Annotated in this window: 54 protein-coding genes, 2 tRNA genes, 3 pseudogenes and 1 other annotated feature; of the genes and pseudogenes, 47 read left to right on the top strand and 12 right to left on the bottom strand. The window is 37.3% G+C overall.

Translation table 11 applies throughout. From position 1 onward, the window contains the following. Positions 1–152: 152 nt before the first annotated feature. Positions 153–263 (bottom strand): annotated as a pseudogene (locus HMPREF2961_RS15670) (transposase); the annotation flags it as partial. Positions 264–416: 153 nt separating this feature from the next. On the opposite strand from HMPREF2961_RS15670, the gene HMPREF2961_RS14540 reads away from it, so the two are divergent. From HMPREF2961_RS14540 to HMPREF2961_RS04895, 12 genes and pseudogenes are all read left to right on the top strand, one after another. Then, positions 417–575: a peptide ABC transporter permease gene (locus HMPREF2961_RS14540; RefSeq protein WP_080000621.1), complete on the top strand. Its 159-nt coding sequence runs from the start codon at positions 417–419 to the stop codon at positions 573–575. Continuing rightward, a pseudogene (locus HMPREF2961_RS14535) lies at positions 568–795 on the top strand (ABC transporter permease); the annotation flags it as partial. The gene HMPREF2961_RS14540 and the pseudogene HMPREF2961_RS14535, both read left to right, overlap by 8 nt. Before the next feature lie 754 nt (positions 796–1,549). Further along, entirely contained in the window at positions 1,550–2,584 is a 1,035-nt protein-coding gene (ptcA, locus tag HMPREF2961_RS04940) for a putrescine carbamoyltransferase (protein ID WP_070704080.1), read from the top strand. A gap of 110 nt (positions 2,585–2,694) precedes the next feature. Beyond that, entirely contained in the window at positions 2,695–4,083 is a 1,389-nt protein-coding gene (locus tag HMPREF2961_RS04935) for an APC family permease (protein ID WP_070704077.1), read from the top strand. After that, entirely contained in the window at positions 4,070–5,176 is a 1,107-nt protein-coding gene (gene aguA / locus HMPREF2961_RS04930; RefSeq protein ID WP_070704075.1) for an agmatine deiminase, read from the top strand. Before HMPREF2961_RS04935 ends, aguA (HMPREF2961_RS04930) begins: the two co-directional genes overlap by 14 nt. After that, entirely contained in the window at positions 5,173–6,162 is a 990-nt protein-coding gene (arcC, locus tag HMPREF2961_RS04925) for a carbamate kinase (protein ID WP_070704072.1), read from the top strand. Before aguA (HMPREF2961_RS04930) ends, arcC begins: the two co-directional genes overlap by 4 nt. 156 nt (positions 6,163–6,318) lie before the next feature. Next, positions 6,319–7,404, top strand: a complete 1,086-nt coding sequence (gene aguA / locus HMPREF2961_RS04920) for an agmatine deiminase (protein ID WP_070704070.1) — start codon at positions 6,319–6,321, stop codon at positions 7,402–7,404. A 17-nt stretch (positions 7,405–7,421) separates the two neighbouring features. Further along, positions 7,422–8,219, top strand: coding sequence for a MurR/RpiR family transcriptional regulator (locus HMPREF2961_RS04915; protein WP_070704068.1), 798 nt, complete (start codon positions 7,422–7,424; stop codon positions 8,217–8,219). A 319-nt stretch (positions 8,220–8,538) separates the two neighbouring features. Further along, the gene (locus tag HMPREF2961_RS04910) at positions 8,539–9,384 is read left to right on the top strand and encodes a PRD domain-containing protein (protein ID WP_070704065.1); all 846 of its coding nucleotides are present in this window, start codon (positions 8,539–8,541) and stop codon (positions 9,382–9,384) included. After that, positions 9,377–11,233: a PTS beta-glucoside transporter subunit IIBCA gene (locus HMPREF2961_RS04905; protein WP_070704062.1), complete on the top strand. Its 1,857-nt coding sequence runs from the start codon at positions 9,377–9,379 to the stop codon at positions 11,231–11,233. The genes HMPREF2961_RS04910 and HMPREF2961_RS04905 overlap by 8 nt, the downstream gene beginning before the upstream one ends. 11 nt (positions 11,234–11,244) lie before the next feature. Continuing rightward, complete coding sequence (locus tag HMPREF2961_RS04900; protein ID WP_070704058.1) at positions 11,245–12,672, top strand: family 1 glycosylhydrolase; 1,428 nt, start codon at positions 11,245–11,247, stop codon at positions 12,670–12,672. A gap of 312 nt (positions 12,673–12,984) precedes the next feature. Beyond that, positions 12,985–13,359: an iron-sulfur cluster biosynthesis family protein gene (locus HMPREF2961_RS04895; protein WP_002310873.1), complete on the top strand. Its 375-nt coding sequence runs from the start codon at positions 12,985–12,987 to the stop codon at positions 13,357–13,359. A 122-nt stretch (positions 13,360–13,481) separates the two neighbouring features. On the opposite strand, the pseudogene HMPREF2961_RS15665 reads toward HMPREF2961_RS04895, so the two are convergent. The 3 genes and pseudogenes from HMPREF2961_RS15665 to HMPREF2961_RS04885 all read right to left on the bottom strand — a co-directional run. Beyond that, positions 13,482–13,818: pseudogene (locus HMPREF2961_RS15665) on the bottom strand (hypothetical protein); the annotation flags it as partial. Between the two features lie 118 nt (positions 13,819–13,936). Then, positions 13,937–14,125: a hypothetical protein gene (locus tag HMPREF2961_RS04890; RefSeq protein WP_070704055.1), complete on the bottom strand. Its 189-nt coding sequence runs from the start codon at positions 14,123–14,125 to the stop codon at positions 13,937–13,939. A 324-nt stretch (positions 14,126–14,449) separates the two neighbouring features. Then, positions 14,450–14,522, bottom strand: a tRNA-Thr gene (locus tag HMPREF2961_RS04885). Positions 14,523–14,737: 215 nt separating this feature from the next. On the opposite strand from HMPREF2961_RS04885, the gene HMPREF2961_RS04880 reads away from it, so the two are divergent. Beyond that, positions 14,738–14,811: transfer RNA gene (locus HMPREF2961_RS04880), tRNA-Asn, on the top strand. A gap of 137 nt (positions 14,812–14,948) precedes the next feature. Here the strand turns inward: HMPREF2961_RS04880 and HMPREF2961_RS15340 are convergent. Then, a complete protein-coding gene (locus HMPREF2961_RS15340; RefSeq protein WP_002315465.1) occupies positions 14,949–15,122 on the bottom strand; it encodes a hypothetical protein in 174 nt (57 codons plus the stop codon). A gap of 286 nt (positions 15,123–15,408) precedes the next feature. On the opposite strand from HMPREF2961_RS15340, the gene HMPREF2961_RS04875 reads away from it, so the two are divergent. The 3 genes from HMPREF2961_RS04875 to HMPREF2961_RS04865 all read left to right on the top strand — a co-directional run bounded on the left by HMPREF2961_RS04875 (position 15,409) and on the right by HMPREF2961_RS04865 (position 18,530). Beyond that, on the top strand, positions 15,409–16,737 hold the full coding sequence (locus HMPREF2961_RS04875) for a C1 family peptidase (protein ID WP_002315464.1): 1,329 nt from the start codon (positions 15,409–15,411) through the stop codon (positions 16,735–16,737). 206 nt (positions 16,738–16,943) lie between these two features. Continuing rightward, entirely contained in the window at positions 16,944–17,777 is an 834-nt protein-coding gene (locus HMPREF2961_RS04870) for a fructosamine kinase family protein (protein WP_002315463.1), read from the top strand. 15 nt (positions 17,778–17,792) lie between these two features. Beyond that, positions 17,793–18,530 carry an acyl-ACP thioesterase domain-containing protein gene (locus HMPREF2961_RS04865; protein ID WP_002315462.1) on the top strand — a complete coding sequence of 246 codons (738 nt, stop codon included), beginning with the start codon at positions 17,793–17,795 and terminating at the stop codon, positions 18,528–18,530. A 154-nt stretch (positions 18,531–18,684) separates the two neighbouring features. Here HMPREF2961_RS04865 and HMPREF2961_RS04860 read toward each other — a convergent pair whose 3' ends face one another. Further along, entirely contained in the window at positions 18,685–19,653 is a 969-nt protein-coding gene (locus HMPREF2961_RS04860; RefSeq protein WP_002314249.1) for an asparaginase, read from the bottom strand. A 230-nt stretch (positions 19,654–19,883) separates the two neighbouring features. On the opposite strand from HMPREF2961_RS04860, the gene HMPREF2961_RS04855 reads away from it, so the two are divergent. The 12 genes from HMPREF2961_RS04855 to HMPREF2961_RS04800 all read left to right on the top strand — a co-directional run bounded on the left by HMPREF2961_RS04855 (position 19,884) and on the right by HMPREF2961_RS04800 (position 33,831). After that, positions 19,884–20,717, top strand: a complete 834-nt coding sequence (locus tag HMPREF2961_RS04855; RefSeq protein WP_002315461.1) for a DUF72 domain-containing protein — start codon at positions 19,884–19,886, stop codon at positions 20,715–20,717. Between the two features lie 33 nt (positions 20,718–20,750). Then, the gene (locus HMPREF2961_RS04850; RefSeq protein WP_025477280.1) at positions 20,751–21,590 is read left to right on the top strand and encodes a Cof-type HAD-IIB family hydrolase; all 840 of its coding nucleotides are present in this window, start codon (positions 20,751–20,753) and stop codon (positions 21,588–21,590) included. A gap of 25 nt (positions 21,591–21,615) precedes the next feature. Further along, positions 21,616–22,176, top strand: coding sequence for a pyrophosphohydrolase domain-containing protein (locus HMPREF2961_RS04845; RefSeq protein ID WP_002315459.1), 561 nt, complete (start codon positions 21,616–21,618; stop codon positions 22,174–22,176). A gap of 198 nt (positions 22,177–22,374) precedes the next feature. After that, positions 22,375–24,096 (top strand): septation ring formation regulator EzrA, encoded by a 1,722-nt coding sequence (locus HMPREF2961_RS04840; protein ID WP_002310211.1) that lies wholly within the window; start codon positions 22,375–22,377, stop codon positions 24,094–24,096. Positions 24,097–24,261: 165 nt separating this feature from the next. Then, positions 24,262–25,404, top strand: coding sequence for a cysteine desulfurase family protein (locus HMPREF2961_RS04835; protein ID WP_002315458.1), 1,143 nt, complete (start codon positions 24,262–24,264; stop codon positions 25,402–25,404). A gap of 15 nt (positions 25,405–25,419) precedes the next feature. Further along, a complete protein-coding gene (gene thiI, locus HMPREF2961_RS04830; protein ID WP_002315457.1) occupies positions 25,420–26,631 on the top strand; it encodes a tRNA uracil 4-sulfurtransferase ThiI in 1,212 nt (403 codons plus the stop codon). Between the two features lie 263 nt (positions 26,632–26,894). Continuing rightward, a complete protein-coding gene (locus HMPREF2961_RS04825; RefSeq protein WP_070704047.1) occupies positions 26,895–27,542 on the top strand; it encodes a redox-sensing transcriptional repressor Rex in 648 nt (215 codons plus the stop codon). 129 nt (positions 27,543–27,671) lie between these two features. After that, positions 27,672–27,888: a binding site (T-box leader), on the top strand. Positions 27,889–27,935: 47 nt separating this feature from the next. After that, positions 27,936–30,581 (top strand): valine--tRNA ligase, encoded by a 2,646-nt coding sequence (locus tag HMPREF2961_RS04820; RefSeq protein ID WP_002315456.1) that lies wholly within the window; start codon positions 27,936–27,938, stop codon positions 30,579–30,581. Between the two features lie 196 nt (positions 30,582–30,777). Continuing rightward, positions 30,778–32,091, top strand: coding sequence for a bifunctional folylpolyglutamate synthase/dihydrofolate synthase (locus tag HMPREF2961_RS04815; RefSeq protein ID WP_024636474.1), 1,314 nt, complete (start codon positions 30,778–30,780; stop codon positions 32,089–32,091). Further along, positions 32,081–32,734, top strand: a complete 654-nt coding sequence (locus HMPREF2961_RS04810; protein ID WP_002315454.1) for an HAD family hydrolase — start codon at positions 32,081–32,083, stop codon at positions 32,732–32,734. The genes HMPREF2961_RS04815 and HMPREF2961_RS04810 overlap by 11 nt, the downstream gene beginning before the upstream one ends. Positions 32,735–32,788: 54 nt before the next feature. Then, positions 32,789–33,481 (top strand): RadC family protein, encoded by a 693-nt coding sequence (gene radC / locus HMPREF2961_RS04805; RefSeq protein WP_002315453.1) that lies wholly within the window; start codon positions 32,789–32,791, stop codon positions 33,479–33,481. 149 nt (positions 33,482–33,630) lie between these two features. Beyond that, positions 33,631–33,831, top strand: a complete 201-nt coding sequence (locus tag HMPREF2961_RS04800) for a cold-shock protein (RefSeq protein ID WP_002294067.1) — start codon at positions 33,631–33,633, stop codon at positions 33,829–33,831. Between the two features lie 257 nt (positions 33,832–34,088). On the opposite strand, the gene rnjA is transcribed toward HMPREF2961_RS04800, so the two are convergent. Then, the gene (rnjA, locus tag HMPREF2961_RS04795) at positions 34,089–35,768 is read right to left on the bottom strand and encodes a ribonuclease J1 (protein ID WP_002310218.1); all 1,680 of its coding nucleotides are present in this window, start codon (positions 35,766–35,768) and stop codon (positions 34,089–34,091) included. 1 nt (position 35,769) lies between these two features. Beyond that, a complete protein-coding gene (locus tag HMPREF2961_RS04790) occupies positions 35,770–35,982 on the bottom strand; it encodes a DNA-directed RNA polymerase subunit epsilon (RefSeq protein ID WP_002287947.1) in 213 nt (70 codons plus the stop codon). A 392-nt stretch (positions 35,983–36,374) separates the two neighbouring features. On the opposite strand from HMPREF2961_RS04790, the gene efrA reads away from it, so the two are divergent. The 4 genes from efrA to HMPREF2961_RS04770 all read left to right on the top strand — a co-directional run bounded on the left by efrA (position 36,375) and on the right by HMPREF2961_RS04770 (position 40,789). Further along, complete coding sequence (efrA, locus tag HMPREF2961_RS04785) at positions 36,375–38,105, top strand: multidrug efflux ABC transporter subunit EfrA (RefSeq protein ID WP_002314241.1); 1,731 nt, start codon at positions 36,375–36,377, stop codon at positions 38,103–38,105. Beyond that, positions 38,102–39,862, top strand: a complete 1,761-nt coding sequence (efrB, locus tag HMPREF2961_RS04780; RefSeq protein WP_002315451.1) for a multidrug efflux ABC transporter subunit EfrB — start codon at positions 38,102–38,104, stop codon at positions 39,860–39,862. Before efrA ends, efrB begins: the two co-directional genes overlap by 4 nt. Positions 39,863–39,956: 94 nt before the next feature. After that, positions 39,957–40,154, top strand: coding sequence for a hypothetical protein (locus HMPREF2961_RS04775; protein WP_002315450.1), 198 nt, complete (start codon positions 39,957–39,959; stop codon positions 40,152–40,154). A gap of 149 nt (positions 40,155–40,303) precedes the next feature. Continuing rightward, the gene (locus HMPREF2961_RS04770; RefSeq protein ID WP_002310223.1) at positions 40,304–40,789 is read left to right on the top strand and encodes a gamma carbonic anhydrase family protein; all 486 of its coding nucleotides are present in this window, start codon (positions 40,304–40,306) and stop codon (positions 40,787–40,789) included. Positions 40,790–40,890: 101 nt separating this feature from the next. On the opposite strand, the gene clpP is transcribed toward HMPREF2961_RS04770, so the two are convergent. Then, complete coding sequence (gene clpP, locus HMPREF2961_RS04765; RefSeq protein ID WP_002289402.1) at positions 40,891–41,484, bottom strand: ATP-dependent Clp endopeptidase proteolytic subunit ClpP; 594 nt, start codon at positions 41,482–41,484, stop codon at positions 40,891–40,893. Between the two features lie 179 nt (positions 41,485–41,663). On the opposite strand from clpP, the gene HMPREF2961_RS04760 reads away from it, so the two are divergent. From HMPREF2961_RS04760 to HMPREF2961_RS04730, 7 genes are all read left to right on the top strand, one after another. Further along, the gene (locus HMPREF2961_RS04760) at positions 41,664–42,191 is read left to right on the top strand and encodes a CAP domain-containing protein (RefSeq protein WP_002289403.1); all 528 of its coding nucleotides are present in this window, start codon (positions 41,664–41,666) and stop codon (positions 42,189–42,191) included. Positions 42,192–42,281: 90 nt separating this feature from the next. Then, positions 42,282–43,019: a glycerophosphodiester phosphodiesterase gene (locus tag HMPREF2961_RS04755; protein ID WP_070704044.1), complete on the top strand. Its 738-nt coding sequence runs from the start codon at positions 42,282–42,284 to the stop codon at positions 43,017–43,019. A gap of 3 nt (positions 43,020–43,022) precedes the next feature. After that, entirely contained in the window at positions 43,023–43,940 is a 918-nt protein-coding gene (gene miaA / locus HMPREF2961_RS04750) for a tRNA (adenosine(37)-N6)-dimethylallyltransferase MiaA (RefSeq protein ID WP_002315448.1), read from the top strand. Between the two features lies 1 nt (position 43,941). Further along, complete coding sequence (gene hflX / locus HMPREF2961_RS04745; protein WP_002290340.1) at positions 43,942–45,171, top strand: GTPase HflX; 1,230 nt, start codon at positions 43,942–43,944, stop codon at positions 45,169–45,171. Between the two features lie 212 nt (positions 45,172–45,383). After that, positions 45,384–45,776: a MerR family transcriptional regulator gene (locus tag HMPREF2961_RS04740; protein WP_002290339.1), complete on the top strand. Its 393-nt coding sequence runs from the start codon at positions 45,384–45,386 to the stop codon at positions 45,774–45,776. Between the two features lie 27 nt (positions 45,777–45,803). Further along, positions 45,804–47,144, top strand: coding sequence for a type I glutamate--ammonia ligase (glnA, locus tag HMPREF2961_RS04735; RefSeq protein ID WP_002287001.1), 1,341 nt, complete (start codon positions 45,804–45,806; stop codon positions 47,142–47,144). Positions 47,145–47,678: 534 nt separating this feature from the next. Beyond that, positions 47,679–49,289: a CTP synthase gene (locus HMPREF2961_RS04730; protein ID WP_070704041.1), complete on the top strand. Its 1,611-nt coding sequence runs from the start codon at positions 47,679–47,681 to the stop codon at positions 49,287–49,289. On the opposite strand, the gene HMPREF2961_RS15890 is transcribed toward HMPREF2961_RS04730, so the two are convergent. Continuing rightward, positions 49,266–49,478 (bottom strand): hypothetical protein, encoded by a 213-nt coding sequence (locus HMPREF2961_RS15890; RefSeq protein ID WP_080000618.1) that lies wholly within the window; start codon positions 49,476–49,478, stop codon positions 49,266–49,268. The genes HMPREF2961_RS04730 and HMPREF2961_RS15890 overlap by 24 nt on opposite strands. 102 nt (positions 49,479–49,580) lie before the next feature. On the opposite strand from HMPREF2961_RS15890, the gene HMPREF2961_RS04725 reads away from it, so the two are divergent. The 4 genes from HMPREF2961_RS04725 to HMPREF2961_RS04710 all read left to right on the top strand — a co-directional run bounded on the left by HMPREF2961_RS04725 (position 49,581) and on the right by HMPREF2961_RS04710 (position 53,540). Next, entirely contained in the window at positions 49,581–50,450 is an 870-nt protein-coding gene (locus tag HMPREF2961_RS04725; RefSeq protein WP_002290335.1) for a class II fructose-bisphosphate aldolase, read from the top strand. Between the two features lie 164 nt (positions 50,451–50,614). Continuing rightward, complete coding sequence (locus HMPREF2961_RS04720; protein ID WP_070704038.1) at positions 50,615–51,886, top strand: UDP-N-acetylglucosamine 1-carboxyvinyltransferase; 1,272 nt, start codon at positions 50,615–50,617, stop codon at positions 51,884–51,886. Beyond that, complete coding sequence (gene rho, locus HMPREF2961_RS04715; protein WP_002290332.1) at positions 51,883–53,178, top strand: transcription termination factor Rho; 1,296 nt, start codon at positions 51,883–51,885, stop codon at positions 53,176–53,178. Before HMPREF2961_RS04720 ends, rho begins: the two co-directional genes overlap by 4 nt. Before the next feature lie 98 nt (positions 53,179–53,276). Continuing rightward, positions 53,277–53,540 carry a type B 50S ribosomal protein L31 gene (locus tag HMPREF2961_RS04710; protein WP_002290330.1) on the top strand — a complete coding sequence of 88 codons (264 nt, stop codon included), beginning with the start codon at positions 53,277–53,279 and terminating at the stop codon, positions 53,538–53,540. Positions 53,541–53,631: 91 nt separating this feature from the next. Here the strand turns inward: HMPREF2961_RS04710 and HMPREF2961_RS04705 are convergent, their stop codons facing one another. Beyond that, complete coding sequence (locus HMPREF2961_RS04705) at positions 53,632–54,528, bottom strand: helix-turn-helix domain-containing protein (RefSeq protein ID WP_070704036.1); 897 nt, start codon at positions 54,526–54,528, stop codon at positions 53,632–53,634. A gap of 377 nt (positions 54,529–54,905) precedes the next feature. On the opposite strand from HMPREF2961_RS04705, the gene HMPREF2961_RS04700 reads away from it, so the two are divergent. Next, entirely contained in the window at positions 54,906–55,220 is a 315-nt protein-coding gene (locus HMPREF2961_RS04700) for a hypothetical protein (RefSeq protein ID WP_002315444.1), read from the top strand. A 20-nt stretch (positions 55,221–55,240) separates the two neighbouring features. Here HMPREF2961_RS04700 and HMPREF2961_RS15335 read toward each other — a convergent pair whose 3' ends face one another. Continuing rightward, positions 55,241–55,537 carry a hypothetical protein gene (locus tag HMPREF2961_RS15335; RefSeq protein ID WP_156238171.1) on the bottom strand — a complete coding sequence of 99 codons (297 nt, stop codon included), beginning with the start codon at positions 55,535–55,537 and terminating at the stop codon, positions 55,241–55,243. Between the two features lie 48 nt (positions 55,538–55,585). On the opposite strand from HMPREF2961_RS15335, the gene HMPREF2961_RS04690 reads away from it, so the two are divergent. The 3 genes from HMPREF2961_RS04690 (at position 55,586) to HMPREF2961_RS15660 (ending at position 57,218) form a co-directional block, all read left to right on the top strand. After that, on the top strand, positions 55,586–55,915 hold the full coding sequence (locus tag HMPREF2961_RS04690) for a thioredoxin family protein (RefSeq protein WP_226088651.1): 330 nt from the start codon (positions 55,586–55,588) through the stop codon (positions 55,913–55,915). A gap of 166 nt (positions 55,916–56,081) precedes the next feature. After that, the gene (locus HMPREF2961_RS04685) at positions 56,082–56,795 is read left to right on the top strand and encodes a C47 family peptidase (RefSeq protein WP_002315441.1); all 714 of its coding nucleotides are present in this window, start codon (positions 56,082–56,084) and stop codon (positions 56,793–56,795) included. Positions 56,796–56,816: 21 nt separating this feature from the next. Beyond that, entirely contained in the window at positions 56,817–57,218 is a 402-nt protein-coding gene (locus HMPREF2961_RS15660) for a hypothetical protein (RefSeq protein WP_002320697.1), read from the top strand. Positions 57,219–57,360: the final 142 nt, after the last annotated feature.

The following is a 57,360-nucleotide window of genomic DNA, read 5'->3' as shown; positions in this document are numbered from 1 at the left end:
ATGATGTCGTAGGTTCGAGTCCTACTGCCGGAGTAAAAGTAGATGTAAGAAATATCATACTGTAGGCAAAAGTATCAGTTTCCTCTTTACTAAGAGTGTAGACTGATACTTTTGTCTATTTTTGTATAATAAAAAATATGAAGACATATGCTCCCACTGCCAAGTGACCAATTTTTTCAGATTCATTTCGGCAAAAACAAGCATCGTATGCACCTGATTTTTTCTAAGCCTCGATACCTGATGCAGCGCATTCCATGCTTTTTCCCATAAAACGAAAAAAGAGGAGCAGGAAGTCAAGACAGAAGTCAGCTTTGAAATCTATTTCAAACAAGTTTCTGGTGGACCTGTGGCTTATCCTGTAGAAGATTACAATTATCTTTTTAATGGGGGGAAAACTGTAGAAGTTATTGCAGGGGTTGCTATTACATATTGTGATCATTTTCTTTTTATCATTACTAAAGAAATCAGAACAGATCTCATTGAAAAAGTTGAACAATTACACCTTGTCCCAGTTAAGTTTTCGTATTCGTGAATATACACAAATGCTTTCAATGGTCGATATGCAGATTGCTTAAACAATCGATCCGTAGAGAAGTAGGTGTGTTATTCTTAGCACCAGGAATCTTAGGTGTAGTCCATGTCTTGTTCGGGTTACAAATGTTTGGTCTATTCATGCAAAATCCATACAAAAATATTTAGGTGCCATTTACGATCTTCTTCGAATTGTATTTCATCTACTATGTATTGACGACATGGTTATATACAAGGATTGTATTACAAGACAAAAATAAGTAGGTATCATTTTGCTAATATGAACAAATATCAAGACCAATCAGAATTTGGCTTAAGAATTTTTTACCCTAAATACTGACAATTAAAATTTTTACATTTGTCAGTGTAACTTAAATTTATTTTCTACTTGCAAATGCCTCTTATCTAAAAATTAGCATCGTGTTTGTTAACTAGAAATTTGTTAAACTTTTTAATGAAACTTCAATTTAACCAATGAAATTAGAATAAAGGAAAGGTTATACTAATATCTTATTGTCATTTGAAAAATTAGCATATACGGCCATAGTAAGGCAAAAAAGAAATATTACAACAAATAAAAAGGGTCTTTGTAACATTAACCAAAGTGTTACAAAAGATTCTTTTTGTTTTAAATAAATTACGGAATGCTTTCACGCACAGATCAACAAACTATTAGGTGAGAAAAACGATATTTACTATAAAAGAAACATAGTATAACGAAAATTTGGTTTATTATTAACAGTAATGAGGTTAAAAAGGCTGGCTGCCAAATGGCAACAATTAAAGAAGTTTTTTTAAACAATGATATCGGTTAAACCGCATCCTTAAGTCTTTAAGCAATTTAAGATTGTTAGTGTAACTTGTTACTTAAAATGTAACAAGTTTTCTTTAAATAATTTTGATTTCTAAAGTTTTAAATCCGCTTTCATAAATCTCAAAAGACGCTTATTCTAAATATGTCAGATATATTACTCGAGTAAAAGACAGATCAATTAAAAATTTCGAAGGAGCGTTAATTATGCAGAAAAGAGATTTTATCGATACAAATGATTTTACAAAAGAAGAAATCGATTACTTGATCAAATTAGGATTAAAAATCAAAAAAAGTATTAAGTATGGTCATTACCCATTACTACTTAAAAATAAAACACTAGGAATGATTTTTGAACAATCTTCCACTCGAACCCGTGTTTCCTTTGAAACCGCAATGGAACAATTAGGAGGACACGCCCAATATTTAGCACCTGGTCAAATACAACTAGGAGGACATGAAAGTCTTGGTGATACTGCACGAGTATTATCACGTTTAGTAGATATATTAATGGCTCGAGTTGAACGTCATGAATCAGTGGTTTCGTTGGCAAAGAATGCAACAATTCCAGTTATTAATGGCATGAGTGATTACAACCATCCTACGCAAGAACTAGGCGATATTATTACGATGACTGAACATTTACCAAAAGGAAAAAAATTATCTGATTGTAAAATTGTTTTTGTTGGAGATGCAACGCAAGTTTGTGTATCTACCATGTTTATGGCAACAAAAATGGGAATGGATTTTGTTCAATACGGGCCAGAGGGATTCCAAATTAAAGAAGAAGCATTAGAAATAGGGAAGGAAAATGCAAAAAAATCAGGAGGAAGCGTGCAGATCACAGAAGATGTTAATGTGGCTCTTAAAGATGCGGACTTTGTCTATACGGATGTGTGGTATGGCTTATATGAAGCGGAATTATCTGAAGAAGAACGGATGAATATTTTCTATCCAACCTACCAAGTAAATAATGAATTGATGAAAAAAGCTTCACCACATGCAAAATTTTTGCACTGCTTACCAGCAACACGCGGCGAAGAAGTTACAGATGAAGTGTTAGATGGTGAACAATCTATCGTATTAGATGGAGCAGAAAATCGATTAACAGCTATGCGGGCTTTATTAGTTTATTTTTTGAATCCATATTTGGATTATGCCGATCAAGCTTTAGCAGAAAAATTTGATGGGGAATTACAATGCATGCTGAAACCTAAACGTCAATTAGAACGAAGAGATTAGCAAGAACTTGCTTAAGCAGTAGAAGAGTCGTGTAAATCTTTTGCTAATTCATAGAGAGTAAAAAATTTACACGTACTTTTCACAAAAGGCTCATCGAAAGGAGCACATTAATGAAAGAAAAAAAGAGATTCCGTTTATTTGATGCAGTATTGATGGCCGTTGTAGTTATCTTAGTAGTAGAGTCGGCAGCACCAGCTGCTGCAATCGGCTCTTCGCAATTTTTTTGGTGGGGTTTATTATTGATATTATTTTTCTTACCTTACGGATTAATATCAGCTGAACTTGGCACGACATATGACGGCGAAGGAGGGATCTATGACTGGGTTAAAAAAGCTTATGGAAGAAAGTGGGGTGCTAGAGTCGCTTGGTTTTACTGGATTAATTTTCCTATTTGGATGGCGAGTCTTGCCGTTTTATTTCAAGAAGTATTAACTCAAATTTTTCAATTAAATTTTAGTACACCTCTACTGATTATGTTGCAGTTGGTATTTGTCTGGATTGTTACGATAATTAGCTGTTACCCTGTTAGTGATAGTAAGTGGATCTTAAATATCGCTGCATTTGCGAAAGTGGCAATCATGATATGTCTTGGTGTTTTAGGTATCTATCATGCATTAACAAAAGGAATGGCTAATAACTTTTCTGGAACAGCTTTGTTACCTAAACTAGATATTCAAAATTTTAGTTTTTTATCTGTTATCTTGTTTAATTTTTTAGGATTTGAAGTGGTCACTACTCTAGCAAATGAAATGGATAACCCTAAAAAACAAATTCCACAAGCCATTATTTATGGTGGTGTTTTGATCGCCTTTTTCTATTTGTTTGCTGCATTTGGAATGGGAGCGGCGGTACCAGCAGATCAATTATCTGCTTCTGGAGGATTAATTGACAGCTTTATTCTGCTCGTTGGGGGATTGAATCCTTTTGTTGTATTAATCGGTATTCTCTTCATGTATACGCTGGCAGCAAACTTGATTTCTTGGTCCTTAGGAGTAAATTATGTTGCTTTGTATGCTGCGAAAAATCATGATATGCCTCTAATTTTCGCTAAAAAAAGTCAAAAAAATGATATGCCAGTAGGAGCTTCTGTCATTAATGGTATTATTGCTTCACTTCTAATTGTTATTGCACCCTTTATCCCAAATGAGAATATTTTTTGGGCATTTTTCTCACTAAATGTAGTAGCGTTGTTACTTTCTTATATTATGATGTTTCCAGCATTCTTGAAGTTAAGAAAAATCGATTCTCATGTTGTTCGTCCATTTAAAGTCCCTGGACCCAATTGGTTGTTAAAATTAATGACGATTATCCCAATGTTGTTGCTAATCGCGACACTGCTTTTTTCTGTAGTTCCTCTAGATTCGAGTTCTTCAGAGATAAATACTAAAATACCCGTGTTGCTTGGAACAATTTTTGCCTTTGTTATTGGTGAAATCGTGATTCACTATTCGTCAAAAGAAAAAAAAAATAAGGGAGTGCTTACTGATGAAAACAATTGATAGTTCACCTAAAAAAGATCATTTTAGAATGCCCGGAGAATTTTCGGTGCATGAAGGAGTATATATGTTGTGGCCACAACGTCCTGATAATTGGCGAGATGGAGGAAAACCAGCCCAGCGAGCTTTCGTAGAGGTTGCTAGAGCGATTGCCAAATTTGAACCTGTTACAATGGGCGTGAATTCTGATCAATATGATAATGCTCGCCACATGCTTCCCGAACATATACGGGTGGTAGAAATTGCTAGTAATGATTCATGGGTTCGAGATTGTGGTCCTACTTTTGTTACAAATAGTCAAGGAAAAGTTCGAGGTGTGGATTGGACATTCAATGCTTGGGGCGGGCTGGAAGATGGACTTTATTTTCCTTGGGATCAAGATGATCAAGTTGCACAAAAAATTTGTGAAATTGAATGGAAGGACCGTTATCGTTTAGATAATTTTGTTTTGGAAGGGGGATCTATCCATGTTGATGGAGAAGGTACATTAATTACCACAGAAGAGTGCTTATTATCAAAAGGACGCAATCCACAGCTATCAAAAGAACAAATTGAAAATATTCTAGGAGAGTATCTAAATATTGAGAAGGTAATTTGGTTAAAGCATGGAATTTATTTAGATGAAACGAATGGCCATGTAGATAATATCGTTAATTTTGTAGCGCCTGGTGAAGTCGTTTTAGCTTGGACAGATGATAAGCAGGATCCACAATATGAAATTTCTAAAGAGTGTCTAGAAATTCTGGAAAACTCCGTAGATGCAAAAGGTCGAAATATTCATGTAACAAAATTACATGTGCCTAAGCCTATACTGATTAACGAAAAAGAAAGTCATGGAGTAGATACTATAAATGGTACACTCCCACGTCAAAATGGAGATCGTTTAGCGGCAAGTTATGTAAATTACTATACAGCCAATGGAGGAGTTATTTATCCATTATTTGATGATCCAATGGACGAAAAGGCAAAGGAAACATTGCAATCCTTATATCCTGATCGTAAAATTGTGGGTGTTTATGCTCGAGAGATCTTATTAGGTGGAGGAAATATTCATTGTATCACGCAACAAATCCCTAAAGGAGAAAACGTGTTATGACAAAGAAAATAGTTGTGGCATTAGGGGGTAATGCAATATTAACAAATGATCCTACGGCCATAGGACAACAAAAGACTTTAGCTGAAACAGCTCAGTCATTAGCTGCTCTAGTTGAAAAAGGCTACAAGCTACTTATTACTCATGGTAACGGGCCTCAAGTAGGTAACTTATTATTACAACAAAAAGCTGGAGCAACCCAAACGAATCCAGCCATGCCACTTGATACCAACGTTGCTATGACTCAAGGCAGCATAGGATATTGGCTAGCACAGGCATTAACGAATGAATTAAAGAAGCGTGGTATAGAAAAATCCATAGTAGGATTGTTCACTCAAGTTATTGTTTCTGAAGAAGACCCAGAATTTGAACAGCCTACTAAACCAATTGGACCATTTATCACGAAAGAACAGGCTGAAAAAGAAATGAGAAGGACCGATTCTATCTTCAAAGAAGATGCAGGAAGAGGATGGCGTAAAGTAGTGGCTTCTCCTAAACCTATAGATATAGTTGAATCAAAAGTTATAAAAACGCTAGTTGATTCAGATGTAATTGTAATTGCAGGAGGAGGTGGAGGTATTCCGGTAATTCAAACTGGTGAAGGCCTAAGAGGTAAAGAAGCTGTGATAGATAAAGATTTTGCTTCTGAAAAACTTGCTGAAATCATTGATGCAAATGAACTGATTATCTTAACTGGTGTGGCAAATGTTGCTGTCCATTTTAATACACCGCAACAAAAAGAACTGAAAAAAATTGATATCGAGACGTTAGAAAAATACAAAGATAATGGTGAATTTGCTCCAGGCAGTATGTTGCCAAAAGTGGAAGCTGCCTTAGAATTTGTTAAGAAAAAACCTAATGCGCAAGCTGTAATTACTTCTTTAGAAAATTTAGATAAATTACTAAAAGAAAATGCTGGCACGATTATTTACAGCTCGCAAAATTTAGAACAAAAAAGTCACTTAGTAGATATAGTATCATATGAGTAACAAAAAGTAACTGTGCGAAATAGAACATCTAGTTGTTTCTATTTCGCTTTTTTAATCCTATTATAGATATACTTAAAATGTTATAGTATGTTTAAGACAATACCTTAAAATTTAGTTGATTACTAAAATGTTGGTTTATTTAAAGGAGGAGCATTTATGTTAGAGTCGTCACCAAAAAAAGATGGATTTCAATTGGCACCAGAGTGGACTTTTCATAAAGAATGCTATTTGATTTGGCCAGAACGTCCAGATAACTGGCGCTTAGGGGGGAAACCTGCACAAAAAGCATACGCTGAAGTCGCTGAAGTAATTGCACGATTTGAAAATGTAACTATGCTCGTTTCGCATCAACAATTCTTGAATGCACGTTATCAATTATCTGAAAAAATACGTGTACTAGAAGTAAGTAATAACGATGCATGGATAAAAGACACGGGACCATTATATGTTATGAATTCTTTGGGACAAGTACGTGGTGTCGATTTTCGATTTAATGCTTGGGGCGGTTTGTTAGATGGGTTATTTTTTCCGTGGGATCAAGATGATTTGTTAGCTCAAAAAATTTGTGAACAGGAGAGAATTGAATATTACCAATTACAAGAGTTTGTTTTAGAAGGTTGCTCAATACATACAGATGGGGAAGGAACGCTTTTTGCAACAGAAGAATGCTTGTTATCAGAAGGACGTAACCCTCAATTAGATAAAGAATCAATTGAAAAAATTCTAAAAGAGTATTGTGGCATAGAAAAAATCGTTTGGTTTCCTCGAGGTTTTTTCTTGGATGAAACAAACGGTGATATCGATAATTTAATCAATGTTGTACGGCCTGGTGAAATTATTTTGAGTTGGTGTGAACAACCAAATGATCCAATGTACGAAATCGTCAGAGAAGCAGAAGAAGTATTGATGAAAGAAAAAGACGCAAAAGGAAGAAGCTTCATTATACACAAGATAGAATTACCGAAACCTTTATATATTACAGAGGAAGAGGCTGCTGGTGTTGATCCAGTAAATGGTATGTTGCCTCGATTTTCCGGTGATCGATTGATTGCTTCTTATGTAAGCTATTATACAGCAAATGGTGGTATTATTTTTCCACTTTTTGAGGACCCAAATGATAAAAAAGCAGAATTACTATTAAAAAAAATATACCCAGAACATGAAATTATTGGTGTAATGGCTCGTGAAATTTTACTTGGTGGAGGAAATATTCACTGTGTTGCTCAAGGAGTACCTCAATAAGAAAGGAGAGATAGGCAATGGATTTTTTTGAAATAGCCAATAGTCATATTTCAGAACTGACTAAGAATGAACAAATTCTTTTTGATTATGTCATCAATAACCTAGAAAACATTAAAGGTAAAAGTATCCGCGAAGTTGCTGATGATTGTTTTGTTTCAACAACCACTTTTCTGCGTTTTGTCAGAAAGCTAGGATTTTCTGGATTTAGTGAATTTACTACTGTTATTAAATATACTTTGCTTTATAAAACTCCGTTTCCCGAGAGTTCACCTTTTGTCGTTAGCCAGAAAGACTATCGCGAAGAGTATTTAAAAAATTTAGTCGAATCTGTTCGCGTAATAGATACAGATAAAGTGAAATTAATTGTAGAACAACTACAAAAGCAGCCTAAAATTTTTTTATTTGCTAAAGGATTGAGTAAAGAAATTATGCGTTATATACAATACTTGTATAATACAGCCGGTTTTTTTGTAATTTTTCCTGAAGATCATCAAACTCGTTCTATTGCACAAAAGCAAGTTAAAAAGAATGATATAGCCTTTATATTTAGTTACAGAGGTGAAGATTTAGAGTTGATCGAAACAATTCGAAAAATAAAGGAACAAGAGCATCCTTTAATCGTTTCAATTACTGGAGCAGATAATAACTTAATACAAAATTTTAGTGATATTAATCTTTATTTGTTTACAGATGAAATCAGCTTGAATCATCTAGATATTACGTCACATATCTCAATGATTGCATTAATGGAATTAATTTTGTACCAATTTATCGAAAGTAGTGGAACAGACACTTACCATCTTGTTTTTCGCTGAATGTTTTAATAGATTTGAGAAGTAGTCTATTCTGCTTTCCTCGTAATATTATATTCATAGGAAATGATGTACCATAATATGTGTGAGATACTTTAAAAATGTAACTTACAAGCAATGAAAACGTTGACTAAGCAAAGGAAATATAGTATATTTTCTTTGTAAGAAAAGAAAAAAGAACTTGAGATAGCGACGCAGTTATCTCTAGAGTTATGTTACTGATAAATCAGGCAGAACTCAGAACTAATATCAAGTAAAGCTTTATGATCAAAAGCTTATTTGATATTGGATCTGAGTTCTTTTTTCTGGAAAGGAGCAACTAATGAAAGTTAAAAAGATTATCAATAACAATGTAGCTTTAATTGAACGGGGAGGAAATGAAGCAATTATCTATATGACAGGAATTGCTTTCAAAAAAAAGGTTGGCCAACGAATTGATGATTCCGAAATTGAAAAAACATATGTTTTAGATTCAAAAGACCGTTTAGAACATTTTAGCTATTTGTTGTCACATTCTGATGATAGACTGATCTCTATGATCAACGAGCTCGTTAGTTATGGAGAAAAGGAAATCGGTAAAAAAGCAAATGATTATCTTTATTTAGCTTTATTAGATCATCTCTCCTTCGCATTGAAACGCTCAGAGAAAGGACAATATCTTAGAAGTCCGCTTTTTTGGGAAGTTAAAAAGTTTTATCCAGTTTATTACAAAATCGGTTTGGAAGCTTTAAAAATGATAAAGAAATATTTTGATCATTCCTTTCCCACAGATGAAGCTGTTTCAATTGCCTTACACTTTGTTAATCTTCAAGAAAATCAGGTCAATTTTGATGAACAGATAGAAGATATGGAGACACTAAGAGACATGTTGAATATTATCAAATATCATTTTAGTTTATCTATTGACGAAGAGAGCATCAACTACATGAGGCTAGTGACACATTTACAGTACTTTATTGAACGATTAAGAAAAAAACAAGCATACGTTGAAAATGAATCTCAGTTATTTGAACAAGTAAAAAAACTATACCCTAAAGCATATACAGCTGTAGAAAAGATAGAAATATATGTAAAGGGAAAGTTCAACATCTATTTATCTCAAGATGAATACACTTATTTGATGATTCATGTTAATCGCGTAGCGGAAAGAGGCGACAATAATGGATAAATATCATGATTTTAACAAAAATATTATTGAACTTGTTGGAGGAAAAGAAAATATAGAGGCAGTAGTTCACTGTATGACACGGTTGCGTTTTACTCTTATCGATAAAACGAAAGCGCAAACAAATAAGCTTAAAAACTTAGACGGTGTGATTGATGTAGTTAGCAATAACGTTGCTTATCAAATCATCATAGGTACACATGTTAACGATGTATATAAAGAATTGATGACGCAATTGGAACTATCCCCAAAAACTGCTTTAGAAGAGCAAAGTGGGAAAAAAAATCCAATAAAAGCAGCATTAGATGTCATATCGGAGTCTATGACACCGATACTTGAGCCTATTATTTGTGCTGGATTACTTGCTGCTGTGTTATCCATTGCTTCTTTAACTGGAATAATCTCACCAGACAGTTCAACCTATCAGATTTTTGATGCTTTGCGGTCTGCTGTATTTTATTTTCTACCTATTTTAATGGCTATGAGCTGCGCAAAACGATTAGGAGCAAGTCCTTATTTAGCAGTAGCACTTGCTGCTACTATACTTTCAAGTTCTATCAATGATGTGAAAGGACTGGAGTTATTTGGTATTGGGTTACCGCAAATTACGTATTCTAATAGTTTTATCCCTATTTTACTAGCTATCTGGTTTATGGGGTACGTAACTAAAGTAGTTAAAAGAGTTATACCTAACACACTCCAATACTTTTTAACCCCTTTGTTCGTAATGTTAATTACTTTACCGGCAACGTTGTTGGTTTTTGGGCCTTTAGGATTTTATATAGGAGAAGGAATCATTGGCTTTTTTAATCTACTGATGAAATATGTAGGTAGTTGGTTTGTCATGATGTTATACTCTGCTCTTCAACCATTTATTATCATGTTGGGCGCGGGAAACTTTATCATGCCGGTTGTAGCTTCTCTAATTGCAGCAACTGGGTATGACCCTGCCTTTATATCTTCATGTACAATTTCAGATATTGCTGTTGGAGGCGCAATGCTAGGGTATTTCTTAAGAGCTCGGAACTTAAAACAAAAACAATTATTTGGGACAGTAACACTTTCTGCAGTACTTGGTGTGACTGAACCTGCTATCTATGGTGTCTTTGTTAAATACCGTCGGCCATTTGTTGCAGTAATGATTGGAGGAGGACTCGGTGGATTATTTGCTGGTTTGACTGGTGTTAAAGCTTATTCTGTTGCTTGGGGATTATTTGGCCTCCCAGCGTATATAGGTGAAGGAGACTTCATGAACTTCTGGTTTATGTTAGAGGCAGTCGTGATTAGTTTTGCTGGTTCAGCTGTAGCTGCTTATCTCTTAGGCGTTCCTACACAAGAAGAGGATCAGGAGACAATCAACCATGTAGTAGCTGAAAAGGGGAAAGATAAAAATCTACGAACTTCTTCATTAGGGAATGTAGTAAAAGGAGAAGTTATTTCTTTAAATGAAGTTAAAGATCAAGCTTTTTCAACAGGAGCATTAGGAAAAGGAATCGCAATCAAACCAACAGGTACACATCTTTATTCTCCAGTAGATGGGGAGATCACGGTAGTTTTTCCTACGAATCATGCAATAGGTATCCAATCACAAGATGGAATTGAAATACTGATCCATATTGGAATCGATACAGTAGAGTTAGAGGGGAAATATTTTAATTTAAATATAAAACAAGGAGATAAAATTCAAAGAGGACAACTCCTTGGAACAGTAGACTTTGATAAAATACAAGAAGCTGGTTATGATACATCTACTATTGTAGTTGTCACGAATACCGATAGTTATTTAGACGTCATCCCTTCAAATTCAGAACAAGTAATAAAAACAAATAATCTACTAAACGTCATTTTATAGAAGGTGAAAAAATGAAATTGAAAAAGAATTTTTTATGGGGTGGAAGTATTGCTGCACATCAATGTGAAGGAGCCTGGCAGGAGGGAGGAAAAGGACCAGCTATCATGGACTATGTCAGACAAGGAAGCTATCAGGTCCCACGCCAAATCGATACAATGATTTCTTCTGAAGCTACGTATCCCTCACATATGGGTATTGATTTTTATCATCAATACAAGTCAGATATTCGTCTGTTTAGTGAAATGGGATTTACAGCATTAAGATTATCAATAGACTGGTCTCGTATCTTTCCTAATGGAGATGATGAGCAGCCGAATCAAGAAGGAATCACGTATTATATAGATGTTGTGGATACGTTGTTGTCTTATGACATTGAGCCAATTGTAACATTATATCACTTCGAGATGCCAAAAAATTTAGTTCAAAAGTATGGTTCATGGACCAATCGAAAAGTAATTGAACTTTATTTGAAATTTTGTCAAACCATGTTTGAATCTTTAAAAGGAAAAGTCCACTATTGGGTTACGTTTAATGAAATGAATCATATTGATCCTCAAACAGAAGCTACAGATATTTTTACGTATATTATCGCAGGTTTGAAGTATTCTGAACTCGAAAACAAATCTCAGACATTGGCTGAGATCGGATACAATATGACAGTGGCTAGCTGTTCGGCAATAGTTTTAGGAAAAAAAATAGATCCAGAAAACAAGATTGGTTGCGTATTTGGAATCGAACCTGTTTATCCAGTAGATTGCAATCCCACAAATGTGATGAATGCTTTTAAACAGATGGATCGAGATTTCTATCAAATAGATGCTATGTGTACAGGCAAGTTTCCAGAGTATAAAATCAATGAATATGCAGACCAAGGAATAAAGTTGACCATAACAGAGGATGATAAATATATGTTTTCTAAAGGAACACTTGACTTTATTGGTATGAACTATTACGCATCATCTGTTGCGAAGTACGAAGGAGCGGCTGAAGAAAAGAGTGCCTTATTTGGCGGTCTTCAAAACCCGTATCTTGTGACTAGTAAATGGGGGTGGACCATTGATCCGATGGGATTACGATATCTGCTGAATTACACTTATAGAAAATATGGTCTCCCTATCATAATTACAGAAAATGGATTAGGTGCCATAGATGATTTGACAGATGATAAAAACATACACGATGAATATCGCATCGAATACTTAAAACAGCATATTCAACAAATGAAGATTGCAATCGAAAAAGATCAGGTGGATTGCTTTGGGTATCTCACGTGGGCACCCATAGATTTAGTAAGTGCTACAACAGGCGAAATGAAAAAAAGATATGGGTTTATCTATGTGGACAAAGACGATGAAGGAAATGGTACCTTAGAAAGGTACAAAAAGGACTCTTTTTATTGGTACAAAGAAGTGATTGGTTCCAATGGAGATATTTTGTAATACTTGTCTAACATAGAAGGAGTTATAGTAGTTATATTCATATAACAAGTAGTTAGCTTAGAGTAATATTACTAAAGGACCAAAGTTCTATCTTAAAAAAATAACTATCTTTAATATATAAAATCAACAAATCATAACCACCCTTTAAAAAAGAGGGGGCAGGGTGTAGACAAAAGTATCAGTCTACACTCTGAGATGTAAGAAATATCATAAGATATTTCTTACATCTTTTTGTTTTGAGCAGGACTTTAGATAATTTTATTAATATATGCTAGCATGCTTTTGTAAATAAAAGAAAGAGGGCGTTTGAATATGTATCTTAAAATTACGGATCAAGCACAAGAAAGATTACAAAAATATATTGATGAAGGCGCGACAGTTATTTTGGATTTAGATGATGGTGTGGGTGAATATTCTAAAATGGGTGTTTGCTCTTTAGATACTAGTTTCCGTTTACTTCTTCTTGATAAAGAACAAGGAAAAAATGATTATAAACTCCAATTAGATAGTGATATTGGGGAAGTTTATATCAAAGATTATTCAAAAATGTACATGGATGAACACATGACCCTTTCTTTAGATCCACGTCTAGGTGTATTCACTCTTGAAAGTCCAAGTGGTTCTTTAGACAGCCATGTACAATTAGTCGATCTACGACCAGAAAAATTCTCTGGCATGAAACAATAATTTTCTCTTCATTGATCCATGATCCATAAAACTAGTCTCAATCGAGCTACATTGAAAAACAAGACAACGTTCTTAACTTGGTAAATAAAAAAGACGACACATTTTGTCGTCTTTTTTATTGATTAGCTATTTTTGATAAATGATCGCATAGCTTGTGCCATTATTTCTGGCTTTTCTCTATTCAATTCCTGTTTTCCGTTTTCGATAAACAGGAGACGGCTATAGGCTGAAACTTTATATAACCGTTTTGCTCCAGGTATGTTTGCATAATCTTTTATACCGCATAAAATCAATTTAGGAAGTCGTGATGTACGAAGCTGTTTTTTGTAATCTAATGTTTTAAGTGAACGGAGTAGATTTAGACAAACCTAATTTTTTAAACATTTTAAAAGGTACGCAGTAAAAATAAACATTCTGGAAAATAAGCAATAAGCGATCAGGAGATTCAAATTGTGAATCAGTTAAATCGAGGGAGTGGGGGCACTGAAGCATCCATAAAGCAAGTAGCCCCGCTATCGATTGTCAACAGGGTCACTTACTTTAATGTGATTCCATTAATTTGGAGAATAAATGAACTTCACTCTACTACGATGGTCATCCTGAAAGAATTATCAACCATCGGAAGACCTAACATTTCCTTCCCCAAACCAAATTGATACATAACAAACTCATAACTTCCTGGATCACTTGGCGCTTTGAAAGAAATCTTTCCATTTTGTGGAGTCATTTTATTGGTATTAGAATCTTTCGATAACCGAATAGGCAAGTTAGAAAGACCATTTAGTTCAATTTGCTTATTTCCTAATAAGACAACAAGGAAGTATTCCTATAACCCCTCAATACTTGGACCAACTAAGAAGTTTAATTCAACCATTTCTCCTATTGATACATTCAAATAAGGACTTGGATTATTTATTAACTCACTTTTAGAATCTGTAACATTTGATCCATATTAAAGTATTCGCAGATTAACTGAAAAAGTCGTTTTTTCTTTATTTAAAATAAAAACAGTTTTGCGGGATTTTCGTGGCATAAAATAAAAAAACAGCGCAGACACATTGTTAAACCAACATGTTGCACTGTTTAAGGAAGCCACTTGCCGGACTTGAACCGGCGACCTCTTCCTTACCATGGAAGCGCTCTACCAGCTGAGCTAAAGCGGCATTATCATTAATACAATTAATAGGATAACGAATATTAATGTATTTGTCAATATGTTTTTTATCAAAAAAATGTGTTTTTGTACTAATGAAACAATTCTAAGAAAAAAGTAAAAATAACAAAAAATGCTAACGGTTTCTTCTAGAATATAGTAAAAAAATTCAAAAAAAGTATTGCGTTATTTGAAAGAAATTGATATTATATTTATGTACTTGATTCCGGCATAGCTCAGTTGGTAGTAGCGCATGACTGTTAATCATGATGTCGTAGGTTCGAGTCCTACTGCCGGAGTAAATAAAGCTTATGCAAAGAAAAAGAAATCCAATCACTTGGGTTTCTTTTTCTTTTATTATTATGATGAATCAAGCTTTCTGTTTTTGTCACGTATGTTGTAATCTTTACGAGAGAGTAGAGTTGGCTACTCATAATCAACCATACTTCCCATCATCGCTAAATACGAAATAAATCAGCATTCCTACACCAATCAAAGCACAAGCTGCACCAAGAAAAGGGATGATATTCCCAAAGTTTTCTGTATTCATAAGTATGCCACCACCCACAAACAAAAAGCCGCCAGCAATCAGGTTTTTCATTTTATTCATTCTCCTTTCTTATGTTATAGTATTTCCTTCTTTCAATGAGTATTTTGAAAGCTATCTTATTGTATGATGTTCTTCTAGGCCTCTTCTTTATTATACAGGCCATTTTCGTTATCTCATAGAAATATTCCTTTTTATCTGAAAATTATTGTATACCATATGATATTTTTCTTCATGAAGTTGTAAGTATATTCTCATTCAAATGAAAATTTCATCATAGAAGAGATTGTATTTCTAAATTCTTAAGAGTAAAATACGAAGTGTAACTTGGATTTGGAAGGATGATTGGATGAAAGCTATTACACCGGATATGACAACAAAATTTGACAAACAGTTTCAAGCAAATAACAAACAGCAGGCATTGCAGCGGGCTGTCGTGAAGAACGGGATTACTGCTTCTGCTGAAAATATTTCAGCACATGTGGCGAATACACCAGTATTTTCTATTGATCTGGCTACAGGAAAAGTGGCTAATCAGATGCAATCGGGCCGTTGCTGGATGTTTGCTGCATTGAATACGTTCCGTCACAAAATGCTGAATCAATTCCATTTAAAAGAGTTTGAATTATCACAAAATTATACTTTTTTCTGGGATAAATATGAAAAGGCAAATTACTTCTATGAAAACATCATTGCAACTGGAAAAGAGGCTATTGATAGCCGAAAAGTGGCTTTCTTGCTAACTACTCCTCAACAAGATGGCGGTCAATGGGATATGATCGTTTCATTATTCCAAAAATACGGTGTTGTGCCCAAATCGGTAATGCCGGAAAGTGCGAATAGTTCAAATTCTCGAGATTTGAATAACTACTTGAACAAACTACTGCGTAAAGATGCAGTTGTGTTACGCGAAATGGTTGCTCAAGGAGAAACATTAGACGCTATTGAAGAAAAAAAAGAAGAAATGCTAGAAAGTATTTATAACTTCTTAGCCATCTCATTAGGAACACCTCCAAAAGAATTCGATTTTGAGTACCGCGATGAAGAACAGAACTATCATCTTGACCGGGGACTGACACCACAAATTTTTTATGATAAATACATCGGTGTAAAATTAGATGATTATGTTAGTGTGATCAATGCACCAACAAAAGACAAACCATTCAATCGTTCTTATACAGTAGAGATGCTAGGGAATGTCGTTGGCGGGAAAGAAGTTAAATACCTGAATGTTGATATGGAAACTTTCAAAAAATTAGCGATTGCTCAGCTTGAACAAGGAGAATCTGTATGGTTTGGTTGTGATGTAGGACAATCTTCTACTAGAACCAGTGGCATCATGGCCTTAGATGCTTATTCGATGGATGATCTATTCGATACGGATTTCACAATGACTAAAGCTGAACGTTTGGATTTTGGTGAAAGTTTGATGACCCATGCGATGGTATTGACTGGCGTTGATTTAGTGGACGGACAATCAACAAAATGGAAAGTCGAAAACAGCTGGGGCGAAAAAGTTGGAAAGAACGGTTTCTTCGTTATGAGTGATGCCTGGATGGACGAATATACGTACCAAATCGTTGTCAGAAAAGATTTGTTGACGAAAGAGCAACTAAATGCGTTCAATGAAGAACCAATTGTGCTAGCTCCATGGGATCCAATGGGTGCTTTAGCATAGGTAAATAGTTCAATAAAGAGTATGCATTATAGATAAAAAAGAGCTGGCTTAAGTCAGCTCTTTTTTATCTATAAAGTCCATCTCCTGCTTTTTATGGTCTCTGTGCTATAATTCTAAATAAAGGGATGAGGATTGGAAATAATCCTTTTATCATGAAACAAGTATGATGACAAAATAGAATAAAATTAGGAGTAGGGGGGAAAGTCATGGATATCCAAACTGTTTTATCTGATCTGAAACTAAATGGGAAAGTGATTCCAGTTGTTGGCGGCGATGTGAATCAAACTTATCGTATAAAAACAGAGCAGCGTGCTTATTTTTTGAAAATCCATCCGAATGTAAAAAAAGGTTTTTTTGAAGCAGAAGTAGACGGGTTAAAAGAGCTAGCTGCATTCGTACGTGTACCAGATACGTACATGCTGGGTGAAACAAGTGAAGGCGCTTATTTGTTAATGGAATGGATCGAGCCGGGAAAAGGAGATCAACGAGATCTTGCTGCAGCTTTAGCCAATCTCCATCAGCAAACAGCGCCGCAATTTGGTTTTCGAAAAGATAACTATCTAGGTACACTTATTCAGAAAAATTCTTTTGAAGAAGATTGGTGGATTTTTTTCTTTAAAAATCGGCTTGAAGCCCAGATTTCTTTAGCAGAAGAAACGAATCGTTGGAATGTACAGCGGCAAGAAAAGTATCTGCGATTTAAAGAACGAGTATTGAGATCGGTTGAACCCAAAAAGATCACTCCACGCCTCTTGCACGGAGACCTGTGGAGTGGTAATGTGTTCTTTGACCAGCAAGGACAACCAATTTTTGTCGATCCGGCTGTTTCTTATGGGAATCGGGAACAAGATATCGCAATGAGTCAATTATTCGGCGGTTTCCGACCGGAATTTTTAGATGCCTATCAAACTATATTTCCATTAGAAGAGGGATGGGAAGATCGACTGCCGATTTACCAGTTATATTATCTTTTGGCACATTTGAATATGTTTGGAGAAAGTTACGGTTCCCAAGTAGATCAATTACTAGAAAGTTTTTAAGAGGAGGGCGTGTTTTTGGCAAAGAAATATACCAAAAAGCATGAAGTTTCATATTATGAGTGTGACATCAATCAAACGATGACATTTCCTTCGATGTTAGGAGTAGTTATCAAAACATCTGAAGATCAAAGCGACCAGTTGGGAAGAGGCAGTGAATTCGTCAATAGCTTTGGACTGACTTGGGTCATCACGAATTATTCTATGGAGATTAAACGTTTACCTAGAGTCGGTGAAGTAATTTCAGTAACGACTCAAGCCATGGAGTACAATAAGTTTTTCTGTTATCGGAACTTCTGGATCCATGATGAAGATGGGGAAGAATTAGTCAAAATAGAATCTGTTTTTGTATTGATGGATTTTGTGAATCGAAAAATGAGCAGTGTTAATGAAGAGATCATTGCTCCTTTTGAGAGTGAGAAAATCAAGAAAATCAAGCGTCAGGAAAAAATTGAAAAGATTGATTCGGGCTTCATGCTGCCATATCGTGTTCGTTTTTATGATATCGATAGTAATCAGCATGTTAATAATGCGATGTATTTTAATTGGATCATTGATGTATTGGGATATGACTTTTTGACTACGCATGTTCCAGAAAAAGTAATTATTCGATTTGATAAAGAAGTAGAGTACGGGAATGAGATCGAAAGCCATTTTGAACAAGTCCCAATTGAAAATGGTGTCAAAACAAAACATGAAATCCGAATGCAAGAACAGCTGTATTGTGAAGCCAATATTCTATGGAAAAATAAATAAAAAAGAGGTTGTGACAGAAATGGTCAGCTTCAAGAAATAAGAAGAAGTTTACGAAAATTGTTTCTCAAATTTTTGTAAAATTTCGGCTTAGTTTTCGAAGAAGCTACTTTTGTCACAGCCTCTCTTTTTAAGTTTAGCTATCAGATATTGATGTTTAGTTTTGGATAAACGAAATCAATTCTTCACCCGTCAAACCATAGTTTACGGCAATCAATAGTTTTAAACGTGCTTTTTGACTATTGATACTGTTGCAGAAAATAATCCCCATTTCTTCTAGTTCTTTTCCTCCGCCTTCATAATCATAAACAGGCTCTGCGATTCCATTGAAACAACGAGAAACAAGTACTACAGGGATTTTTTGGACAAGGAGCTTTTCTAAAGCTGCTAGGGCTTGAGGAGGGAGATTTCCGGCACCTAAAGCTTCAATGACTAGACCGTCTACTTTCGTATGGGCGATTGCTTCCAATAAGTCTCCTTGCATCCCAGCATATGCTTTAACAATTGGGATAGTCCCATTTACAGCGGAAATATCCAGCCGCTTTGTTTCTAAAAGTTCTTGTAAGAATAAGATTCGATTCTTAGTTACTAAACCGATTGGTCCCAATGTAGGCGTTCGGAAAGTAGCAACATTTGTGGTGTGGGTCTTTGTCACGTAGCGTGCAGAATGGATCTCATCGTTCATGACAACTAATACACCCTTATCTACCGCTTCTTCACAGCTTGCGACGCGAATAGCACTTTCAAAATTATAGAGGCCGTCACTTCCAAGTTCGTTACTTGAACGCATTGCCCCAGTCAAAACAATTGGTAATTTGTCACCAATCGTTGTATCAAGAAAAAAGGCAGTTTCTTCTAATGTATCCGTACCATGTGTAATCACCACTCCGAATATACCTGATTCATAAGCGGACAAGATACGTTCTTTTAATACCAACATGTGAGAAGGCATGATGTGTGGTGAGGGAAGATTGAAGATATCTTCAACTAAGAGTTCCACATGCTCAGGTATCGTGATTTCTGCATCTAATAACGGGTTTGCCACATCAGGACTAACACCGCCAGTGAGCATGTTTTCTTTCATGGCGATCGTTCCGCCGGTGTGCAGTACAAGTATTTTTTTCATTTTACAGACTTCCTTACGAATAATTTTGCATAGCCGTTAAATCTTATTGTATACTATATAAAAGAGTTTTGCTATCAGTGAAGAATAACAATAGCCAGACTTATTATAAAAAAGCTGCCCTTACTTAAACGAAGAAGACTCGACCTTGACCTCTTAATGCACGGAGTATTTGGTTGAGTTTCTTTTACAAAAAAGCAGTCAAGGGAAAACAATTACGAAGGTGGTCGAAAATGATCAGAATCGGATTAACATCGTTTAAAGAACATGACAAATTAACTGGCAAAAAGAATAACACTCTGTATGAATATGCCGGATTTCTACCCTTAGTGGAATTAGATACTGCTTATTATGGGATTCCTCGAAAGTCCTCTGTTGAGAATTGGATAAACGAAGTACCTGAATCTTTTCGCTTTGTAGTCAAAGTCTATCAAGGGATCAGCGGTCAAGGAGATTGGAATCCTTATTATCAGACCGAAGAAGAGATGATTACGCATTTTTTAGATGTCATGTCGCCAATGGTAGAAGCTGGAAAGCTTTTTTGCTTTTTAATTCAATTCCCCTCTTCATTCAAATGTACAAAAGAAAATGTCCAATACTTGCGCAAACTTAGAAAGTGGTTTGAGAGTTATCCTGTTGCCGTAGAATTGCGGGATTATTCTTGGTACAGCGATGAATTCCTTGAACGTACGAGAAACTTTATGTCTCGAGCCGCTTTTTCTTTAGCCATCATCGATGAGCCGCAGCTGCTGAATACAACGATCCCTTTTGATCCATTTGTAACCAATCCGAACTTTGCTCTCTTTCGATTCCATGGCAGGAATGCTCAGGAATGGCAAGCAAATGATAAAGATTGGCGCAAAAAAAGAACATTGTATCGTTATTCAGAAAAAGAACTACAAGAACTAGCACGTGAAGTCAAAGCAGTTGATTCTAAGACAAAAGAGATAGGTGTGATTTTTAATAACAATTCTGGTGGGGATGCGGCTGAAAATGCATTAGCACTGCAAAAAATATTAAATATCAAGCCGGATGGACTTAATCCAACTCAAATGGATCTGTTTTAAGGGCTTATTTTATTCATGAAAGGGGCGAAGTCTATGATCAAAGCTATTTTTTTTGATATTGACGGAACATTGGTCACCAATCGTTCAAAAGCATTGGAATCAACAAAACAAGCAATTGATTATGCTCGGAAAAACGGCATTTTATGCGGTGTAGCAACGGGTCGCAGCCCAATAAAGATCAAAGAAATCATTGATGAATTGGAATTAGATATGTATGTCGTGTATAATGGCCAACTGGTTTTTACTGCAGATCGAACGATTATCGACCACCCTTTTGAACAAAAAGTATTGGAACATATTGTTGAATTTGCAGATGAGAACCATCGACAAATCGTTTTTGGTGCGAGAAATCGGCTAGATGGATCAACGACGATGCTATTAGGACAATCGATTTTTATCAAGCGGCTAGTCAGCTTTTTACCGCGTAAATTCCCGGTACGTCTGATGAAAAAAATCCTCCAGCTTTTTAGCCCTCACCGGCAAAAGGACCGTTATGAAACATTAGAGATATTAAAAGAACCAATTTACCAATGTATACTGCTTAGTCCGGAGTCAGAACAGAAAAAGTTAGAACATCTATTTCCTGAGTGTACCTTCCAACGTTCAAATACGTATACTGTAGATATCATCCCAAAAGGTGGTTCAAAATTGCTAGGCATCCAAGCTTTCGCAAATGCTGTCGGAATCGAGATGGAAGAAATCATGGCATTCGGCGACCATTACAATGATATCGAGATGCTGAAAGGTGTAGGAATTGGAGTGGCCATGGGAAATGCTCAGAACGAAGTAAAACATGCCGCAGATTTTGTGACCCAATCAAATGAAGAAGATGGCATATACGAAGGGCTGAAACACTTTGGTCTGATTTATTAGTCAATGAAAGAAGGAAAACATTAGTATGGAATCAGAGACACCTTTTCAAAAAGTAGAAGCATTTCACAAAATTTTTGATCCAAGAAGACCAGAAATCCCCACAGCTTTTACTGCGATGGAGGCTCATACACGTGCTGCATTCAAAATAGAAGAACTTGTTGAATTTGTTGCAGCTACCTCACCAAGTAAAGAACAACTACATGAAGCTGTTACTCTGCTACACGAAGCATTAGATAAAGCAGAAGAAAAAATACTTGATAAAACAGAGTGGGGAAGTGACCCACTGATTGAACAAGTAGATGCACTGACAGATATCCTTTACTTTACTTATGGTTCTTTTTCATTATTGGGAATAGCGCCTGATCGAATATTTGATATCGTGCATCAGGCAAATATGGGAAAATTGTTTCCAGATGGAAAACCTCATTATGATCCTGTAACAAATAAAGTATTGAAACCTGAGAACTGGCAGATAGAGTACGCGCCAGAGCCTAAAATCGCGGCAGAAATCCAACGACAGATTCAAGAAGCTCTTGCTGGGAAAAGCTCTGCTGATAGGAGTGCACGCACAAACGAAAGAGAGTGATCAGTACTTCACTATTTTTGTTATCTTTATACGATGAAAAACAAAAGATTTTCGTTTAAGTTAGTGAATGCATGAAAATAGTATGCTATAATCTAGAATAGATGTCTTTTGCACGAGAGACGTATTATTTGGATTTATGCCAAGCAGAACGCCATCTGTTGCATAAAAAGATGCATACTGAAAACGGAGGAACCATAAATGGGAAATAATGTTATCATCGGAATCGTCATTGCAATCATTATAGTCGCCATTGTCGTCTTTTTGGTTAGTTACTTGATGAAGAAAAAAAACCAAGATCGATTGGATGCCTTAGAAAAACGCAAGGAAGAATTATTTGACTTGCCAGTGATTGAAGAAGTCGATGATGTTAAAAAAATGCATCTGGTTGGGCAAAGCCAAAATACCTTTCGTGAATGGAGTCAAAAGTGGAATGACATATCTACTTCCTCATTCGCTGAATTAGAAAGTCAAATTTTTGAAGTGGAAAACCTCAATGAAAGTTTTCGGTTCTTAAAAGGAAAAAAAGCAGTTGTTGAAGCAGAAGCAACAATGGACCAAATGGAGAAACAAGTAACGGAAATCCGTGAAGGTCTGAAGGAATTGCGAGAAACAGAAGAACGCAACTCATTAGCTGTCCAGCAGGCGCTTGATGTCTATGAAGAACTGAAAGAAAAAGTCAGAGAAGACGAGCATGAATATGGACCAGCTCTTTTTGAATTGCAAAAACAGATCAAGATGATCGAAAAAGAATTTACGCAATTCGTGACTTTAAATACTTCCGGCGATCCTGTAGAGGCCCGCGAGGTTTTAGATAAAGCAGAAAAACATACGTATGAAGTGGAAGCTCTGATGAAAAAAATTCCACCACTGTATGAAGATCTCCATACGACTTTCCCTGAACAACTTGAAGAAATCAGTGATACTTATGAGAAATTAATGGAAGAACAATATGTATTCCCTGAAGAAGATCTTGCTGAAGATATCGCAAAAGTAAGTCGAAGAATTGAAAATTCATTAGCCAATCTTGAAAAAACAGAAGTTGAAACGGTCGAATTCGAAAACCGAGAAACAGCTGATTTGATTGATTCGCTATATGACATCTTAGAACGGGAAATGGAAGCTCAGAGATATGTAAAAACTAACCAATCAACGATTGCAGAGTATATCAAACATACAACGAAGAATAACCGTCAATTATTGATTGAGTTGGATCACACCGCTCAAAGCTATACATTGAATCACAATGAAATTGGTCGTGTACGAGGTTTCCAAACTGAAGTGGAAGAAATGGAACGTCAAAATGAACAGATGATTCCACAGATTCGCCAACACGAAATCCCTTATTCAGAAGTGCGTACGTTCTATAAAACAGTCTTCAAGGTCTTAGAAGATATCGAAACGCAACAAGTAGAGATCGACGACTCATTACATGAATTGAGAAAAGGCGAAAAAGAAGCGCAAGAAAAGATCGATACATTCGAATTTAAATTGCGTAGTTTGAAACGTTTTGTAGAAAAACAACGTTTGCCTGGCTTGCCGAATGATTACCTAGAATTCTTTTTTGTTGCTACTGATCGTATTGAAGAACTAAGTGTTGTCTTGAATAAAATTCGAGTAAACATGGAGGAAGTCAACCGTTTAGTTGCTCTATGCGAAGAAGATCTAGAATTATTAGATAAGAAGACACATGATCTAGTAGATGCAGCAGCACTAACGGAGCAAATGCTCCAATATGCAAACCGTTATCGTCATACACACGAAGAAGTGCGAGAAGCAATTGATAAAAGTTACTATTTATTCAATAAAGAATATCATTATCAAGAAGCATTAGACGAAATTGGTACAGCATTAGAGCGAGTAGAACCAGGTGCTTTCAAACGTATCGAAGATTTTTATTTTAATCATCCAGACTTAGTATAAAGCAAAAAAGCAGCAATCATGCAAGAACAAGACAACCATCCGTCTTGTTCTTGTCTTTTTTTATGTCTATCCGAAGGACGAAACAAGTGAAAATTCTACCTGCTCTTGAAAGCACCTTGGACAACCGTTATAATAGAAAAGAATTTCAAAAAAGAGGGGTTTCTTATGATATATTTTGATAACAGTGCAACGACCCCAATCTTTCCGCAAAGCTTAGATGCATACGTAAAAACCAGTCAGCGGATTATTGGGAATCCATCAAGTCTTCATGATTTGGGCAATCAAGCTAATCGGTTGTTGCAGCAAGCAAGAAAGCAGATCGCTGATTTGATCCATGCAGAACCAGAAGAAATCTTTTTTACTTCAGGAGGAACAGAAGGAGATAATTGGGTATTAAAAGGAACGATGATTGAAAAAAGAGAGTATGGGAATCATATGATCATTTCAGGAATCGAACATCCGGCAGTCAGTGAGACGGCCGAACAATTAAAAGAATTAGGAATCGAAGTAAGTATCGCCCCAGTAGATAAACGCGGTTTTGTACGTGTTGACGAATTGAAAAAATTAATAAGAAAAGAGACAGTTTTGGTCTCTGTTATGGCTGTGAATAATGAAGTAGGATCGATTCAGCCCATCCAAGAAATCAGTGATCTTTTGGATGATTTCCCTAAAATTCATTTCCATGTAGATGCTGTTCAGGCAATCGGAAAAGTACCATTCTCGCAATGGTTGACAGGGAGAGTGGATTTTGCAACATTTTCAGCCCATAAATTCCATGGTCCACGGGGAACGGGTTTCATTTATTGGAAAAAGGGTCGTCGTTTAGCACCATTACTGACAGGTGGAGGACAGGAAAGAAATCAACGAAGTGGGACAGAAAATGTTCCAGGTATTGTGGCTATGGCTAAAGCTTTACGTTTATCATTAGAGATAAAGGAACAAAAACCTGAGCAGACACAACGCTTAAAAGAAGCTTTGATCCATGCGCTGAAGTCGTATGATAAAGTGACGATCTTTTCAGAAGGAACCGACTATGCGCCGCATATTTTATGTTTTGCTCTAAAAGGAATTCGTGGTGAAGTTCTCGTCCATGCATTAGAGGAAAAACAAATATTTGTTTCTACTACTAGTGCCTGCTCCTCACGTAAACATATGGCAAGCAGTACATTGCATGCGATGCATGTACCAAATGATTTGGCTACATCTGCTATTCGAATCAGCCTAGATGAAAATAATTCATTAGCAGAAGTGGAGCAATTTATGATTATTTTCAAGCAGCTTTATAAGAAATTTTCTGCAATCAATTAAAAGAGGAGTGTTCTTGTGAAATACAGTGAAATTATGGTCCGTTATGGAGAGCTTTCGACAAAAGGAAAGAATCGAAAAAGCTTTATCATGCAACTAGCACAAAATGTCAGACAAGCTTTGAAAGAATTTCCAGAAATCAAAATCCATGCTGATCGCGACCGGATGCATCTTTTGTTGAATGGTGCAGACAGTCAGCTAGTTATTCCAAAACTAGCAAAAATATTTGGGATCCAAAATTTTTCTCCGAGTATTCGGGTAGAAAAAGATGTCGAAGTTTTGAAACAAGCTGTTCAAGACATCATGAAAGAAATTTATACAGGGAAAGAAACATTTAAAATTATCGCTAAAAGAAGCGATCACCAATTTGAATTGACAAGTAATGAATTGAATCAAACATTAGGCAATGCTGTTTTTGATATTTTCCCTCATATCCAAGTTCAAATGCGTCAGCCCGATATTCCATTACGTGTAGAGATTCGTCGTGACGGCGCTTATCTGTCGTATGAAACGATCAAAGGAGCTGGCGGGTTGCCTGTAGGAACAAGCGGAAAAGGAATGCTCATGCTTTCTGGCGGGATTGATTCTCCTGTTGCAGGATATTTTGCAATGAAGCGGGGAGTGGAAATCGAAGCTGTTCATTTTGCTAGTCCGCCGTATACAAGTGAACAAGCACTGCAAAAAGCAAAAGACTTAACAGCGAAACTAGCACCTTATGTAGGAACAATCCATTTTATTGAAGTGCCATTTACCGAGATTCAAGAAGAAATCAAAAAATCAGTGCCACAAGGATATTGGATGACGATCACTCGTCGAATGATGTTGCGGTTGACCGATGAAATTCGCCGTATTCGTCATGGTCTAGTTATTTTGAATGGCGAATCATTAGGTCAAGTGGCTTCACAAACCTTGCAAAGTATGGTGGCTATCAATGAAGTAACGAATACGCCAATCATTCGGCCTGTAGCGACAATGGATAAACTTGAAATCATTGAAGTAGCAGAACAGATCGATACATTTAATCTTTCTATCCAGCCTTTTGAAGACTGCTGTACGATTTTTGCTCCTCCACAGCCAAAAACACGCCCTCAACTGGAAAAGGTCCATCAATATGAAGAGCGTTTAGCAATAGATGAAATGATCCAACGAGCACTAGCTGGCTTGAAGGTGGAAGAGATACAAGCAGAATCTTCTAATGAAAAAACTGAAGAATTTTCAGAATTGCTATAGGTTGTGAAATCAGTGTTTTTACCTGAGTATTAGAGAAACAAAACGGAAAAATAGCTCCATATATTTTACCGTTTTTGAACTAATGTCGAAGATTAGCTGATAAATGATAAAAAAGAGAATTTTCCATGAAATAGCGACCCAAATAGTTAATTTTTGGGTCGTTTTATTTGTCTCACACCCTTTTCCTTCCTACCTGTAACCTTGCTCCCGGGTTAGAAACATGTTACACTAAATATGTGAAATTATTAACAAGGAGAGTCGTTATGCGAGAAAAAACAGATACACTGCCAAAAGCAACTGCGAAAAGGTTACCTTTATATTTACGCTATTTAAAGATGCTAGATGACTCAGGCATAAGTAGAATCAAATCAAATGAGTTCAGCGAAATCACCCAAATTCCTTCTGCAACGATCCGCAGAGACTTCTCGCAATTAGGCGAGCTAGGCAGAAGCGGATATGGCTATGATGTCCCTTTCCTTATCGATGTATTCAATAATATCCTTAATACTAAAGAAGAAAAACGAATCGCATTAGTCGGATACGGAAATCTTGGCAAAGCATTGAAACACAACAATTTTAGAAGAAATGAAAATCTAAATATCTTGTGCGTCTTTGATAATGATCCAGCACTGATCAATCGAGTCATTGATGGAGAGATGATCTATCCGATTGATCGTTTCGCGGAGATAGCCAAAGCAAAAAATGTGACAGTAGCAATCTCTACGGTACCAAGTAAATATTCACAATCTGCTATTGATGAAATTGTCAAAGGTAATGTAACCGCTATCCTTAACTTTGCACCTGACCGAGTAACTGTCCCAGCTTATGTCAATGTTCAATACATTGATTTGACAACCGAGTTACAGACGCTTATTTACTTTGATGAGAATTACTCAGAAGTTTTTTCTTAGGAAAATTTGAGTAGGCTTATTGATCTTGCGAGGATCCATTGTAATTCTTTCAAAAATTTTTTAATACTAAATGAAGTGGTTTTTTCACGACCACTTGTTGACTAAAAAAAAAAAACCATTGTAGAATGAAGCATAACGCTGAACAAGAGGAGTAACTGGCACATTCATTCTTAGAGAGAGAACTATCTGCTGAAAGGTTCTCAATGACAACCAGTGAAGGTAGCTTGGGAGTTTCTGTCTTGAATGGAGTAGAGATAGACGAGTCGTGATCGTTAACTCACTGGAGAGGCAATAATGATTGATTATTGCAATTTAGGTGGTACCGCGTAAATCATACGTCCTAAAATACGAAAGTATTTTAGGACGTTTTTTAGTTTAAAGGAGGAAAACAGCATGACGGAAGAAAATAACCTATCAACAAAATATAACCCGCAAGAAGTTGAAGCTGGACGTTATCAGCATTGGTTAGAACAAGATTTGTTTAAACCGAGCGGAGATAAAAAAGCAAAACCTTATTCAATCGTGATCCCACCCCCAAATGTTACTGGAAAACTTCATTTAGGGCATGCTTGGGATACGACCTTGCAAGATATGCTGATTCGTCAAAAGAGAATGCAAGGATACGATACTTTATGGTTGCCTGGTATGGACCATGCAGGAATCGCGACACAAGCAAAGGTAGAAGCAAAGCTTAGAGAGCAAGGCATTTCTCGCTATGATCTAGGTCGTGAAAAGTTCATCGATCAAGTGTGGGAATGGAAAGAAGAGTATGCAAACCATATCCGTGAACAGTGGGCTAAAATGGGCTTATCTTTAGATTACAGCAGAGAACGTTTTACATTAGATGACGGATTATCTGAAGCAGTACGTAAAGTTTTTGTTACCTTATATGAAAAAGGGTTGATCTATCGCGGTGAATACATCATCAATTGGGACCCTCAAGCACGAACAGCTCTATCTGATATCGAAGTTATTCATAAAGACATCGAAGGCGCCTTTTACCATATGAGCTATGAACTGGCAGATGGATCAGGCGTAGTAGAAATTGCGACGACCCGGCCAGAAACGATGTTGGGAGATACGGCGATTGCTGTTCACCCAGAAGACGAGCGTTATCAAGCGCTGATCGGCAAAAAAGTGATTCTACCTTTAGTCAATAAAGAAATCCCAATCATTGCAGATGAATATGTAGATATGGAGTTTGGGACAGGTGTAGTAAAAATCACTCCAGCACATGATCCAAACGACTTTGAGGTAGGTAATCGTCATGATCTCCCACGAGTGAATGTGATGGATGATGATGGCACGATGAATGAACTAGCAGGAAAATATGCTGGAATGGATCGTTTCGCTGCTCGTAAAGCAATCGTGCAAGATCTAAAAGAAATCGGCCGATTGATCAAAATCGATACGATGGTCCATAGTGTGGGACATTCCGAGCGGACAGGTGTCGTTGTCGAACCTCGATTGTCTACTCAATGGTTTGTAAAAATGGCGCCGTTAGCAAAAAAAGCCATTGATAACCAAGAAACAGATCAAGCAGTGGAATTCTTCCCTCCAAGATTCAATCAAACATTTTTACGTTGGATGGAAAATGTCCATGACTGGGTAATTTCACGACAATTATGGTGGGGACATCAAATCCCTGCATGGTATCACAAAGAAACAGGTGAAATGTATGTAGGGATGGAAGCACCAGCTGATAGTGAAAACTGGGTCCAAGATCCGGATGTTTTAGACACTTGGTTTAGTTCAGCATTGTGGCCTTTTTCAACGATGGGCTGGCCAGACACGGAAAGCGAAGATTATAAGCGGTACTTCCCTACTAGCACCTTAGTAACTGGTTATGACATCATTTTCTTCTGGGTAAGCCGAATGATCTTCCAAAGTTTGGAATTTACTGGCGAACGACCATTTGAGAATGTCTTGATCCATGGATTGATTCGTGACGAACAAGGGCGGAAGATGAGTAAATCATTAGGTAATGGGATCGATCCGATGGAAGTAATCGAAAAGTATGGAGCAGATGCTCTTCGTTGGTTCTTATCGAATGGTTCTGCACCAGGGCAAGATGTTCGCTTCAGCTATGAAAAAATGGATGCTTCATGGAACTTTATCAATAAAATCTGGAATGCTTCACGTTTCGTTATCATGAATATCGAAGGTATGACCGTAGAAGAGATCGATTTATCTGGAGAAAAATCAGTGGCTGACCGTTGGATTCTTACACGTTTGAACGAAACAGTCGCACGTGTAACTGAATTATTTGATCGATTTGAATTTGGTGAAGCCGGTAGACAACTGTATAACTTTATCTGGGATGATTTTTGTGACTGGTATATCGAAATGAGCAAAGAAGTACTTTATGGAGATGATGCTGTTTCAAAACAAACAACACGTAGTATCCTAGTCCATACCTTGGATCAGATTTTGCGTTTGTTGCATCCAATCATGCCATTCGTCACAGAAGAAATATGGGAACATATTCCTCATCAAGGAAATTCTCTAGTAGTAGCAGAATATCCTGTGGTACGTCCAGAGTTTGACGATGAAACTGCTTCTAAAGGAATGGAAGTATTGAAGGAATTGATTCGAGCCGTTCGAAATATTCGTTCAGAAGTGAATACACCATTGTCTAAACCAATCACATTATTAATCAAAACAAACGATGCTAAAATCGATCAATTTTTAGTTGAAAATACAAGCTACATCGAACGCTTCTGCAACCCAGAAGAGTTGACGATATCAAGTGAGATCACTGCACCAGATCTAGCGATGTCAGCTGTTCTGACAGGTGCAGAAATCTTCTTGCCGTTAGCAGGATTAATCAATATCGAAGAGGAAATCAAACGATTAGAAAAAGAACTGGAAAAATGGACAAGCGAAGTGAAACGTGTCCAAGGAAAACTTTCTAATGAACGGTTTGTTTCTAATGCGCCGGAAGAAGTAGTAGAGGCAGAACGTGCAAAAGAAAAAGATTATTTAGAGAAGCAAACGGCTGTCAAAGAACGAATCGAAAGTTTGCGTACTATTCAATAAAAGCGGGGAACACCACTTATTCCGAATAAGGGGATGTGACATGATTATTGTCGCATCCTCTTTTTTAGTCTACTCTGATTACTTAGAAAAAAGAGCGATTTATCATGTATCCGGAGCAGATTTTTCTCTCTATCGTCCTTTTATTTTTCTTATGTCTTCTATTTGTTATAATAAAAGAGAAATGGGGGAATTGTTGATGACGATTGAAGAAGCAATAGAATGGATCCATAGTCGATTACCATTTGGTTCACGTCCTGGTCTTGACCGAGTCGAAGCTTTATTAGAAGTGGTAGGTCATCCGGAGAGGAAAGTAAAAACGATCCATATCGCTGGAACAAACGGAAAAGGGTCTACTGTAGCCTATTTGAGAAGCCTATTAGAAGAAGCTGGTCTGATAGTTGGAACGTTTACTTCACCTTATATCGAAACGTTCAATGAACGGATTGCAATCAATGGCAAAAGTATCCCAGACAATGACTTGATCCAGCTTGTAAAAAAATATCAGCCGCTGATCAAACAACTTGATCAATTTGAAGCAGTAGCTGGTATCACTGAATTTGAGACATTAACAGCAATGGCATTTGATTATTTTTTGATGAAGAAAGTAGACGTAGCGATTATTGAAGTGGGCTTAGGTGGCTTATTGGATTCTACCAATGTAGCTGTACCGATGCTAACTGGAATAACAACGATTGGGCTTGATCATACCGAGATACTTGGAGAGACGATTGAAGAAATCGCTGCGCAAAAAGCAGGAATCATCAAACAAGGCGTTCCAGTTGTCACAGGAAACATCGGCCCAGAAGCTTTTAATGTCATCAAACAAACAGCTAAAGAAAAAAATGCGATGCTTTATGTATACGGGGAAAATTATAAAATAAACTATCTGCATCCTGATGAGACTTGGGGAGAAGTATTTGAATTCTTTAATGAAGCAGGGAAAATCCCTCAACTAACCACGCCGCTTTTAGGGCAACATCAAGCTGAAAATGCAGGAGTAGCCATCGAATTGTATTTTGTTTACTGTCAATTGGAAAAGCTGCCTTTTCGAGAAAAAGATGTTTTGAAGGGGTTGAAGAAATCTCGATGGCCAGGAAGAATGGAGCGTTTGAGTAACGAGCCATTAGTTGTTTTAGATGGTGCCCATAATACGCATGCAATGAACCGGCTTGTTGAGAATTTGAAAAAAGAATTCAAAGGATATCAAATCAACATTTTGTTTTCCGCCTTACGAACTAAAAATGTTAGAGAAATGCTAGAACGACTGCAACAAGTACCAAATGTCCATATTTATTTGACGACCTTTGAACATCCAAAAGCTATCGAATTAAGTGAAGTATCAGATTTAGCAAGTGAGAGAGTATCAATCGTTTCATTGTGGCAATTCGGATTAGCAGATATATTGGAAAAGATGACAAATGAAGATGTATTAGTTGTGACCGGTTCGCTTTATTTCATTTCAGAAGTTCGTCATTTATTAATACAATTAGGAGGAGACCATGAAGTATAATGCAGTGATTTTTGATATGGATGGTTTATTGTTTGACACAGAGTTAGTATATTACGAGGCTTCACAAGTAGTAGCAGATAGGATGGGTTTTCCTTATGATAAAGACCTGTATTTAAAATTCTTAGGTGTTTCCGATGAAGAAGTGTGGGCGAATTATCATATGATTTTTGCGGAATTCGGTAAAACAAGCGTACAAAAATTCATAGACGATTCATATCAGGAAACGCTTGAGCGCTTTTCAAAAGGAGCCGTACAAATGAAGCCAGGTGTGTTGGAACTCCTCTCTTTTTTAGAAGAACATCAGATTCCCAAAGTTGTCGCTTCCAGTAACCAACGAGCTGTCATTGAACTTTTATTGAAGAAGAACAATCTGTTTGAACGATTTGAGACGATTGTTTCCGCAGAGAATGTCCAACGAGCAAAACCAGATCCGGAAATTTTTTTATTAGCCAATCAGAAATTAGGTACAGCTAAGAAAGAAACATTGATTTTAGAAGATTCACAAAATGGTATTTTAGCAGCTTCTGCGGCTGAGATCCCTGTAGTCATGGTTCCAGATTTGCTTCCGCCTTCCCAAGAATTGATCAAAAAAACGGCTGGGGTCGTTTCTTCTTTGCATGAAATCCCTGCATTGATAAAATAAAAATCCATCTCTTTTCGTATCTTATTTTAGAAAAGATAGAAAGGAGATGTTTTTTTGGAAAAACGATTGATCAAAGAAGTACCAACTAGCTCTTTACCAAGGGAACGTATGGAAATTTATGGAGCTGAAGCTTTATCGGATCAGGAGCTTTTAGCAATTTTACTGCGTACTGGTCAGCACCCTCATAGTGTGATGTCGATTGCCGGCAATCTGTTAAAAACGTTTGGAGGATTGGCTTCTTTACGACAGGCTACTTTGCATGAGTTAGAAGAGATTCGAGGGATAGGACGTGTGAAAGCAATCGAAATCAAAGCCTTGATCGAGTTAGGCCGCCGCATTCAGACGGACCAAGAAAGAGCATCTCCCGCCATTCGTACTAGCTATGAACTGGCACAACAATTGATTCTGGAAATGAAAGATCACAAACAGGAACATTTGATTTGTATTTATTTGGACACGAAGAATCAAGTGATCTTAAAAAAGACAGTGTTCATCGGTTCGCTGAATCAGTCAGTCGCTCATCCTAGAGAAATATTCCATTATGCCGTACGTTACTGCGCGGCAAGAATCGTTTTAGCACATAATCATCCTTCTGGTAATGTTATTCCATCACAACAGGATATGAATTTTACTAAAAGGATACAAAAGTGCGGAGAAATGATGGGTATCACTGTACTGGATCATTTGATCATCGGACGTAAACGATATTTTAGTTTGAGAGAAGAAGGATTAATGGAAGAGAAGTAAGTTGCTTTCTTGCAAAAAAAATGAAGCAAGTGTACAATTATATTGTAATTTTGTTTGGGAATAGAAGTTGAAACATCTGTTGCACCTCTATCGTACACGAGCAATGTTACAATTTAAATAAGTGCTTTTGGCACGAGGAGGATATTATTATGGAAAACGGAACAGTAAAATGGTTCAACGCTGAAAAAGGATTTGGATTTATCTCACGTGAAGATGGAAGCGACGTATTCGTACACTTCTCTGCTATCCAAGGTGACGGATTCAAAACATTAGAAGAAGGTCAAGCAGTGACTTTTGACGTTGAAGAATCAGACCGTGGCCCACAAGCTGCAAACGTTGTAAAAGCTTAATTTTATCTGTAAATCAAATTGATGGTAGGCATCAATTTTTACGAGAGAACAAAGCGAGTAACAAAAATACCTGCCACAAGAGGAAATTTCTCTTGTGGCAGGTATTTTTTGTATGAAAAAGTAAATAAATTTTAAGAGGTTGTGAAAAAGCTGCCCTGTATCAAGCAATAAGAACAGCCAAATAAAAACAACTTGTCCTGTTTTCCGTTTGGTTTCTCTTATACTCAGGTCAGGGCACTAATTTCACACCCTCTTACTTATTCTTCATCTGGTGTCATGACCATCGGTAAAATCATTGGATGTCTTTCTGTACGTTCGAATAAGAATGGCTGAAGTGCGCCAGTCATCGCTTCTTTCAATTTATATTCTGAACAGTCAGGTCCATTTAAACATTCTCTTAAAGCATGGAATAAGATTCGCTGAGCTTCATTGATCATTTCTCCTGATTCTCGCATGTAGACAAATCCACGAGAGAGAATATCTGGACCAGCCAAGATTTCTTTTTTCTTGATATCTACTGTTGCAACAGCTAATACAAGACCTTCTTCTGAAAGCAAGTGACGGTCACGTAAAACGACATTACCGATATCGCCGATCCCGCTACCATCGATATACACATCTCCAGCCACAAAATGCCCAGCTGGACGTGCAGAATCGCTAGTTAACGCTAAAACATCGCCATTTTCCATGATGAAGCAGTTTTCTGCAGGAACACCTACATCTTGTGCTAGAGAAGCATGGACTTTCAGCATGCGGAATTCTCCATGGACAGGGATAAAATATTTTGGTTTCATCAAGCGAAGCATCAATTTTTGTTCTTCTTGTCCACCGTGACCGGAAGTATGGATGTTATTGATTTTTCCATGGATTACTTCTGCGCCAGCTTCAGACAGCAAGTTGATCAAATGATTGACACTTGTTGTATTACCAGGGATAGGTGAACTTGAAAAGATCACTGTATCGTCTGGCTGGATTTGGATTTGACGGTGGGTACCATTTGCAATACGGCTCAAAGCGGCCATCGCTTCCCCTTGAGAACCTGTACATAGGATCATCGTTTCGTTAGCAGGCAAGCGATTGATTTCATGTGCATCTACAAATGTGCCGTCTGGAACTTTGATATATCCTAAACGTTGGCCATTGACAATGGCATTTTCCATGCTACGTCCGAAAACAGCGATTTTACGACCAGTCGCCACAGCGGCATCTGCTGCTTGCTGCAAACGGAAGATATTAGAAGCAAAGCTGGCAAAAATAATACGACCTTCGATTTTTGAAAAGATCTTCAAGATAGAATGACCAATCGTTTTTTCTGATTTAGTAAATGTTGGAATCTCAGCATTTGTACTATCAGATAAAAGGCACAAGACACCTTCTTCCCCGATACGAGCCATTTTATGCAAGTTTGCTGGTTCGCCGACGGGAGTGAAATCAAACTTGAAGTCTCCAGTCGCTACGATATTACCAGAAGGTGTTTTTACCACGATCCCTAATGCGTCTGGGATACTATGAGTCGTTCTGAAAAAGCTGACAGAAGTTTTTCTAAAACGAATAATCGTATCTTCATTGATTTCATGAAGCTCTGCCTCTCGAAGCAAGCCATGCTCATCTAATTTGTTCGTGATCAACGCTAATGCGAGAGGACCAGCATAGATAGGAATATTTGCTTGTTTTAGCAAGTAGGGTATTCCGCCGATGTGGTCTTCATGTCCGTGAGTAATCACTAGGGCTTTTACTTTGTGCAAGTTTTGTATGATGTAGCTGTAGTCGGGAATGACATAGTCAATTCCAAGTAGATCGTCTTCCGGGAACTTGATCCCGGCATCAATCAAAATGATTTCATCTTGGAATTGTACCCCATACGTATTTTTCCCGATTTCACCTAATCCACCAATAGCAAAGACGCCTGTCTCATTATTTTTGATGGAAAGTTTCATATTAAAACTCCACTAATGAGAAATCAGCATTTTCTTTTTCGTATTCTAGATGACTTCCTTCTAGAAGTTGAACGAATTCAATATTGTATGGGGTATTTTCTTCCACACGTTGGCGAGCGTCTACATCGCTTTTTGCCTCAATGTAAAGAGATTTTGTTTCTTCCCGTTTAGGGTTACGTACTTTTGTTTCTTGATAATAAACTTTATAGATCATTGTTTTGTCTCCTTTATCTGCGTAAAGCAGTGATTTAGCTAGTTGATTTTTTTAGACAACACAAAACGAGGGGACAAGCCACCTAGTTTTTCATATGCTTTGACTAGAATACTGGATTCGAGTCAAAGAGACAAGCCTCGTTTTTGCTCATCTGTTCGGATATTTTTTCAACCGTACCTTCTGTATAAAAAATATACAACAATTAATTGTTATTCTAGCATAAAACAGCAAATAAGTATAGAAATCAACTAGATTGAAAGAAAAAATCAACGTTTATCATTTTACTATAATCATAATGACTTTTTTATGAGAGAAGTGTTCTATTAATAGGTTCGTTGTGCTATCATTTTTAGTAATGAAAATGTAACAAAAGATTAAAAGGAGATGAGAAAGTGAAACTAATGTGGCATTATACCATGCGTTATAAGAAATTCTTGTTTTTCAATTTTATATGCGTATTCGGTTTTATTTTGATTGAATTAGGACTTCCTACGATTTTAGCGCGTATGATTGATGTAGGAATCCGCAATGATGATTTTGATTATGTGAAACAGCAAGGGATATTTATGATCGTTATTACCGTAATCGGTATTATTTTGAATATCTTGTTAGGTTATTTTGGTTCGAGGATCACGACCAATATCGTAGCAGATATTCGAGATGACTTGTTCGAAAAGATCCAAAGCTATTCGCATCAGGAGTACGAAAATTTAGGCGTATCTTCCTTGATCACTCGTACAACAAATGATGCTTATCAGATCATGTTGTTCCTGCAAAATATTTTACGTATCGGTTTCATGGCGCCGATGATGTTCGTTGTCAGTTTGTACATGGTCATGCGTACAAGTGTGACACTCAGCTTGTATGTAGTAGGCGCATTGCCTTTGCTATTATTGGCGGTCGTAGCGATTGCTAAGGTGTCTGAGCCGTTATCTAAAAAACAACAAAAAAACTTAGATAAAATCAATAGTATCTTGCGGGAAAACCTTTCAGGATTGCGTGTGATTCGTGCATTCGTCAATGAAAAGTTTGAAGAAAAACGCTTTGCTGTAGTCAATGAGAATTATGCTGCTAGTTCGAAAAGCTTGTTCCGTTTGATGGCTGTTGCACAACCAGGTTTTTATTTCTTATTTAATATCGTGATGGTATTGATCATTTGGAGCGGGGCAGTGCAAATCGATGCTGGCGAACTTCGGGTAGGAGATTTGATTGCATTTATCGAGTATATATTCCATGCCTTATTCTCATTCATGTTATTTGCCAGTGTGTTCATGATGTATCCAAGAGCAGCCGTTTCAGCTGGACGTATCCAAGAGGCACTAGATGCCAAACCTTCGATTGTAGAAGATCCAAATGGTATATCGGATACGAAGACTAAAGGGTATATCGAATTTCAAAATGTAACATTTGCTTATCCAGGCCATTCGCAAGAGCCAGTGATTCGAAATGTCAGTTTTACAGCCTCTCCAGGAGAAACCGTTGCTTTTATTGGAAGTACCGGTAGCGGAAAATCTACGTTGATTCAATTGATTCCTCGCTTTTATGATGTGAGTGAAGGAAAGATCTTGGTCGACGGAGTAGACGTGAGAGATTATCGGTTAAGCAAGTTGCGAGACAAGATTGGGTTTATTCCGCAAAAAGCGCTGCTATTTACTGGAACGATTGCCGATAATTTGCGATACGGGAAAGAAGATGCCACACAAGAAGAAATGGAACGTGCAGCTGAGATTGCTCAAGCTTCAGAATTCATTTCTCGAAAACCAGATGGATTTGACGAACATTTATCAGAAGGTGGTTCCAATTTTTCAGGCGGACAAAAACAACGATTGGCAATAGCCAGAGCCATCATACGCCGTCCGGAAATCTATATTTTTGATGACAGCTTTTCTGCATTAGATTATCAAACGGATGCGAAGTTACGTGCTCGTCTGAAAAAAGAAACAACAGAATCTACTGTATTGATCGTAGCACAACGTGTGGGAACGATCATGCATGCAGATAAGATCATCGTATTAAATGAAGGAGAAGTCGTCGGTATGGGGACACATCGGGAGTTGTTGGAAAAATGCCCGATTTATTATGATATTGCCGCTTCTCAATTATCAAAGGAGGAACTAGCATGAAAAAAACCTTTTCTTCCTTAAAACGTTTAGCTCGATATATCAGACCGTATCGTGGGACTTTTCTTCTAGTGATCCTATTTACAGTTCTGACAGTGGCTTTCAACGTGGCTTTGCCATATGTTACAGGACTTCCCACTACAGAAATCAGCCGTAATATTGCCAATGGCGAATCAATCAATTTTTCTTATATATTCAAATGTCTTATTTGGATCACAGTTGTCGGAATAGGGTATTGTATTTCGCAATTGCTTTCTGGTGTTTTGATGACAAATGTCGTTCAAAGTGCCATGCATGATTTGCGAAGAGATATAGAAGAAAAAATCAATCGTCTTCCGGTTTCTTATTTCGATAAAAACCAGCAAGGAAATATTTTGTCTCGTGTGACGAATGATGTAGATGCAGTCAGCGGTGCTTTACAACAAGCTTTTATTGGTATCGTAAATGCGATATTGGGAATTACGTTGGCTGCAGCAATGATGTTTTATATCCAGCCGATGATGGCGCTGATCTCTATGATCATGATTCCAACATCGATCTGGATCTCCAAACGAGTGATCAATGCTTCGCAGAAATATTTTCAAAGCATGCAGAATTCGCTTGGTGAGCTAAACGGCTACGTTCAAGAAAATATGACAGGTTTCAGTGTATTGAAAGTATACGGACGCGAAAAAGAAACATTGGAAGGATTCAAAAAAGTAAATCACAGCTTGAAATACTTTGGGTTCCGCGCAGCGTTCATTTCTGGGTTGATGATGCCATTAGTCCAACTAACTGCCTATGCTACTTATATTGGTATGGCTGTTCTAGGAAGTTTCTATGTTATTACTGGAGCAATCGTTGTTGGTCAACTTCAGGCGTTCATCCAATATATTTGGCAAATCAGCCAGCCGATGGGGAACGTGACACAATTGTCTTCTGTTTTGCAAAGTGCATCAGCGGCAACAAAACGTGTATTCGAGATTTTAGATGAGCCAGAAGAAAAAGAAAACAAAGTAGATGTTTTACTGCCAGAAACGATTTTAGGAGATGTGACATTCGATCATGTCGATTTTGCGTATGATCCGAAGAAACCATTGATCCAAGATTTGAACTTTGAAGTGAAAGCAGGTCAAACCGTGGCTGTCGTCGGTCCGACTGGTGCCGGCAAGACGACCTTGATCAATCTATTGATGCGTTTTTACGACGTAGACAAAGGAGCTATCAGGATCGACGGGATTGATACCAAATCAATGAGCCGCAGTGATGTCCGTTCCTTGTTTGGTATGGTCTTACAAGATGCATGGCTCTATCAAGGAACGATTGCCGATAATATCCGTTTTGGAAAGCTTGATGCGACAGATTATGAAGTAGTAGATGCTGCAAAAACAGCAAACGTAGACCATTTTATCCGGACAATGCCAGATGGATATGAGATGGCCATCAATGCTGAGGGAGACAATGTGTCTTTAGGACAAAAACAGTTGCTGACGATTGCCCGAGCAGTGGTTTCAGATCCTAAAATTTTGATTTTGGATGAAGCGACAAGTTCAGTAGACACTCGTTTAGAAGCATTGATTCAAAAAGCGATGGATCGCGTGATGGAGGGGCGGACAAGTTTTGTCATTGCTCACCGTTTATCGACGATACGCGATGCAGATCTGATTCTAGTGATGGACCAAGGTCAGATCATTGAAAAAGGAACACATGAGAGTTTATTGGCACAAGGCGGATTTTATGAAAAACTGTATAACAGCCAATTTGCTGAGGAAGCAGGATAAATCATAGAAGGATAAAACAGTTTGAAACTTATTTTTTGTTCTCCTTTCTTGATAATGGTAAAGTAAGGTTATCAAAAAAAGTGAGGGCACGGAGATGGAACAGTTCTTAAATGAAAAAATCACTGAAGCCAAAAGAGAAATTGATCGTTTAACGCACGTCTGTCAGACAAAACCATTTGATTCAGCTGATTTTTTTGAAAATGAGTTTCAAATCGAACGCTTGGCAGCACAAATCGAAGTGTACGAATTAGTTTTGAAGAAAGTAATAGAAGAAAAGATAGAGGTACAATAAACAGGTAAAACGTCAGTTTACCAGATAGCGCAAATAGGCATCTGGACTGAGCAGGTTTTACCTGTTTTTTCTTATAAAATAAATATATGCTATGATACATTTATTCAATAGGATTAGTTTCTACAAAAAAACGAAAGGAGAAAATAGAGATGGAACGGTTTATAGCATCAAATGCTACAGTGATTGGCGACGTGACATTGTCAGAAGATGTGACGATCTGGTATCAAGCAGTTTTACGCGGGGACAGTAATTGGATAAAAGTAGGACAAAGAACGAATATCCAAGATGGTACAATCGTCCATGTCGATCATGATGCACCTGTAGATATTGCGGAGAATGTGACGGTAGGACATCAGTGCATGCTACACGGCTGTACAATCGAAAAAGGGGCGCTGATCGGGATGGGAACCACGATATTGAATCATGCGGTTATTGGTGAGAATAGTTTGATTGGTGCTGGATCATTAGTAACAGAAGGAAAAGTTATTCCTCCTAATGTCTTGGCTTTTGGTCGTCCAGCTAAAGTGATCCGGCCTTTGACAAAAGAAGAAATCCAAAAAAACAAAGAAAACATCCAGCATTATGTCGAAATAGGTCGGATGCATGCGCAAGGAAAATTCAAGGAGCAAAGATAGGCAGTAGCATCCATAAAAATAAAAAAAGGATGGTCAGTTTGAGCTGGCCATCCTTTTTTTGGTTTAGATAAGAGAGCTTAAAAAGCTTCCTTTGAAACAGATTAATTTAATGAAGAACTGTTTTCCATGACTTCATCAATCAATCCATATGCTTTTGCTTGTTCAGCTGTCATATAGTTGTCACGGTCTGTATCTTTTTCAATCACTTCAAGCGGTTGGCCAGTGCGTTCAGCTAAAATTTTGTTTAAGCGTTCGCGTGTTTGTAAAATATGACGTGCCGCAATTTCGATTTCAGTTGCTTGACCTTGAGCGCCGCCAAGAGGTTGATGGATCATGATCTCAGCATTTGGTAAAGCAAATCGTTTCCCTTTTGTACCAGCTGTCAGCAAGAAGCTTCCCATTGAAGCAGCCATACCCATAACGATTGTTTGGACATCTGCTTTGACAAAGTTCATTGTGTCGTAGATAGCCATACCTGCTGTAACTGAACCACCAGGAGAATTGATATAAAGATAGATATCTTTTTCAGAATCTTGAGCATCTAAGAAAAGCAATTGGGCGATGATCGAATTAGCAAGATCATCAGTTACTTGGCCGCTTAACATGATGATACGGTCTTTCAATAAACGTGAGTAGATATCGTAAGCTCTTTCGCCTCGTGATGATTGTTCAATGACTGTAGGAATTAAATTCATAATAGAGTTCCTCCTTGGTTTCGTTTAGAAATAGTGTACCATAATTTAGTTTCTAATACCTAAAAAGTAGTATACATTTTTGGTCAAAAAAGGTCAAATAAAAAACTTAGGCAAATTAGTCGCATAAACCTGCTTTATGGTATGATAAGCAGAGAAGCAAAACAAGGAGGAACAACAGATTGATAGTTGGTATTACCGGTCTTATCGGCGTGTTGACGGGTGCTGTAGTTGTCTATATCGGCATGATACTGCAAATGCGTCACTTAGAAAATAAAGAACAGCGTAGACGTGAATTGGAATTGAAAGTCAAAGAAATCGAGACGCTGAACCAATTAAATAAAAAGATCAACGAGATCTTGCAAAAACGGACGACGCTGATGGAAGAATATGTCAGCTTTGATGCATTCGATGATTGTTATATCACGATTGACGATTTTGCGTATCTCCAATCATTTTCAGCGCAGAATAGTTTTTATCTGCCAAATTATATTTTAGATGAGCTGTTTAAGAACATCTCCCATCGAAAAGTGATTTTATCTCCAGATGAAACAATGAAGATTGGTGGATATGCTTATAAAGGCGGACGCGTGATTTTAGAGAATTTTACGGATAGTTTGACTGAAATGATCAATGAAAAAAAAGCACAGTTGAAGACTATGACGCGCCAGCCGATTGGTTTCTTCTCGAAAGATGATGTTTGGAGCTGATATTTTGAAGTATTGCCGTTGCACATGAGAGCGTGGCAATGCTTTCTTTTTTTCTTAATGATACAATAGAACTGAACGGAGTGAAGAAAGATGTTACAAATCTATGCTCATCGCGGAAGCAGCGGTACCCACCCAGAAAATACCCTTCCTGCATTTGCAGAAGCTGTACGAGTAGGTGCAGATGGTATCGAACTAGATGTTCATCTAAGCAAAGATGGTTATTTGATCGTTATGCATGACGAAGAAGTGGATCGGACGACTAACGGTAAAGGGCTGATTCGAGAAAAAACATTGGAAGAACTCAAAAAATTGAATGCAGGAGGCAAATTCAGCAAAGAATTTCCAGCAGCTAAAGTCCCTGAATTGAAAGAAGTTTTAGGACTGCTTCTCCAAAAAAATTACCGAGGGATGCTAATGATTGAAATTAAAACTGATCAGTATGAATATCCCGGTATCGAAGAAAAATTAGCCGAAACATTAAAAAGCAGAGAGTGGCCTTTTCAACATGCATATTGCAGCTTTCATTTGGCTTCTTTGGAAAAAATCGCGTTATTGGAACCAGAGATACAGTTGGACTTATTGATGAGTACTTCTGATAAAAAGATCCAACTAGCAGCAGAAACCCCTTATATAGAAGGAATACATCCAAAAAATACTTGGTTGTTCGAACATCCAGGCCAAGCAGCTGATTTTCCAAAAGCAATTCGTGCATGGACGATCAACGATGAAGAAGAAATGGCCAAATGTCAAGAACTCAAAATAGATGGAATAATAACTGATTTTCCGGAGAAAGCTCTTCGGTGGAAACAAACAACGAAAAGTAGGTAAAATATGGAAAAAGTATTAGTGATCGTCGGTCCGACAGCAGTCGGTAAAACAGCGCTAAGTGTGGAACTCGCACAACTATTTGGTGGAGAGATCATCAGCGGTGATTCATTGCAAATCTATAAAAATCTGGATATCGGTACAGCAAAAATCAAAGAAGAAGAGATGAATGATGTTCCGCATCATTTGATTGATGTGATCGAACCTACTCAATGTTACTCAGCCGCTGATTTTCAGCATTCAGGTCGACAATTGATTACTGAGATTGCGAATCGAGAGCATCTACCTATCATAGCTGGTGGCACGGGTCTGTATATCCAATCCCTTCTATACGATTACCAGTTAGGGGCGACAGAAGAAGCGAATCCTGAGATTAGAAAAAAGTATGAAACGTTAGCCGAGACAATTGGTTCCCAAGCGTTATGGAATCAGTTGAAAGAAAAAGACCCGGCAGCTGCTGAGAAAATCCACTGGAACAATCAACGCAAAGTGATAAGAGCTCTGGAAGTTTTGGAGACGACCGGGCATAGTATCACGGCACCTAAAGAAGAGCCAAAGCGATTATATGATTACCTCATGATTGGGTTAGATACGAAGCGTGATGTCCTGTATGATCGAATCAATCACAGAGTCGATTTGATGCTAGCAGAAGGCTTGGTAGCAGAAGCACGTAAGGTATATGAGCTTGGAGAAGTCCAAGCCAGTCAAGGGATTGGATATAAAGAATTTTTCCCTTATTTTGAAGGGAAAGAAACATTGGAAGAAGCAACAGAACAAGTCAAACTACATTCGAGAAGATACGCGAAACGTCAGTTAACGTGGTTTCGTAACCGTTTGGATGCACAGTGGTTTGATCTTATAAGTGAGCCAAATCAAAAAAGTCAGATTGAGCAAACAATCAAAAAATGGCTGGAGGCGGAATAAAATGGAAGAAAAAGTAATCATCGTAGGGGTAGAAACCGAAGCAAACCAGCGTTACTTTTCAGAGTCAATGGAAGAGCTAGTTCAGCTGACGAACACCGCATCAGGAGAAGTTGTATTCACAATTACACAGAAAAGACCACAAGTAGATCGGCAAACGATTATCGGGAAAGGGAAATTACAAGAATTAGTTCAACAAGCAGATGCGCATGAAGCGGATTTGATCATCTTTAATCATGAACTGACTCCGAGACAGAGTCAACTGATTACGGATGCTGTTGGCCTTCCGGTGATTGATCGAGTACAGCTGATCCTAGATATTTTTGCGATGCGTGCTCGTTCGAAAGAAGGAAAGCTGCAAGTTGAACTTGCTCAGTTAGAATATCTTCTGCCTCGTTTAGTGGGGCAAGGGAAAACATTGTCTCGTCTTGGTGGTGGGATTGGAACAAGAGGACCAGGTGAAACAAAGTTAGAAACAGACCGCCGACATATACGGAATAAAATTTTTGCTGTTAAGAAAGAATTGAAAGAAGTAGAAGCCCATCGAGAGCGCAACCGTCAAAAAAGAAAAAACAGTGAGATTTTTCAGATTGGTCTTATAGGCTACACGAATGCTGGGAAATCAACCATCTTGAATTTATTGACACAAGCGGATACTTATTCAAAAGACCAGTTGTTTGCAACGTTAGATCCATTGACTAAAAGATGGCGTTTTGCTGAAGGATTTGAGATTACAGTAACAGATACCGTCGGGTTCATCCAAGATCTGCCTACGCAACTGATCGATGCTTTCCATTCTACACTAGAAGAAAGTCAGAATATGGATCTTTTGTTGCATGTAGTCGATGCCAGTTCTCCAGATCGCATTTTACAAGAGCAGACTGTACTAAAATTGATGGATGAATTGAATATGAAAGAAATGCCGATACTGACTGTTTACAATAAGGCAGACCAGATTGATCCAGCGATGTTTACACCCACATTATTCCCTAATGTATTGATTTCTGCTCAAACGAAAGAAGGGAAGACGGCATTGATCGAAGCAATCAAGCGTCAACTGATGGAACTGATGACACCTTATACACTGTCTGTGCCAAGCAATGAAGGACAGAAATTAAGTGAGTTAAGAAGACAAACGATGGTTTTGGACGAAGCCTACATGGAAGAATCAAACGAGTATGAAGTGAGAGGCTTTGCAAAAAATGATTCAAAATGGTTAAGAAAAAGCAAATAAAATTTTGTTTTTTTACAATAAAAATCACTGGGAAAGAATAGCATAGTACAATAAAAGTAAAAGGTATCTGGTACGAAAATCAACTAGATGCCTTTTTTGTTATTTTATAAAAAAACAGAGGTCTCATGTTAGAAAACCTAACATATGCAGTTGACAATATTTTTTTTAATTGGTACACTTTAGCCAACTTATAAAACGAAAGGGGACGTCTGATGGGAGAAAAGGAATTGCGCCGATCTATGTCCGTATTTCCAATTGGTACAGTTATGAAGCTGACTGATTTATCTGCTCGGCAAATACGTTACTATGAAGAACAAGATTTAGTTCATCCGGAACGAAGTGAAGGAAATCGCCGCATGTATTCGTTGAATGATATCGATATGCTGCTTGAGATCAAAGATTATCTTTCAGACGGGTTAAACATGGCTGGGATCAAACGTGTATACGAAATGGCACAGGCGAAAAAACAAGAAGCAAAAAGCAAGAAGCCGTTGACAGATCATGACGTTCGACAAATTTTTCGTGATGAGATTTTGGCGCAAGGTGGGTTAAGCAAAACAGGTCATTATCAGTCGCAAGGATTGCAAAGACAATTCTTTGACTGAATAAATTAAAAAAGGAAGAGGGATACCATGGTAAAGAAACAGATAACAGGTGAAGAGATCAAACGAATCATTGAGGAAGAAAACGTACGATTTTTACGATTGATGTTCACAGACATCTTAGGTACGATTAAAAATGTAGAAGTTCCAGTGAGCCAGATCGACAAAGTGTTAGAAAACAAAATGATGTTTGACGGTTCTTCGATTGAAGGATTTGTTCGAATTGAAGAAAGCGATATGTATTTGTATCCAGATCTCTCCACTTGGATGATCTTCCCATGGGAAAGTGCTCATGGAAAAGTTGCTCGTTTAATTTGTGATATCTATAATCCAGATGGGACACCGTTTGCCGGCGATCCTCGTGGGAATTTGAAACGAGCATTGAAAGACATGCGCGACCTTGGTTTTACCTCTTTCAATTTAGGACCTGAACCAGAATTCTTCTTATTTAAATTAGACGAAGACGGTGGGATTACAACGACCTTGAATGATAAAGGTGGTTATTTTGATTTTGCACCAACAGATTTAGGTGAAAATTGCCGCCGTGACATCGTGTTGGAATTAGAAAGCTTAGGCTTTGAAGTGGAAGCTTCACATCATGAAGTAGCGCCAGGACAGCATGAAATTGACTTTAAATATGCAGATGTGGTAGATGCTTGTGATAATATCCAAACCTTCAAGCTCGTTGTCAAAACGATTGCACGCAAGCACGGACTTCACGCAACTTTCATGCCGAAACCGTTATTTGGAATCAATGGTTCTGGTATGCATTGCAATATGTCTTTGTTCAATGATGAAGGTAATGTCTTCTATGATAAAGACGGTGAATTGGAACTAAGTGAAACAGCGTATCATTTCTTAGGCGGGTTGCTGAAACATGCTCGTGCCTATACAGCCGTTTGCAATCCAACAGTCAATTCTTATAAACGTCTCGTTCCAGGTTATGAAGCGCCTGTTTATGTCGCGTGGAGCGGTCGTAATCGTTCGCCATTAGTACGTGTACCAGAATCTCGCGGATTGTCCACACGTTTGGAATTGCGTTCAGTTGATCCATCTGCAAACCCATACTTGGCAATGGCAGTGTTGTTGCAAGCAGGACTAGACGGTATCCGTAATCAGATCACACCGCCAGCCGCTGTTGACCGTAACATTTATGTCATGGATGAGGAAGAAAGAGAAGCTGCACATATCCAAGACTTACCTTCAACTATCCATAATGCTATCAAGGAATTACGTAAGGATAATGTAATGATTGATGCATTAGGACAACATATCTTCTCAAATTTTGTTGAAGCAAAACGTCTCGAATGGGCGGCATTCAGACAAACTGTTTCCGAGTGGGAAAGAGAACAATATCTAGAACTTTATTAAAACAGGAATAACGTGAATTAGAGGTTGTGAAATCAGCGTTTTGACCTGAGTATTAGAGAAACAAACGGAAAAATAGTTCCTCATATTTTGCCGTTTTTTGAGCTAATACCGAGGGTCAGCTGATTGAACACCGTTTATTTAGAAATAAGGGGGGCACGACGTTTGTCGCCCTCCTTATTTTTTTATCTATTGTTTCACTTAAAATTTTTCAGTAAAGATTTCCTGACTTGCTTAAGTTTAACGTTAGCCATGTTTATCTCAAGCCTATTATGTGGGTTAAATTTTTTTGCACTCATAAAGGACTTAAGAAATAATTTCTCAAAGGATACCGAAAAAGAAAAATTGTAAGCGGATAGTCTTCATTTGAGTACTTGACTTTCCCTCAGTCAGCTTGTATTATACACCTTGGGCACCCTTTTAAAGGGTCAGAAGTTTACAGAAATTTCGGCTCCCTATTCTTATTGAAGAATAGGGAGCTTTGTTTATTTTCTGAGACTTTTCCTGCACATAAATTAAAAAGGAGTTTTTGAACTTATGACAAAATATATTTTTGTGACCGGCGGTGTCGTTTCATCAATCGGAAAAGGGATTGTTGCAGCTTCTTTAGGACGCTTATTGAAAAACCGCGGCTTAAAAGTAACTATCCAAAAATTTGATCCATACATCAATGTGGATCCAGGGACGATGAGCCCATATCAGCACGGAGAAGTATTCGTAACAGATGATGGTGCTGAAACAGATTTGGATCTGGGCCACTACGAACGTTTTATTGACATCAATTTGAACAAATACTCCAACGTGACGACAGGAAAAATCTATTCTGAAGTTTTGCGTAAAGAACGTAAGGGCGAATACTTGGGAGCAACAGTTCAAGTTATTCCTCATATTACAAATGAGATCAAAGAAAAAATCATGCGAGCAGCTAAAATGACTGATTCAGATGTGATCATTACAGAAGTAGGAGGAACGGTAGGAGATATAGAATCTTTGCCATTCCTTGAAGCACTTCGTCAAATGAAAGCAGATGTCGGTACAGATAATGTTATGTATATCCATACAACGTTGATCCCTTACTTGAAAGCTGCTGGAGAAATGAAAACTAAACCAACACAGCACAGTGTAAAAGAGCTACGCGGTTTAGGTATCCAACCGAATATTTTGGTGGTACGTACAGAGCAACCTGTTTCTCAAAGCGTGAAAAACAAATTGGCACAATTTTGTGATGTCGAGCCAGAAGCAGTCATCGAGTCGCCAGATGTAGATACACTTTACTCCATCCCGTTAGTTTTACAAGCACAAGGAATGGATCAAATCGTTTGCGATCATTTGAAACTAGATACACCAGAAGCAGACATGACAGAATGGAAAGAATTAGAAGAACGTGTCTTGAACTTGAAGAAAAAAGTACGGATCGCACTTGTCGGTAAATACGTCGAGTTACCAGATGCATATATCTCAGTAGTTGAAGCATTGAAACATTCTGGTTTCGCCTATAACTCAGACATCGAGATCGATTGGATCAAAGCACAAGAATTAACGAGAGAAAATGTAGAAGAACGTTTGAAAGATGCAGATGGAATCTTAGTTCCTGGCGGTTTCGGCGATCGCGGAGTAGAAGGGAAAATCGAAGCGATTCGTTATGCTCGCGAAAATGACGTTCCGTTTTTAGGGATTTGTCTTGGTATGCAGATGGCTTGTGTCGAATTTGCACGTAACGTCGTTGGGTTGGAAGATGCGGCATCAGCTGAAACGAATCCAGATACAGCAAACAACATTATTGATTTAATGGCTGACCAAGAAAACATCGAGAATTTGGGTGGAACTTTACGCCTTGGATTATACCCATGTAAAATCAAAAAAGGAACGAAGACGACTGAAGCATATGATGGAGCTGATGTTGTGCAAGAACGTCACCGTCACCGCTATGAGTTCAACAACAAATATCGTCAAATGTTTGAAGAACAAGGGTTAGTCTTTTCAGGTGTCTCACCAGATAACCGTTTAGTAGAAATCGTAGAACTGCCAGAGAAGAAATTCTTTGTGGGATGCCAATTCCACCCAGAATTGATTTCTCGTCCAAATCGTCCGCAAAAATTAATCAAAGCATTTGTCGGAGCATCATTAGCAGATCATGAAACAAAATAATTTTTTAGCTTGATAGAAAGAGAAAAGCAGCAAGAGAAAGGGATAAGCAATTTTCTTGTCACTTTTCTCTTTTTCTGATTTGTTATTATTAATAGGAAAAAAGATAGGAAGTAAAAGACTTTTTTTGAGTAAAGAGCGATTAAGCATTTTATTTTTTGCAAAAAACTTCTTGAAAATTTTCATTTTCATTGATTTTAGTAGAAAACTACCGAAATGTTTGGTAAAATAGGGTCGTTGGTTAAGAATTGTCTTAACAAATTTAGTTTTACAAAACTTAGGAGGAATTTTATTATGCCAGTAGTATCAGGAGCTGAATTTTTAAAAGCTGCTCGTAAAGGCGGTTACGCTGTCGGCGGGTTCAACACAAACAACTTGGAATGGACTCAAGCAATTCTTGAAGCGGCTGAAGCAAAACAAGCACCAGTACTTATCCAAACATCAATGGGTGCAGCTAAATACATGGGTGGTTACAAAATCTGTAAAGATTTGATCACTGATTTAGTTGAAGCAATGAACATCACTGTTCCAGTTGCTATCCACTTAGACCATGGTGACTACGAAGCTGCTTTGGAATGTATCGAACTAGGCTACACTTCAGTAATGTTCGATGGTTCACATCTACCATTCGAAGAAAACTTGAAATTAGCTAAAGACGTTGTTGAAAAAGCACACGCAAAAGGTATCTCAGTTGAATGTGAAGTTGGTTCAATCGGCGGAGAAGAAGACGGAATCATCGGTAACGGCGAATTAGCTGACATCGAAGAATGCAAACAAATGGTTGCTACAGGTATCGACTACTTAGCTTGCGGTATCGGTAACATCCACGGTCAATATCCAGAAAACTGGAAAGGATTAGCATTTGACCACTTACAAGCAATTGCTGATGCTGTAGGTCCAGACATGCCTTTAGTATTACATGGCGGATCAGGTATTCCTCAAGATCAAATCGAAAAAGCTATCTCAATGGGTATCTCAAAAGTAAATGTTAACACTGAATTCCAATTATCATTTGCTGCAGCTACTCGTAAATATATCGAAGCTGGTAAAGATAAAGAAGGTAAAGGATTCGACCCTCGTAAATTATTAGCTCCAGGTAAAGCAGCAATCGTTGAAGATGCGAAAGCTCATATCGACTGGTTTGGTTCAGCTAACAAAGCGTAAGCATCCACATAACAGATACGATGTATAGGAATGGAGAACGACTTTTGAAGTCGTTCTCCATTCTTTTTTACTTAAAACGGCAGACCATGCTCGTTTCTTTTTTTTATCTATGATAAAATACAAGCATATCCATGAAAAAAGATTAATAAACAAGGTGGAAACAGATGAAAAAAATCGTAATCAAAGGAAACCAACCTTTAGCTGGTGAAGTAACGATCAGCGGTGCAAAAAATAGTGCAGTCGCATTGATTCCAGCTGCAATCTTAGCTGATTCCCCAGTGATTTTGGAAGGTGTGCCGGACATACAAGATGTTCATTCATTAATTGAAATATTAGAGATCATGGGCGCAACGGTCCATTTTTCCAACAACATATTAGAAATTGACCCGCGGGAAATCGTATCGGTTCCGATGCCGCACGGAAAAATCAATAGTTTGCGTGCGTCTTATTATTTTATGGGAACACTGCTTGGTAAATTTGGCGAAGCGGTAGTAGGCCTGCCTGGAGGCTGTTATTTAGGTCCTAGACCGATTGATTTACACGTCAAAGGATTTGAAGCTCTAGGTGCTGAAGTGACAAATGAACATGGTGCCATGTATTTACGGACAAAAAATGAAGAGTTGCATGGCAATCGGATTTTTATGGACGTGGTTTCAGTCGGAGCTACAATCAATGTGATGTTAGCTGCTGTAAAAGCAAAGGGACAGACAGTAATTGAAAACGCTGCACGAGAACCGGAAATCATCGACGTGGCAACTTTACTGAATAATATGGGGGCAAAAGTTCGAGGAGCGGGTACAGATGTGATCCGTATCGAAGGAGTCGAAGCATTACATGGCTGTCGTCATTTCATGATTCCTGACCGTATCGAAGCAGGAACCTATCTGGCATTAGCAGCTGCAGCAGGAAAAGGTATCAAAGTGAAAAATGTGATTTTTGAACATTTGGAAAGTTTTATAGCAAAATTGCAGGAAATTGGCGTCCATATGAAAATCAGCGAAGATGAAATCGAAGTTTACCCCTCAAAAGAATTAAAAGCCGCAAATATCATGACCTATCCTTATCCAGGATTTGCCACAGATCTGCAGCAACCACTCACTGCGTTGCTATTGATGACCGCAGGCACTTCAGAAATCATCGATACGATCTATGCGAAACGGGTGAATCACGTGCCTGAATTAGCTCGAATGGGCGCTGATATTACCGTGGAAGGAAATATGATCATCGTGAATGGTCCAAATAAACTTCACGGGACAGGAGTCGTGGCTTCCGATCTTCGGGCAGGTGCTTGTTTAGTGATTGCCGGACTATTAGCAGAAGGAACAACGACGATTTATAACGTAGATTATATCTTACGCGGTTATGATCATATTATCGAGAAACTAACAGCCTTAGGGGCATCAATCGAAATGATAGAGGAAGTGGGAGCTGAATGAGCGATTATTTGACAATGGCAGAACTAGAGAACAAAACGTTAAAAGAAGTTTATAGTTATGCCAAAGAATTTAAAATTCCTTATTACAGTAAGATGAACAAAAAGGAATTATCTCTAGCTGTGATTCGTGCACAAGCTGAGAAACAAGGATTTTATTATATGGAAGGGATATTAGATATCGTTGGTCAAGATGGTTACGGTTTTTTACGGCCAATTAACTATGGACCAAGTGCAGAAGATATCTATATTTCTGCCTCACAAATCAGACGATTCAGTTTGAGAAATGGGGACAAAGTGGCAGGAAAAGCCCGTCCACCTAAAGAATCGGAACGTTATTATGGTTTGATGCACGTGGAAAGCGTTAATGGAAAAGATCCGGAAGAAGCAAAAGAACGTCCGCATTTTCCAGCCTTAACACCTCTTTATCCGCAAAGACAGCTACAACTGGAAACAACACCGCAAAGACTATCTACCCGAATGATCGATATCTTCTCTCCAATCGGTTTTGGTCAGCGTGGATTGATCGTCGCACCACCAAAAGCAGGGAAAACTTCTGTATTAAAAGAAATCGCAAATGGTATCACCGAAAACTATCCGGAAGTAGAATTGATCGTTCTACTGATTGATGAACGTCCGGAAGAAGTAACGGATTTAGAACGAAGCGTGAAAGGCGACGTGGTATCTTCTACATTTGATCTGCAGCCGCAAAACCATACTCGAGTTTCTGAATTAGTATTGGAACGCGCCATGCGTTTGGTCGAAGATAAACGAGATGTCGTTATCTTGATGGATAGTATTACTAGACTTGCTCGGGCCTATAACTTAGTCGTTCCACCAAGCGGACGTACATTGAGTGGCGGGATTGACCCAGCCGCATTGTATAAACCTAAGAAATTTTTCGGGGCGGCAAGAAACATCGAAGAAGGTGGCAGTTTGACGATTTTAGCGACCGCTTTAGTCGATACAGGAAGCCGCATGGATGACGTGATCTATGAAGAATTCAAAGGAACTGGAAATCTAGAATTACAACTTTCACGCGAGTTATCCGAACGTCGGATCTTCCCAGCCATCGATATCAAAAAATCAGGTACCCGAAAAGAAGAATTATTGATGCCAAGTGAAGAACTAGAAGAAATTTGGAAACTTCGAAAAAATATGACTGGAGATTCATTAGAATATACGGAACAACTGATCCGCTTTTTGCGTAAAACAAAAAACAATCAGCAATTTTTCAAAGAATTTCAAGATGTCTCCTTTGGTAAAAAAAATCCGACCAGAAATCTGAAAAGATAATTGCAACCTTGACTGAAACATGTTAAGATGTTAATGTTGTAAATCGACAAATCAACTCTGGTTCAGCAAATGGAGCAGGGCAAAGGAGCGAAAAAATCATGAAAGAAAACATCCATCCAGATTACCACCCAGTAGTATTCATGGATTCAACAACTGGTTTCAAATTCTTGTCAGGTTCAACAAAAACTTCACAAGAAACAGTTGAATGGGAAGACGGTAATACATACCCAGTCATCCGTGTCGAAGTAACTTCTGACTCACATCCATTCTACACTGGACGTCAAAAATTCACACAAGCAGACGGACGTGTGGACCGTTTCAACAAAAAATACGGTCTCAAAGACGCAAACGCTGCGGAATAATAAAAACGCTGATAACTCAACGTTTAACAGACTATCCGATAGGGATAGTCTGTTTTTTTCGTTTTTGACCATAATGAATAGATGGATATCGTTACTCAAAAATGGGTGGGATACAGTAAATTTTTTCGAATTTTATTAAACCAAATTTAAATTCATGGATTAAACTATCCATCTCTAATAATTCTAGTCCTTGTAAAATTTTCATTATTCGTTTTCGTCCTTTGATGCTATCTCCTTCTATATGACAGATTAATGCCTTATAAAATTGAATGGATATCTGAGTATCTTTTGCAAACAATAATCTATGATGAGTAGCTTCAAATTTTTGTAAGTATTGTTTAGAAAAGTGAATATTTTTGCGTTCTAACATTAAAAGAAAAGCATTATTATAAAGACTGGATAATATCGGATGGAATATTTCAAAATCGTTGTATTTTTCAATTTTGCGTTCGATTTCTGTAAGCCTTTGGGAAATATAGTTTGTATCAAAAAGAAATAGTAATGAGCTAAAACTGATCATTTCAAATCTTCCCCACTCATTTACTTTTTCTAAATAATTGGCAAAGTGATCCAGGTGTTCTTTATCATTTTTATTCAGCTTACGTTTTTCTATGGGCAGAGTATACCAATCAAAAGTTTTTATGATTAAATAGTTGCGAATATCAACAATGTCTCGTGTAGTATTTGCTTTTTTTCGAATGATTTCTAAAGTATACTTCCGTGATCCTCTATTCTCTCTAGTAGCTTTAATAAAATCTTTTATCTTTTTATTTTTTTTTCGTATGCTATCAAATTCTAGATATAAGACAAATTCATCCATGGTTATATTCAATTTATCAAGAAATTCCAATAAAATAACAAAAGGTATGCTATTTTTTCCAGTTTCATATCTAGATAATGTATTTCTTGTTGTTATATTGTGAGCTAAATTTTTTTGAGAGATACCTCTTTCTACACGCAATTTCTTAAGCAATTCCCCGCTATCCATATCACCGCTCCGTTCTTTTATAATTGTTATGCGCAAATTAATCACAAAATGAAAATAATACGTATTTTTAATCATAATAACATAGTAGATAAAATAAAAACACGGGAGGTGTGTATTTAATATTGAAAATCGGGGATAGGTTGTTATTTGGGTGGTGGATAGATTGTCGATCGATTATTTATCCCAGTTCTAAATGTTTCTGCAAGCAAAGTAGTTAATTCTAAGACAACAAATGAAAAAATGATTTCAGATTTTACGGATGAAAAATTAGATATATTCACGAAGTTGTTTGATATTACGGAAACTACAAAGTTAGTAAGTACAATAGTAACTAATGATATGAAGTCAAGATTTCAAATGAATTACGCAATAGAAATATGATTATTCATGTACCAAAAAGCTCGTTGGATTTAACAAACGCAAAAGTTCTAGAAGTTACAGAAAATTCAAAGGATTTTTATACGATCACGGTGCCCATAGTAGGTGATGATTATAATTTATTTAGTAATTTGACGGTTACTTACAGTCAGAATGGAGAAAATGAAGGATATCAAGAAACTATTATTAGTCGAGGGTTGAACAATAAAATTCAAATTGAATCTTATGTAAACGGTAAATTGATGAAATCTGATTTACTTAATGAAGAGTTTTTATCTAACGAGCAAATTAAAAAGGACATGCAAAATGTATAAAAGCAAGGAGTTTTGTTACCTCAGAGTAGAGGTGTTGCTGCTAAAATTGCTTGTATTGTTGTTGTTCTTGGTATTAGTAAATACGTTGCGACTATCATTGCAGGAGCTTGTGTTGCTCCGTGCCCAGCTATACAAGTTATTTGTGCTGCTTGTATTGGAGGTTTTGCAGCTTTAGGCACTGGGACGATGAGTTTCGTAGTGGCTTGTTTTAAACTTTGATTGGATTGATGAGATGTGAAAAAGTCGATTAAAACTAGCAGAATAATTATATAGTTTCTATGTCTCTTTGTAGTAGCATTCTCGTTGATTTTTTTCAAACAGGCAGATTTGGTATGAATAATATTCTACCTGTGATAAAGACAGAAATGTTAAAATCAAAGTTTGATGGTTCTGATACTTTTTTATTATATGTAGGTAGACCGACTTGCATTCAATGCCAAGAAATTGAACCTACCCTTCGAAACATATTAAAAAGTGTAGGAGTAAAAGCCAGCTACTATAGAACTGATATAGCTCGAAACGAAGATGAAAAGAGCTTAGAGGAAGTAGCTAAAAAGCTTGATTTAACTGTAGTACCCTCATTATTAATGATTTCTAAAGGTGTTTTAGTTGATAGATTAGATGGTGTTTACACTGCAAAAGCTATTTCTGAATTTTTAGAAAATAATAAAACTATTTTTGAGGAGGATGCATAGTTGTTTATCCCTATATATAGCATGATACTTCTAGGCTTATTTTTAGTATTTTGTCTTTACGCTCTGAAAATACTTCAAAAAAATAATGATGATACGCGACGACAAATAGCACAATTAAGAAAAGATATTGAGTTGATCTTGGAAAAAATTAGGGAAAATAATTAAAATGGTGGATTTACGTTACTTAGAGAATTATTCTAAGCGAGTGTTTTTGTTAGCGGTTTCGTTTGTCTCTGGATGCTTTATCAGTCCTAGCGAATTAAAATTAAGTAATTTCAATTTTCGTACATTGACAAACGAGTGCGAGAACAAATTTATTTTTAGCTTATCTACGGATAGTCAAACTATTGATAGGTTATCCAAAGCATATGGACAAAAGTATCTAAACTTGGATTTTCTTGAAAATCAAGGGAAAACTTCATGGTGTGCAGCATACGCTACTACAGCTATTATCCGTTATCAAACTAGGAAAAGTTTTCCTACTGCACGACAGATGATGACAACTTTGTATCCAAGTTCATCCAATTTAGCAGATGAATCTGCCTCAAATATCCAATGTATTAGCTACGCTAATTCTTATGGATTTCATAGTATTTCAAATAGATGGGGGACAGCTACAGCAGAAGGAACGATGCTTGAAATTAATGCGAATCGGCCATATTGGGTATCTGCGCTAAAACAAACTAGAGGGAAGGATAGGCATGCGTTTGTTGTTAGAGGGTACGCTAACTTTGATTTTTATAAAACGATTTCCGTATGGAATCCATGGAGTAATTCAAGCTATGGATATGATCTACTGGACCCTTCCAGTCATTTGATTAGTACTCATGGGGTGGTATTCAAACAAGATTCAGGATTATTTTCTTGGCATTATCTATAAATAGCATTAGGGGTGTTAGGAGTGAAGTATAAAAAAATTTCTTCTCTTATTCTAGTAACAATATTATTATGTACGGCTTGTTCTTCTCCCGCTAGTCAACCGAAGAAAAAAGAACTAGAATTATCAAAGGAAGAATGGGAGCAGCTAACTTTTTTTTGTGGAGAATGGGTATATACGGGAGATGAATCAATGTGGACAATCAACATTGATAAACATTCAATAGACATTTCGTATGATAAACACCAGTTTAATGGTGCTTTCACAGGCATAAAAGTAAATGATGGGTTGACGATATATTGTGAAGATAATCAATGGGCCTACACATTGGATAAGAGAGATGATGAGCGTATATTCGTTATACGCAGTAAGCTAGATTCTGGAACGACTTCAAATGCGATGGGAATAGAGTTAATAAAAAAGTAAAGAAATTAGAATAATTATATCAAAGGAGAGCAAATGAAGAAATTTAATTTTGTGCTGTGTATTTTTACAGTTGTACTGATATTTGTTTTATCAAAAAATATATATGCGATGGGAGCGTCAATAATTTTGTGTAAATGGTTCT

Source organism: Enterococcus sp. HMSC076E04 (assembly GCF_001814285.1).
GTDB lineage: Bacteria > Bacillota > Bacilli > Lactobacillales > Enterococcaceae > Enterococcus_B > Enterococcus_B lactis.
Note: the sequence above shows the minus strand (reverse complement) of the source record. Positions and strands in the feature narration are given on the sequence as shown.

Excerpts from the sequence above, each read along its gene's own strand:
- ptcA (WP_070704080.1), top strand. The coding sequence starts at position 1,550 with ATGCAGAAAAGAGATTTTATCGATACAAATGATTTTACAAAAGAAGAA.
- HMPREF2961_RS04935 (WP_070704077.1), top strand. The coding sequence starts at position 2,695 with ATGAAAGAAAAAAAGAGATTCCGTTTATTTGATGCAGTATTGATGGCC.
- aguA (WP_070704075.1), top strand. The coding sequence starts at position 4,070 with ATGAAAACAATTGATAGTTCACCTAAAAAAGATCATTTTAGAATGCCC.
- arcC (WP_070704072.1), top strand. The coding sequence starts at position 5,173 with ATGACAAAGAAAATAGTTGTGGCATTAGGGGGTAATGCAATATTAACA.
- aguA (WP_070704070.1), top strand. The coding sequence starts at position 6,319 with ATGTTAGAGTCGTCACCAAAAAAAGATGGATTTCAATTGGCACCAGAG.
- HMPREF2961_RS04915 (WP_070704068.1), top strand. The coding sequence starts at position 7,422 with ATGGATTTTTTTGAAATAGCCAATAGTCATATTTCAGAACTGACTAAG.
- HMPREF2961_RS04910 (WP_070704065.1), top strand. The coding sequence starts at position 8,539 with ATGAAAGTTAAAAAGATTATCAATAACAATGTAGCTTTAATTGAACGG.
- HMPREF2961_RS04905 (WP_070704062.1), top strand. The coding sequence starts at position 9,377 with ATGGATAAATATCATGATTTTAACAAAAATATTATTGAACTTGTTGGA.
- HMPREF2961_RS04900 (WP_070704058.1), top strand. The coding sequence starts at position 11,245 with ATGAAATTGAAAAAGAATTTTTTATGGGGTGGAAGTATTGCTGCACAT.
- HMPREF2961_RS04895 (WP_002310873.1), top strand. The coding sequence starts at position 12,985 with ATGTATCTTAAAATTACGGATCAAGCACAAGAAAGATTACAAAAATAT.
- HMPREF2961_RS15340 (WP_002315465.1), bottom strand. The coding sequence starts at position 15,122 with ATGAATAAAATGAAAAACCTGATTGCTGGCGGCTTTTTGTTTGTGGGT.
- HMPREF2961_RS04875 (WP_002315464.1), top strand. The coding sequence starts at position 15,409 with ATGAAAGCTATTACACCGGATATGACAACAAAATTTGACAAACAGTTT.
- HMPREF2961_RS04870 (WP_002315463.1), top strand. The coding sequence starts at position 16,944 with ATGGATATCCAAACTGTTTTATCTGATCTGAAACTAAATGGGAAAGTG.
- HMPREF2961_RS04860 (WP_002314249.1), bottom strand. The coding sequence starts at position 19,653 with ATGAAAAAAATACTTGTACTGCACACCGGCGGAACGATCGCCATGAAA.
- HMPREF2961_RS04855 (WP_002315461.1), top strand. The coding sequence starts at position 19,884 with ATGATCAGAATCGGATTAACATCGTTTAAAGAACATGACAAATTAACT.
- HMPREF2961_RS04850 (WP_025477280.1), top strand. The coding sequence starts at position 20,751 with ATGATCAAAGCTATTTTTTTTGATATTGACGGAACATTGGTCACCAAT.
- HMPREF2961_RS04845 (WP_002315459.1), top strand. The coding sequence starts at position 21,616 with ATGGAATCAGAGACACCTTTTCAAAAAGTAGAAGCATTTCACAAAATT.
- HMPREF2961_RS04840 (WP_002310211.1), top strand. The coding sequence starts at position 22,375 with ATGGGAAATAATGTTATCATCGGAATCGTCATTGCAATCATTATAGTC.
- HMPREF2961_RS04835 (WP_002315458.1), top strand. The coding sequence starts at position 24,262 with ATGATATATTTTGATAACAGTGCAACGACCCCAATCTTTCCGCAAAGC.
- HMPREF2961_RS04825 (WP_070704047.1), top strand. The coding sequence starts at position 26,895 with ATGCGAGAAAAAACAGATACACTGCCAAAAGCAACTGCGAAAAGGTTA.
- HMPREF2961_RS04820 (WP_002315456.1), top strand. The coding sequence starts at position 27,936 with ATGACGGAAGAAAATAACCTATCAACAAAATATAACCCGCAAGAAGTT.
- HMPREF2961_RS04815 (WP_024636474.1), top strand. The coding sequence starts at position 30,778 with ATGACGATTGAAGAAGCAATAGAATGGATCCATAGTCGATTACCATTT.
- HMPREF2961_RS04810 (WP_002315454.1), top strand. The coding sequence starts at position 32,081 with ATGAAGTATAATGCAGTGATTTTTGATATGGATGGTTTATTGTTTGAC.
- HMPREF2961_RS04800 (WP_002294067.1), top strand. The coding sequence starts at position 33,631 with ATGGAAAACGGAACAGTAAAATGGTTCAACGCTGAAAAAGGATTTGGA.
- rnjA (WP_002310218.1), bottom strand. The coding sequence starts at position 35,768 with ATGAAACTTTCCATCAAAAATAATGAGACAGGCGTCTTTGCTATTGGT.
- HMPREF2961_RS04790 (WP_002287947.1), bottom strand. The coding sequence starts at position 35,982 with ATGATCTATAAAGTTTATTATCAAGAAACAAAAGTACGTAACCCTAAA.
- efrB (WP_002315451.1), top strand. The coding sequence starts at position 38,102 with ATGAAAAAAACCTTTTCTTCCTTAAAACGTTTAGCTCGATATATCAGA.
- HMPREF2961_RS04775 (WP_002315450.1), top strand. The coding sequence starts at position 39,957 with ATGGAACAGTTCTTAAATGAAAAAATCACTGAAGCCAAAAGAGAAATT.
- HMPREF2961_RS04770 (WP_002310223.1), top strand. The coding sequence starts at position 40,304 with ATGGAACGGTTTATAGCATCAAATGCTACAGTGATTGGCGACGTGACA.
- clpP (WP_002289402.1), bottom strand. The coding sequence starts at position 41,484 with ATGAATTTAATTCCTACAGTCATTGAACAATCATCACGAGGCGAAAGA.
- HMPREF2961_RS04755 (WP_070704044.1), top strand. The coding sequence starts at position 42,282 with ATGTTACAAATCTATGCTCATCGCGGAAGCAGCGGTACCCACCCAGAA.
- miaA (WP_002315448.1), top strand. The coding sequence starts at position 43,023 with ATGGAAAAAGTATTAGTGATCGTCGGTCCGACAGCAGTCGGTAAAACA.
- hflX (WP_002290340.1), top strand. The coding sequence starts at position 43,942 with ATGGAAGAAAAAGTAATCATCGTAGGGGTAGAAACCGAAGCAAACCAG.
- HMPREF2961_RS04740 (WP_002290339.1), top strand. The coding sequence starts at position 45,384 with ATGGGAGAAAAGGAATTGCGCCGATCTATGTCCGTATTTCCAATTGGT.
- glnA (WP_002287001.1), top strand. The coding sequence starts at position 45,804 with ATGGTAAAGAAACAGATAACAGGTGAAGAGATCAAACGAATCATTGAG.
- HMPREF2961_RS04730 (WP_070704041.1), top strand. The coding sequence starts at position 47,679 with ATGACAAAATATATTTTTGTGACCGGCGGTGTCGTTTCATCAATCGGA.
- HMPREF2961_RS15890 (WP_080000618.1), bottom strand. The coding sequence starts at position 49,478 with ATGAAAATGAAAATTTTCAAGAAGTTTTTTGCAAAAAATAAAATGCTT.
- HMPREF2961_RS04725 (WP_002290335.1), top strand. The coding sequence starts at position 49,581 with ATGCCAGTAGTATCAGGAGCTGAATTTTTAAAAGCTGCTCGTAAAGGC.
- HMPREF2961_RS04720 (WP_070704038.1), top strand. The coding sequence starts at position 50,615 with ATGAAAAAAATCGTAATCAAAGGAAACCAACCTTTAGCTGGTGAAGTA.
- rho (WP_002290332.1), top strand. The coding sequence starts at position 51,883 with ATGAGCGATTATTTGACAATGGCAGAACTAGAGAACAAAACGTTAAAA.
- HMPREF2961_RS04710 (WP_002290330.1), top strand. The coding sequence starts at position 53,277 with ATGAAAGAAAACATCCATCCAGATTACCACCCAGTAGTATTCATGGAT.
- HMPREF2961_RS04705 (WP_070704036.1), bottom strand. The coding sequence starts at position 54,528 with ATGGATAGCGGGGAATTGCTTAAGAAATTGCGTGTAGAAAGAGGTATC.
- HMPREF2961_RS04700 (WP_002315444.1), top strand. The coding sequence starts at position 54,906 with ATGATTATTCATGTACCAAAAAGCTCGTTGGATTTAACAAACGCAAAA.
- HMPREF2961_RS04690 (WP_226088651.1), top strand. The coding sequence starts at position 55,586 with ATGTTAAAATCAAAGTTTGATGGTTCTGATACTTTTTTATTATATGTA.
- HMPREF2961_RS04685 (WP_002315441.1), top strand. The coding sequence starts at position 56,082 with ATGGTGGATTTACGTTACTTAGAGAATTATTCTAAGCGAGTGTTTTTG.